The sequence below is a fragment of the Paraburkholderia sp. BCC1884 genome, assembly GCF_900996225.1.
Classification (GTDB): Bacteria; Pseudomonadota; Gammaproteobacteria; order Burkholderiales; family Burkholderiaceae; genus Paraburkholderia.
On the sequence record NZ_CAAJGL010000123.1, the window covers coordinates 1 to 57,671 of the forward strand.

42 protein-coding genes and 3 pseudogenes are annotated in these 57,671 nt (G+C 62.4%); 15 read left to right on the forward strand and 30 right to left on the reverse strand.

Annotated features, from left to right (window positions below; genetic code table 11):
* Positions 1 to 388 precede the first annotated feature (388 nt).
* On the reverse strand, positions 389 to 862 hold the full coding sequence (locus FQ705_RS27655) for an RES family NAD+ phosphorylase (protein ID WP_144146728.1): 474 nt from the start codon (positions 860 to 862) through the stop codon (positions 389 to 391).
* Positions 859 to 1,287, reverse strand: coding sequence for an antitoxin Xre/MbcA/ParS toxin-binding domain-containing protein (locus tag FQ705_RS27660; RefSeq protein ID WP_144146731.1), 429 nt, complete (start codon positions 1,285 to 1,287; stop codon positions 859 to 861). The genes FQ705_RS27655 and FQ705_RS27660 overlap by 4 nt, the downstream gene beginning before the upstream one ends.
* A gap of 452 nt (positions 1,288 to 1,739) precedes the next feature.
* Here FQ705_RS27660 and FQ705_RS34210 point away from each other — a divergent pair, with 452 nt between their 5' ends.
* On the forward strand, positions 1,740 to 1,895 hold the full coding sequence (locus tag FQ705_RS34210; RefSeq protein WP_186308019.1) for a hypothetical protein: 156 nt from the start codon (positions 1,740 to 1,742) through the stop codon (positions 1,893 to 1,895).
* A gap of 138 nt (positions 1,896 to 2,033) precedes the next feature.
* Here the strand turns inward: FQ705_RS34210 and FQ705_RS27665 are convergent, their stop codons facing one another.
* From FQ705_RS27665 to FQ705_RS27715, 11 genes and pseudogenes are all read right to left on the reverse strand, one after another.
* Positions 2,034 to 2,735 carry an IS6 family transposase gene (locus FQ705_RS27665; RefSeq protein ID WP_144146734.1) on the reverse strand — a complete coding sequence of 234 codons (702 nt, stop codon included), beginning with the start codon at positions 2,733 to 2,735 and terminating at the stop codon, positions 2,034 to 2,036.
* Between the two features lie 119 nt (positions 2,736 to 2,854).
* Positions 2,855 to 4,969: an HlyD family efflux transporter periplasmic adaptor subunit gene (locus FQ705_RS27670; protein WP_144146736.1), complete on the reverse strand. Its 2,115-nt coding sequence runs from the start codon at positions 4,967 to 4,969 to the stop codon at positions 2,855 to 2,857.
* Between the two features lie 60 nt (positions 4,970 to 5,029).
* Complete coding sequence (locus tag FQ705_RS27675; RefSeq protein WP_144146738.1) at positions 5,030 to 6,478, reverse strand: efflux RND transporter periplasmic adaptor subunit; 1,449 nt, start codon at positions 6,476 to 6,478, stop codon at positions 5,030 to 5,032.
* A 5-nt stretch (positions 6,479 to 6,483) separates the two neighbouring features.
* Positions 6,484 to 7,347: an efflux RND transporter periplasmic adaptor subunit gene (locus tag FQ705_RS27680; protein ID WP_260854627.1), complete on the reverse strand. Its 864-nt coding sequence runs from the start codon at positions 7,345 to 7,347 to the stop codon at positions 6,484 to 6,486.
* The gene (locus FQ705_RS27685; protein ID WP_409934742.1) at positions 7,344 to 9,029 is read right to left on the reverse strand and encodes a TolC family protein; all 1,686 of its coding nucleotides are present in this window, start codon (positions 9,027 to 9,029) and stop codon (positions 7,344 to 7,346) included. Before FQ705_RS27685 ends, FQ705_RS27680 begins: the two co-directional genes overlap by 4 nt.
* A gap of 50 nt (positions 9,030 to 9,079) precedes the next feature.
* Entirely contained in the window at positions 9,080 to 16,891 is a 7,812-nt protein-coding gene (locus FQ705_RS27690; RefSeq protein WP_144146744.1) for a DUF4347 domain-containing protein, read from the reverse strand.
* A 234-nt stretch (positions 16,892 to 17,125) separates the two neighbouring features.
* Positions 17,126 to 17,674 carry a phage tail protein gene (locus FQ705_RS27695; RefSeq protein WP_222105672.1) on the reverse strand — a complete coding sequence of 183 codons (549 nt, stop codon included), beginning with the start codon at positions 17,672 to 17,674 and terminating at the stop codon, positions 17,126 to 17,128.
* 58 nt (positions 17,675 to 17,732) lie between these two features.
* Positions 17,733 to 18,068: a DUF6916 family protein gene (locus tag FQ705_RS27700; protein ID WP_144146747.1), complete on the reverse strand. Its 336-nt coding sequence runs from the start codon at positions 18,066 to 18,068 to the stop codon at positions 17,733 to 17,735.
* A 224-nt stretch (positions 18,069 to 18,292) separates the two neighbouring features.
* On the reverse strand, positions 18,293 to 18,829 hold the full coding sequence (locus tag FQ705_RS27705) for a GNAT family N-acetyltransferase (RefSeq protein ID WP_260854628.1): 537 nt from the start codon (positions 18,827 to 18,829) through the stop codon (positions 18,293 to 18,295).
* A 406-nt stretch (positions 18,830 to 19,235) separates the two neighbouring features.
* Positions 19,236 to 19,387, reverse strand: a pseudogene (locus FQ705_RS34655) (ATP-binding protein); the annotation flags it as partial.
* Positions 19,388 to 19,413: 26 nt separating this feature from the next.
* Complete coding sequence (locus FQ705_RS27715; RefSeq protein ID WP_144146753.1) at positions 19,414 to 19,908, reverse strand: bacteriohemerythrin; 495 nt, start codon at positions 19,906 to 19,908, stop codon at positions 19,414 to 19,416.
* A gap of 181 nt (positions 19,909 to 20,089) precedes the next feature.
* Between FQ705_RS27715 and FQ705_RS27720 the strand changes: the two genes are divergently transcribed.
* A complete protein-coding gene (locus FQ705_RS27720; protein WP_144146756.1) occupies positions 20,090 to 21,316 on the forward strand; it encodes a LysR family transcriptional regulator in 1,227 nt (408 codons plus the stop codon).
* A gap of 34 nt (positions 21,317 to 21,350) precedes the next feature.
* On the opposite strand, the gene FQ705_RS27725 is transcribed toward FQ705_RS27720, so the two are convergent.
* The 4 genes from FQ705_RS27725 to FQ705_RS27740 all read right to left on the reverse strand — a co-directional run bounded on the left by FQ705_RS27725 (position 21,351) and on the right by FQ705_RS27740 (position 26,274).
* Complete coding sequence (locus FQ705_RS27725) at positions 21,351 to 22,652, reverse strand: Rieske 2Fe-2S domain-containing protein (RefSeq protein WP_144146758.1); 1,302 nt, start codon at positions 22,650 to 22,652, stop codon at positions 21,351 to 21,353.
* 48 nt (positions 22,653 to 22,700) lie between these two features.
* Positions 22,701 to 24,053 carry an MFS transporter gene (locus FQ705_RS27730; protein WP_144146761.1) on the reverse strand — a complete coding sequence of 451 codons (1,353 nt, stop codon included), beginning with the start codon at positions 24,051 to 24,053 and terminating at the stop codon, positions 22,701 to 22,703.
* A 46-nt stretch (positions 24,054 to 24,099) separates the two neighbouring features.
* Positions 24,100 to 24,870 carry an SDR family NAD(P)-dependent oxidoreductase gene (locus tag FQ705_RS27735; RefSeq protein WP_144146764.1) on the reverse strand — a complete coding sequence of 257 codons (771 nt, stop codon included), beginning with the start codon at positions 24,868 to 24,870 and terminating at the stop codon, positions 24,100 to 24,102.
* Positions 24,871 to 24,933: 63 nt separating this feature from the next.
* Positions 24,934 to 26,274, reverse strand: coding sequence for a Rieske 2Fe-2S domain-containing protein (locus tag FQ705_RS27740; RefSeq protein ID WP_144146767.1), 1,341 nt, complete (start codon positions 26,272 to 26,274; stop codon positions 24,934 to 24,936).
* 331 nt (positions 26,275 to 26,605) lie between these two features.
* Here FQ705_RS27740 and FQ705_RS27745 point away from each other — a divergent pair, with 331 nt between their 5' ends.
* The gene (locus tag FQ705_RS27745; protein ID WP_144146770.1) at positions 26,606 to 27,835 is read left to right on the forward strand and encodes a porin; all 1,230 of its coding nucleotides are present in this window, start codon (positions 26,606 to 26,608) and stop codon (positions 27,833 to 27,835) included.
* An 86-nt stretch (positions 27,836 to 27,921) separates the two neighbouring features.
* Here the strand turns inward: FQ705_RS27745 and FQ705_RS27750 are convergent, their stop codons facing one another.
* The 4 genes from FQ705_RS27750 to FQ705_RS27765 form a co-directional block, all read right to left on the reverse strand.
* Positions 27,922 to 28,617, reverse strand: coding sequence for a FadR/GntR family transcriptional regulator (locus FQ705_RS27750; protein WP_260854629.1), 696 nt, complete (start codon positions 28,615 to 28,617; stop codon positions 27,922 to 27,924).
* Between the two features lie 118 nt (positions 28,618 to 28,735).
* The gene (locus FQ705_RS27755; protein ID WP_144146776.1) at positions 28,736 to 30,028 is read right to left on the reverse strand and encodes a CaiB/BaiF CoA transferase family protein; all 1,293 of its coding nucleotides are present in this window, start codon (positions 30,026 to 30,028) and stop codon (positions 28,736 to 28,738) included.
* An 82-nt stretch (positions 30,029 to 30,110) separates the two neighbouring features.
* On the reverse strand, positions 30,111 to 31,073 hold the full coding sequence (locus FQ705_RS27760; protein WP_144146779.1) for a PDR/VanB family oxidoreductase: 963 nt from the start codon (positions 31,071 to 31,073) through the stop codon (positions 30,111 to 30,113).
* Positions 31,074 to 31,104: 31 nt separating this feature from the next.
* Positions 31,105 to 32,427: a Rieske 2Fe-2S domain-containing protein gene (locus FQ705_RS27765; RefSeq protein WP_144146782.1), complete on the reverse strand. Its 1,323-nt coding sequence runs from the start codon at positions 32,425 to 32,427 to the stop codon at positions 31,105 to 31,107.
* Between the two features lie 316 nt (positions 32,428 to 32,743).
* Between FQ705_RS27765 and FQ705_RS27770 the strand changes: the two genes are divergently transcribed.
* The 9 genes from FQ705_RS27770 to FQ705_RS27810 all read left to right on the forward strand — a co-directional run bounded on the left by FQ705_RS27770 (position 32,744) and on the right by FQ705_RS27810 (position 44,357).
* Positions 32,744 to 34,084, forward strand: coding sequence for an MFS transporter (locus tag FQ705_RS27770; protein WP_144146785.1), 1,341 nt, complete (start codon positions 32,744 to 32,746; stop codon positions 34,082 to 34,084).
* A gap of 14 nt (positions 34,085 to 34,098) precedes the next feature.
* The gene (locus FQ705_RS27775) at positions 34,099 to 35,193 is read left to right on the forward strand and encodes a CaiB/BaiF CoA transferase family protein (RefSeq protein ID WP_144146788.1); all 1,095 of its coding nucleotides are present in this window, start codon (positions 34,099 to 34,101) and stop codon (positions 35,191 to 35,193) included.
* Between the two features lie 123 nt (positions 35,194 to 35,316).
* Positions 35,317 to 36,495 carry a thiolase C-terminal domain-containing protein gene (locus FQ705_RS27780; protein ID WP_144146791.1) on the forward strand — a complete coding sequence of 393 codons (1,179 nt, stop codon included), beginning with the start codon at positions 35,317 to 35,319 and terminating at the stop codon, positions 36,493 to 36,495.
* Positions 36,492 to 36,959, forward strand: coding sequence for a Zn-ribbon domain-containing OB-fold protein (locus FQ705_RS27785; RefSeq protein ID WP_144146794.1), 468 nt, complete (start codon positions 36,492 to 36,494; stop codon positions 36,957 to 36,959). The genes FQ705_RS27780 and FQ705_RS27785 overlap by 4 nt, the downstream gene beginning before the upstream one ends.
* The gene (locus FQ705_RS27790; RefSeq protein ID WP_144146797.1) at positions 36,956 to 38,656 is read left to right on the forward strand and encodes an FAD-dependent oxidoreductase; all 1,701 of its coding nucleotides are present in this window, start codon (positions 36,956 to 36,958) and stop codon (positions 38,654 to 38,656) included. Before FQ705_RS27785 ends, FQ705_RS27790 begins: the two co-directional genes overlap by 4 nt.
* A gap of 463 nt (positions 38,657 to 39,119) precedes the next feature.
* On the forward strand, positions 39,120 to 42,290 hold the full coding sequence (locus FQ705_RS27800) for a response regulator (RefSeq protein ID WP_144146799.1): 3,171 nt from the start codon (positions 39,120 to 39,122) through the stop codon (positions 42,288 to 42,290).
* A gap of 301 nt (positions 42,291 to 42,591) precedes the next feature.
* Positions 42,592 to 42,750, forward strand: coding sequence for a hypothetical protein (locus FQ705_RS34215; protein ID WP_186308021.1), 159 nt, complete (start codon positions 42,592 to 42,594; stop codon positions 42,748 to 42,750).
* A gap of 14 nt (positions 42,751 to 42,764) precedes the next feature.
* Positions 42,765 to 43,586 (forward strand): molybdate ABC transporter substrate-binding protein, encoded by an 822-nt coding sequence (locus FQ705_RS27805; RefSeq protein ID WP_144146802.1) that lies wholly within the window; start codon positions 42,765 to 42,767, stop codon positions 43,584 to 43,586.
* 300 nt (positions 43,587 to 43,886) lie between these two features.
* Complete coding sequence (locus tag FQ705_RS27810) at positions 43,887 to 44,357, forward strand: ribonuclease (RefSeq protein ID WP_144146805.1); 471 nt, start codon at positions 43,887 to 43,889, stop codon at positions 44,355 to 44,357.
* A 140-nt stretch (positions 44,358 to 44,497) separates the two neighbouring features.
* On the opposite strand, the pseudogene FQ705_RS35025 reads toward FQ705_RS27810, so the two are convergent.
* The 7 genes and pseudogenes from FQ705_RS35025 to FQ705_RS27845 all read right to left on the reverse strand — a co-directional run.
* Positions 44,498 to 44,660 (reverse strand): annotated as a pseudogene (locus FQ705_RS35025) (IS6 family transposase); the annotation flags it as partial.
* Positions 44,661 to 44,968: 308 nt separating this feature from the next.
* Entirely contained in the window at positions 44,969 to 45,502 is a 534-nt protein-coding gene (locus FQ705_RS27820; protein WP_144146808.1) for a hemerythrin domain-containing protein, read from the reverse strand.
* Positions 45,503 to 45,825: 323 nt separating this feature from the next.
* Positions 45,826 to 46,983, reverse strand: a complete 1,158-nt coding sequence (locus FQ705_RS27825; protein ID WP_144146811.1) for a porin — start codon at positions 46,981 to 46,983, stop codon at positions 45,826 to 45,828.
* Positions 46,984 to 47,039: 56 nt separating this feature from the next.
* Positions 47,040 to 48,152, reverse strand: a complete 1,113-nt coding sequence (gene hisC / locus FQ705_RS27830; RefSeq protein ID WP_144146814.1) for a histidinol-phosphate transaminase — start codon at positions 48,150 to 48,152, stop codon at positions 47,040 to 47,042.
* Positions 48,145 to 49,578, reverse strand: a complete 1,434-nt coding sequence (locus FQ705_RS27835) for an aldehyde dehydrogenase family protein (RefSeq protein ID WP_144146817.1) — start codon at positions 49,576 to 49,578, stop codon at positions 48,145 to 48,147. The genes hisC and FQ705_RS27835 overlap by 8 nt, the downstream gene beginning before the upstream one ends.
* Positions 49,579 to 49,588: 10 nt before the next feature.
* Positions 49,589 to 51,274 carry a thiamine pyrophosphate-dependent enzyme gene (locus FQ705_RS27840; RefSeq protein ID WP_144146820.1) on the reverse strand — a complete coding sequence of 562 codons (1,686 nt, stop codon included), beginning with the start codon at positions 51,272 to 51,274 and terminating at the stop codon, positions 49,589 to 49,591.
* 52 nt (positions 51,275 to 51,326) lie between these two features.
* Positions 51,327 to 52,619, reverse strand: coding sequence for an MFS transporter (locus tag FQ705_RS27845; RefSeq protein WP_144146823.1), 1,293 nt, complete (start codon positions 52,617 to 52,619; stop codon positions 51,327 to 51,329).
* A 170-nt stretch (positions 52,620 to 52,789) separates the two neighbouring features.
* On the opposite strand from FQ705_RS27845, the gene FQ705_RS27850 reads away from it, so the two are divergent.
* Complete coding sequence (locus FQ705_RS27850) at positions 52,790 to 53,710, forward strand: LysR substrate-binding domain-containing protein (RefSeq protein ID WP_144146826.1); 921 nt, start codon at positions 52,790 to 52,792, stop codon at positions 53,708 to 53,710.
* 45 nt (positions 53,711 to 53,755) lie between these two features.
* Here FQ705_RS27850 and FQ705_RS27855 read toward each other — a convergent pair whose 3' ends face one another.
* On the reverse strand, positions 53,756 to 54,292 hold the full coding sequence (locus FQ705_RS27855) for a MarR family winged helix-turn-helix transcriptional regulator (RefSeq protein WP_260854632.1): 537 nt from the start codon (positions 54,290 to 54,292) through the stop codon (positions 53,756 to 53,758).
* A gap of 182 nt (positions 54,293 to 54,474) precedes the next feature.
* Between FQ705_RS27855 and FQ705_RS27860 the strand changes: the two genes are divergently transcribed.
* Positions 54,475 to 56,046: a sulfatase-like hydrolase/transferase gene (locus FQ705_RS27860; protein WP_144146829.1), complete on the forward strand. Its 1,572-nt coding sequence runs from the start codon at positions 54,475 to 54,477 to the stop codon at positions 56,044 to 56,046.
* 74 nt (positions 56,047 to 56,120) lie between these two features.
* Entirely contained in the window at positions 56,121 to 57,455 is a 1,335-nt protein-coding gene (locus FQ705_RS27865) for an MFS transporter (protein WP_144146832.1), read from the forward strand.
* A gap of 45 nt (positions 57,456 to 57,500) precedes the next feature.
* On the opposite strand, the pseudogene FQ705_RS27870 reads toward FQ705_RS27865, so the two are convergent.
* A pseudogene (locus tag FQ705_RS27870) lies at positions 57,501 to 57,626 on the reverse strand (homoprotocatechuate degradation operon regulator HpaR); the annotation flags it as partial.
* Positions 57,627 to 57,671 lie beyond the last annotated feature (45 nt).

Sequence of the window (57,671 nt, forward strand, 5' to 3'; positions counted from 1 at the left end):
GCCGGCTCAGATGCAGCCGTTCTGCAGCCTGCCACGTCATCAGCAGGCCATCGACTAGCGACTGGATCGTCCTGAGCCGGTCAACCTCGCACATCGTCATGGTGATCATCCCGGATGTCGTCATGCGAGCCTCCCTTCAAAGGTCAGCCAGCATGACACGCGACGTTTCAGCTTTGCCTAGGTACGACACTACAGCTTTGCCGTAACATGTTATTTGTTGATAAATTATGTTATGTCAATTCATCAAGCCGATTAACAAGACTGACAGCCGCGTCGGCCTTGGCAACCAGACATGGAGAATATAAGAAGGCGCTGCACTGGCCGTTGCGAGTGGCGATTGGGAACTAAACTCGAAGCGACGTCGAGGCTAGCCGATCACCATCCTAATCTAGCCGTGTCCGACCGTCGGCATCACAAAGAGCCGTTCATCCCACACCACGGGTTGCGGCTCGGTCACAACAATCCGCTTCGCGTCAGGGTGTGCGGGATTGATCAGCACGTTGAACTCTGCACGAACGACCACGGAAGGTACGACCAGGAGCGCGGTACGAGACTCGGTCAGCCAGGCGTCCCCGAACTTTTTTGCCACCTGCAGTGCTGGCGCATCCCATCCCCTCGGCACCGATTCGGCCGAATGGAGTTCGACGCGAATATCGTCGGGAACCGCTGCTTCAACCCAGCCGTGTGTCTTCGGTACCTTGCCGATGCGCGCATGAACAAGCACCTCGAGCATCGCAGCGGCGAAGGTCGCCGCGGCGTAGATGACCGGTCTCCCCGGGCTATTAAAGCGGCTGCCCACCAGCATCGCGCCGGTGCCACTCCAGATCGTATGTCGAGTGTCGGCGATTCGAAACAACTTCAAGCCGGCAACCCATAAAACAGTTTCCAGAGCAGCTCTTCGACCCGGCGCGCGCCGAGCTCGGTCAGCGCAACATCAAGTGGCGCCCGCCCTTCGAGCTCCGGGTGCGGCGTGGACAGGAATTGCCGCGCGTCCTCTTCGTCGTTCCAGACGTAGGCCGTCGTCGCGACGATCCTGGCCAGCCGCTCAGTCTTTTCCGATTCGTCTGGCGTCAGCCGATCGCGACGCCGCTTATAAGTCGCTTCGGGGATGATGCGGGCAAGTAGCGCACGCCGGGCGTCAGCACCCTGCGTCGCATGTTCGACGCCCGCGCGCAGCGCGGACTTGGGCAGGCCGTCGCGGACAAGTGCTTCGAGTTCAGCAAGCGTGTGCGGGACCTCCCGCAGTTCCATGACTGCAGCCACTGCCTCAGGCGTAATGAGTGACATGCGCGCCCCGAATCAAGCATCATTTGATACCTAATCATAGCGCAATTGATACCGCTGGCAAACCCATCTTCAACTTGCGGGCTCCAGCGGGGAGACTGCCGAGGCGACTTCCATGTCTGCGAGAATCACCCAAATAGCATGACGGCCCGCTACGGCCTACAGAAATCTTTCATGCACGAAACGCTCAAGCAATTAAGCATCCGCTCGCGACGGGATGTCGCGCTGGGCATATGGATAAACCGTTTACAGTGCACTGCACAAGCCCGCGTGATCGGTAGATGCGAGCCGATGGTCGTGTTATAGTGCACTGCACAAAACCCGCCCGATCGGCGAGTGCGATCTGAGGACCGCGTCCGGCGTTGCCGGATTGCGGACAGAGATGTCGCTGAAGGCGAGTCGACACGCCTGTCAGCTACGTTCAGTTCTGTCGACATCATCAAAATGAGGTCCCTGTGAAATACCTTACCCGCATCGCCGCGTCTGGAACACTCCTGGTCGTAGCTCTCGGTATCGTCACCTTCGCCCAGATCAAGTTCGCGCCGCAATCCGCAGACAGCAACCCGGTCGCACGGATCGTCCTGAACGTCGAATCGCAACTGAACGGTTGAGCGACTCCACCGCCGTGTGTAGCCTGCGCCTTGCAGGCTAAGAAAAACCCGCTAGGCTCCGAAAAGAACTGGCGGGTTTGAGCGGCTTTGTCGCGGTAAGAATCGAGGGGCGAGCTAAACCAAAATGCGAAGTACAACTTATGTTGCGAGCTCGTAGAATTGGTCTGCGGCGGACGGATGGGTTCCGCGAGCATGCTTCATCTGCCCTTTTGCGATCATGTGCATCAACTCGATTCCGGCCAGAAGGATTCGGGCGCAGCGAAAACTTTTGAAGCCCAGCATGGGCCGCGTTCGTCGCTTGATCGCCCGATGGTCCTGCTCGACCAGGTTATTGAGATATTTCGACTGCCGGATCTTGATGGGCGTTTCACGATCGGCATTGATCGCTCCGAGCGCGGCGAGATTGGCGCCGCTTTTGTCGATGGTCACCGTCTCGGGTGCGCCATTCTGGGCGATCGATTTCTCGAAGTAACGCCGGGCTGCAGACTTGTCCCGATGGGCGCGCAGCAAAAAGTCGATGGTGTTGCCATCCTTGTCGGCGGCCCGGTAAAGATATCGCCATTCTCCCTTGACGCGAATGTACGTCTCGTCCATGCGCCAGCTCTTGCCAACCAGCCGCTTGCGCAGGCGAAACGCTTTCTCCAGCACCGGCAACAGCTTGATGGCCCAGCGGTGCACAGTCGAATGATCGACCGAAACGCCGCGCTCAGCCATCATGGCTTCGAGGTGCCGCAGGCTCAGCGGATAGGCCACGTACCAACGCACGCAGGTCAGAATCACGTCCAGCGAATAATGCAGGCGCTTGAGCACTCTGGCCACTGCCGGATTCAACGTCTTCATTGAGTTTTCTGTTGCTCGTATCGTTCCGGACATCATAGCGGAGCGCCTTACTGCAACAGATGCTTTAACGTAGCCGCGCCGAACTGAAGCGCTCGCCGCACGGCGACGCGAAGGCGCGCTTAAAAGCCGCCTTCCCGCTGCATGACCGCGACGAGCGCGCGCAGCCACTTGCCCGCATAACTCTCCCGCCCGCCATCCAGCGAGGCGCTGCCGCTCAACTCGCGCGTCAGCATCCTGCCGCTATCGCAGTCGCCGATCCGCACGCGCCAGGTCGCCTGCAACGGCACCAGTTGATGCGTCTTCGCGTCCTGCTCGGCGGGAATCGGACCGCCATACTGGCTCGCGACCGAAGGCTCATCGAGCACGCCGATATTCACCTTATCAACCGCCTGCACGCGGCAACGCACCGGCCGCATTTCCGCGAGCGTCGCGACGAACACGGCGGGCTCGCCGCTCCGCACGCGGCCCACGTCGTTTTCGCCGACGAACGCATCGCCCTTGATGCCGCCCGGCCCGATCACGTCGTATAGCCGCTCTCCGCGCGGCAGCCAGGTGCCGGCCGCGAGCGCGTCGCCGGGCACATGGAGCGTGCCGGCAAACGGCGCGCGGATCGTCAACTGCTCGATCTCCGCCTGCAGTCCCGCAATCGTCTGACGCGCCGCATCCCAACGCCGCGTCAACGCAACGCCCTGCTCGCGCAGACGGTCGTCGAACGCCTGCTGTTCGACCTGCCAGCGCAGCAAGGCTTCATCGGCCTGGGCGGCTTTGAGCTTGTAGTCGAGGTCGGGCGAGACGATGGTGGCGAGCACGTCGCCCGCTCGCACCGTCTGTCCGTCCTGGGCGGGCGGCGGCGTGGCCGCCACATAACCCGCCGCGACCGTGTACAGACCCTGCGCATGCTGCGGCCCGAACACCGCCGGCGCATTCACGCCGGCGTGCCACGGCAACACCAGAAAACCGATCACCAATGCGCCGAGCAACGCGGTGCGCCGGGTCTGCCAGCGCCAGCGCAATTCCGCGCGACGCTGCCAGCACGCGAGCGTCTCGCGCCACATGGGCCGCACGATAAACCAGCCGAATTCGATGCAAAACAACATCAGCCCCAGCACCTTGAAAAACGCGTGATACACGACCAGCGCGATCGAGAAAAATACCGCGAGCCGGTAAAACCAAGTCGCAAATGCAAAGCCCACGAGAAATCGCCGCCGCGACGGCGAGCATGGTTCCGGCTGCGGCTCGCCGAAACCGAACAGCCACTCGCGCAGCCACCAGCGGCCGAGCGCGAACGCGCGGTCGTGCAGATTCGGCATGTTGAGCCAGTCCGACAGCAGAAAGTAGCCGTCGAAACGCATGAACGGACTCGCGTTGATCGCCAGCGTGCCGATCCACGTGGTAGTGGCGAGTAGAAACGCGCCGGCGCGCAACGGACCATCGGGTAGCAGACTCCACGCGAGCGTCGCCACCGCGGCGAGCGCGAGTTCGCTCAGCATGCCGGCCGCGCCGATCCGCAGACGGCTCGCGCGGCTCGGTACTTTCCAGGCTTCGGTGGTATCCGTGTACAGCACCGGCAGCATCACGAGAAACGCCACGCCCATGGTCGGCACGCGGCAGCCGTAACGCTGCGCGGTGAACGCATGCGCGAATTCATGGAGCACCTTGGCGCAGCCGATCGCAATGCCGACCGCGACGAGCCCTTGCAGGTCCGCGTACGAGTGGAACGTATGCAGGAATTCGTCCCATTGACGCGACACGAGGAACAGACCGAGCGCCGCGCAAGCGGCGATCATCATCCAGAACACCGGCCGAAACGCGAACGACGCATAGCGCGCGGTCCGCCTTAGAAACGCCATGGGATGCCACAGCGGAATGCGGATCATCAGGTAGTGCTTGAGCAGCCACATCGCCTGACCGAGCCGCCCTGCTTCGGCGCGCGCGGCGAGCCGGTCGGTGTCGCTCGCGGTGCGCGGGACCAGCAGGTTCTGCTGATGCAGCATGCGCACCAGCGCTTCCATATCGTCGATCGTGACGGTCAGCGTCGTGTCGCGATTCACACTGGCGACGATCGCCTGGGCGTCGTCGAGCGGCCAGCGCGACAGCAGTTCGAAGGCCGGCCAGCCGAGCTGAAAAAAACGGTTCGCGGCGGGATCGTGCAGCATCCACGTGGGCGCGCCTTCAGAGCTGGGCGCGCCGGCGCTGAGCGTCAGTTCCTGGCGAAGTTGCGGCAGCCGGCTCATCTTGCGATCCCACTCACTTTCAAACTCAAACTCACACTCATCCGGGCGGAACACATGGCGTTACCAGCCAAGCCACTGCCGCGCGAGCGTCAACGGACGACGCAGCACGTAGTAGAACAACGGCACCCAGTTGCCATGAATCCGCGCGGTGCCCATCGCGCCGAGCGGCGGCTGCGCCGTGGCGTCGCTAAAGGTCGCGCGGATGCGGTACGCGAGCACGCCGTCGGGCGTCGGTTCGGCACGATACGCGACCGAGTCGATGCGCGCTTCGTAGGTGGCGAGCGGCGAGCTCTTCGGGTACAGCGTAATCGTCGCGCCGGCTTTCACGTCGACGTTGTCGGCGACGGGCACGTACGCGCTCAGTTCGACATGCGCCGGGTCGGCCAGCAACAGAATTTTTTCGCCGACGGCGACGGCCTTGCCGGTCCATTCGTTCGGATCGGCGAACACCGCGACGCCCGCACGCGCCGCGCTGACCCGCACGCGCGCGAGTTGCTGCGCGGTGTAGTCGAGCTGCACGGCGCTCTGGTCGAGCTTGCCCTTGCGCTCGGCCATGTCGAGGCGGTTGCGGTCGTCGGTGACGGCGAGTTGCGCGGTCTGCCGGTACTCTTCCTGGGCGGTATCGAAGTCCTTGCGCGCCAGCGCATAGCGCGACTGCAGCGTGGTGGCGTCGAGCCCGAGCAGCGGCGTGCCGGCCGCGACCGGCTGGTTCGGCTGCACGTACAAACGGTCGATCACGCCGTCGAGCGGCGCACGCACCACGAACGGATCTTTCGGCGTGACTTCGGCCGGCGCAAGCACCGTCAGCCGCACGGGAATCACGCAAGCAATCGCCAGCGCAATCAGCACGCGACGCTGCTGGCGGCCCGGCTTCAGAAGCACGCGCGTCCGCTCGAACCACGACGGTCGCGGACCGAACGCGGCGAACGCATGCGACCAGACCTGCGCGAGTTCGCCGAGCAAGGCGCAATCCACCGCGGTCCACGCGGCGTCGCGTGCGAACACCACGCCGCCTAGCGGATGCCCACTGCGATCGGTTAGCGGTAGCCAGAGACCATGCTCGGGCCACCACGCCTGCCAGTCCTGCACGACGTGCGCGGCGGAAGGATCGACGGCGAGATCCGCCGCGGTGAAGGCGCGCGCACGCTCCGTGGGCGGCGCCACGGTGACACCGGCGGCATCGGCGGCGCTCGGGGCAGCGGTTTCAGGTGCACGCGCGAGCACCCGGCACAGCGTGCCGAGCCACTGCACGTAAGGCGCATTCGGATCGCTCTCCGGCAATCCGGACACCGCCGCCACCGTGCCGGGCGCGGTGCCGCGCCACCATGCGGCCTGCCGGTACGGCAGCAGCGACAGCGTTTCGTTGACCACGGTAAAGCCGAGCGTCGCTTCGCTCTGCGCGTCGCGCGCGCGGGCCGCGAGTTGCCACAGCATGGCCAACTGCTGCGGGTCGATCCGCACATTGTTCGCGTGATTCCCGGGCGACGGGCCGCCGGGCGGCGGATGCATGGCAGTCATCGGCTGGCGAAGGTAGCCCAGCCGCTCATGCCGGGCAGCAACTCGGGCACGCTGCCGGTCAGGGCGGCCGTCACGTCGACGGTCTGCGTGACGGGATCGACGCGCGCGCCGATTCGCGCCACCTGCGCCGGATAGGTCTTGCCGACCTCGTCGACCTGCACGCTGAGCGCATGGCCGGGCTTCAGCCAGACGAGCCACTTCGACGGCACGATCATTTTGAGTTCGAGGCGGCTGGTGTCGATGATGGTGAGCAGCGGCTTGCCCGGTTCCGCGAACTGTTGCGGCGCGGCCGAGCGCTTCGAGACGCGGCCGTCGAACGGCGCGGTGATCACGCATTTGCGCACGGTGGCCTGCATGTACGCGACCTCGGCGTTGCTCGCCTTCAGTTTGGCGGCCGCCTGCTGCACTTCGAGTTCGCCGACCGAATGCAGTTGCGCGAGCCGCTGATCCACGTTCAGCAGTTCGCCGGCGGCGCCGGCTTCGGCCTGCGCCTTGCGCAATTGCGCCGTGTACAGCGAGCAATCGAGCGATACCAGCGTCTGACCGGTGCGGAACGCGTCGCCGTCACGCAACGGCAGCGTCGCGATCTTGGCGGCGATTTCGCTCGACAGATCCACCTGATCGCGCGACACCAACTGAATGCGGATCTTGCCCGCGTCGCCCGACGTATCGGTTTGCGCCGACGCCGGTTGCGGCGCGAGCGCCGGCGCTTGCACGGAAACCAGCCTGGCCGCGGGCTTGACGGCGGGCTTCGCGACGGGTTTTACGTCCGGCTGGGCGCCAGGCTGCGCGCTCCAGACCGGTTGTGCTGACAACATCACGGCGACTGCACACCACGCCGCACACTGCGAAAACTTCATTGCGTCTTGACTCCACCTGTTGCGGAACCGGCTGCCTGAGCACTGGTTTGTACACTGGCCTGAGCGCCAACCGGCGCCGCGGGTTGCGCCGCTGCCGGCGTCCTGACGGGCGCACTTGCCGGATTGACGGCCACCCCGCCCGCCGCCCCGACCGGCGCGGCGCCAGTGGCGACGCCGTGACCCAGCGCGACCCAACGCTGCTGTTCCAGATTAATCGACTCCTGCAACGACGCCAGATCGTGACCCTTGACCGTATCCGGCACCGGATCGAGCCCGAGCGTGGCGAGCAGTTGCCCGTACGCGTTTTCGAGTTCGCCGTAGCTCTGATAGAGACGCAGCTCGGACATCATCGCGCCGGTCGCCGCGCGAATTTCCTCGAGCTTGCCCTGCGCGTTCGCCTGGGTCGCGTTGTGCGTGTGTTCGAGAATCTGCTGGTCGACGTCGTTCATCTGCTTGAGCAGATCGAACTGACGGCGCTTCGCGCTCAACTCGCTGGTGGCCACGTGCACTTGCGTCAGCACCGCCATGCTCAGGGCGAGACGCTGCGTCTTCGCCACTTCGAGCTGTGCGTCGGCCATGCCCTTGATGTTCTTCACGTTGATCAGGTTCAGCAGGTTCCAGCTCACGCTGATGCCGGCCGCACGCCACGCGTTGTAGACGAGGAAGCTGTTGCTGTCGTAATGCGTGCCCAGGCTGAATTCGATGCCGGGCAGCATCTTCGCCATGGCCTTATGCGTCTCGTTGACGCTGATCCGCTCGTTGTAGCTCGCCTCGACCAGTTCCGGACGACGCTCCAGCGCGGTCTCTTCCATGCGGTCCATCGGCATGTCGAAAGTCGGCACCGCGAAGCCTTCCGGCGGCGCGAGCGTGTAGTCCTTGCCCGGTTCGAGATTCATCAGTGCAGCCAGACGCGGCTTCGCTTCTTCGAGCTGGTCGCGGATCTCTTCCAGCTGGCGCATCAGATCGAGCAGCGCGTGCTGATAGTTCAGCGTATCGAGCGGCGCACGCAGGTTTTCACGCTGCGCCTGACGCGAATCGTTCAGCGCGCCGCGCGCCTGATCGAGCAACGGTCCGATCCGGTCGCGCAGACGTTGCGCGCCGGTCGCCTGCCAGTACGCTTCGCGCACCTGCTGCATCATCAGTTGCACGACTTTGCGGCGGCGCTGTTCGAGCACCAGCACGTGGTCGGCCTGCTCTTTCGCTTCGTAGTAGCTGACGCCGAAGTCCAGCAGATTCCACGAGAAGGACAGGTCCGCGGTGCGGTCGTTCTTATCGGTCGAATACGACGGCGCGAGCGACTGCTCGTTGGTGAACACGTTGGTCGACGACGACGCGAGCTCGTGATTGCGCGTCGTATAACCGGCCTGCGCGGTGAGCTTGGGCAGCAGATCGAAATTCGACAGATCGAGCTGCTTCTGCGCGAGCGCCTCTTCCATCATCTTCAGCCGATGATCGAGGTTGTAGCGGATCGCGCGCGCCATCGCTTCGTCGAGCGTGATCGGACCGCTGACGGCCTGCTGCTGCGCGAACATCGACGTGCGGTCGGTTTGCGCGGTCTGCGTGCGTTCGGCTTCGGTGAACGGTGTGGGTTTGACTGCGCAGCCTGACAGCCAGATCACGGCGAGCGACAGTGCCAGCAAGGCGGGACGCGGTGCACGCACCGCTACGGACGAGGAATTCAATTCAGCGGCTCTCTTTCTAAAGATGACGGGATTCGGAAAACGGTGAACGCTCATGCGTGACCTCGCGAGACGGTCTCGGGTGCGACGGCGGTGGCCGCGGCATTGACCGGGCGGGCCACGTGCAACGTCGCGTGTGCGCGCACGAACTGTTCGGCGAGCGATGGTTTGGCGAGCGGCAGACTATTGAACGGCAGCGCCGCATGCGGTGTCGTGACCGGCGCGGCGTTCGGCGCGACGGCGGGCGGATGCGCCGCGCCATGCGGTGCGTCGTGTCCGGTCTGCCCCGAATGCGTGGACCGGCTCGCGCCGCCGAATTCGATCGCCACGTCGCGGCGCGTCTGATGACCTTGGGCGTCGTGCGCGATGATCGCGATCTGCAAGGCGCGCTGATTCGCCGGCACCTTGCCGCTCAACGTGCCGCGCACCGGGTCGTAATGCAGCCAGTTCGGCAACGCGCGGCCGTCGGCAAGACGCAGTTCGACGTGCGCGTCGGCACCGACCGGCAAGCCTTCGCTCGAACCGGGCATGACCGGCAAGGAGACGACGAACGTCTGATCCGGCGCGACGTTCAGATGCATGGCGAGCGCGGGCAGATCGAGCGACAGCGGCGTGCTGGTCTGCGCGGGCGTCGGTTCGATCGGACCGACCGAGGTGTCGCTCAGCGAACCGTGATGGTTCGAACCGCCGACGCTGCCGCTGTTCGCATAGCTGCTCGTGCCGATTTCGTCGGCGCTGAAGGTGGCCGTGTGGATAGCCGGGATCGAGCCGACTTCCGGCGCGTCGGCGAATGCGTCGAGCACGATCAGCGGGTTGGAGATGCTGTCGCCCAGGTTCTCCGGGAACGAGATCAGCGTGTCGGGCGCGGACGCGTCAGGCGAATTCGGCGTGTTCGACAGCGTCGCGGACGACGACGCGCCCGCACCGTTGCCGCGCGGCGGCAGTGTGACCAGGTTCGGCGGCATCGGCTGCGTCGTCGCGGGCGGCGCCACCACCACGGGCGGTGGCTTGACCCCAACGACGCTGACGGTGCGCATCGTCGTCGCGCTCTTGTCGCCGATGTCGAGCGTGATGTGGATCGTGCGGGGGCTGTCGCCCGTTTCGACGGCCGTATCCGCATACGTGACCGCGGCCAGCGCGGCCTGCCACTGCGCAATCGTGGCGGTGCCGCTGGCCGAGTGCAGCGTCATCACGCCGGTGTTCGGGTCGTAGCTCGCGCCGATGTCGCCGGTGGCGGCACTGCTCGTGAACGCAAGCACGTCCTTGCCCGGCGCGAAGCCGTCACCGATCGACACCTGCGCGGAACTGGGATGCGCGCTGGTGTCGGCGTCGCTGATCGTCAAGCCGGTGGCTACCGCAACCGGCGTCGCGCCCGCGCCGCTGGCGGTAAACGTCGGCGTATCGCCGTTGTCGCCGCCAAGGGTCGGGGTCTGCACGGTGGCCGTCAGGTCGATCACGCGCGTGCTCGTCACGCTGTCTTTGAGGTGGTCGTTGACGCTGAAGCTGACTGTGCGGGTCGCGCCGGCCGGCGCAATCGCCGTATCGATATAGGTGATCGAATCCAGCGCGGCCTGCCATTGCGCGACCGTTGCGGTGCCGCCCGCCGAGCTCAACGTCATCACGCCGGTCGACGCGTCGTACGAACCCGTGATGTTGCCGAAGTGCGTCAGGTCGTTGCCGGCGAACGCCAGCACGTCCTCGCCCGCATGGAAGCCGCCGGTGATCGACACGGTTCCCGAGAAAAGTGTGGGGGTGTCGCTGTCGGTGACGGTCAGGCCGCTGTCGATCACGATGGGCGTCGACGCAGCGTTGTCGCCGGACACGAAGCTCGCGTCGCCCGACGACGGGGTGACCACCGGCGACTGGTCGACCGCCGTCAGAGCCACCTGTTTGACGGCGACGCTGCTGTTCAGGGTGCCGTCGTTGACGCTAAAGCTGATGGTGCGCGCCGTGATGTCCGGCCCCGCGAGTTGCGTGTCGGCGTACGTCACCGCGCGCAACGCGGCCTGCCATTGCGCGACCGTCGCCGTACCGCCCAGCGAGCTCAACGTCATCACGCCGTTGCTCGCGTCGTACGATCCGGCAATGTTGCCGAACGTCGTGGCGTTGTCATTGCCGAATGCCAGCACGTCTTCGCCCGCGTGGAAGCCGTTGGTGATCGACACCGTGGCCGAGGCCAGCGTGGTGTTGTCGCTGTCGGTCACGGTAATCCCGCTATCCACCACGACCGTCGTCACCACGTTGTCCCCTTCGACGTACGACGTAGTGCCGCTCGAGGTCGTCGCAACCGGCGTCTGATCGACGGCCGCCACCACCACGGTGCGCATCAGCGTGGTGCTGGTTTGCGTGCCGTCGGAAACGGAGAAACTGACCGAACGCACGGCCGTATTGGGCGTCACGGCCGTGTCGGTAAACATCACGCTGCGCAGTGCGGCCGCCCATTGCCCGTCGGTCGCGGTGTCGCTGGCCGAGCTCAGCGTCAGCATGCCGGTCGCGGCGTTGAAGCTGGCGGTGATATCGCCCATCGTCGCGCCGTCGTTGATGAACAGCAGCACGTCCTGGTCGGAATGGTAGTTGCCGGTGATCGACACCTGCGCCGATTCGATCGGGTTGCCGAGCGGGTCGAATACGCTGAGACCGCCGTCCACCGCGACCGGCACGCCGGCCACGTTGTCGCCGGCGGTGAAGGTGACGCTGCCGGTGCTGGTCGTCGCCAGTTGCGGCGCGGAGCTGATCACGTTGACGTAGTACGTCAGCGTGTCGCTGTCCTTGACGCCGTCCGACGTGACGATCGACAGCGTGCGCGTGCCGAGCGGCGCGCCTGGCGCCGCCGAATACTGCACGTTGTCGACGATCGCCTGCCAGTTCGAAAGTGTCATCGCGCCGGTCCGGGTCACCGTCAAGGTGCCCGCCACCAGGTCAAACGTGATCGTGAAGTTGGAGCCCATCGTCGCCGGGTTGAAATTCAGGCTCAACTGGTCGCCGCTCTGGAACCCGGACGTGAACTGCACCGTCAACGACGCCATGGTCGTGCTGTCGCGGTCGGTCAGCGTGATGCCGCTGTCGATGTTTTGCGCGGCCGCGCCCGGCAGATAGTCGAAGTCGCCGCTCGACGCGGTCAGCACCGGGCTCTGGTCGGTGCCCGCGATCGACACGATCCGGGTGCCCGCCGCGCTGTCTTTGGTGCCGTCGCTGACGGTGAAACTGATCGTGCGGTTCGCGGTGTTCGGGGTGATCGCCGTATCGGTGTAGGTGACCGCGCGCAAGGCCGCCTGCCACTGTGCGATGGTCGCGGTGCCGCTCGACGAACTCAGCAGCATCGTGCCGGTGACCGCGTTGTACGACCCGGAGATGTCGCCGAACAGCGTCGCGTTGGTGTTGCTGAACGCCAGCACGTCCTCGCCGCTGTGCAGGTTGCCGGTGATCGACACGGTCGCCTGCGTCAGCGTCGTGTTGTCGAGATCCGAAATCGTCACGCCGCTATCGATCGCGACCGGCGTCGACGTGACATTGTCGGCTTCGACGAATGCGGTGGTGCCGCCCGAGGTGGTGAGGAGCGGTGTTTGATCCGTATCGGTCACGGTCACCGTGCGCGTCGCGGTCGCGCTGCTGTTGGCGCCGTCGCTGACGGAAAACGAGATCGTGCGGGTTGCGGGGTCCGGCGTCACCGCCGTGTCGGTGTACGCGATCGAGCTCAACGCGGCCTGCCACTGCGCCAGCGTCGCGTGCGAGGCCGAGCTCAGCGTCAGCAAGCCCGTGGTCGCGTCGAAGGTGCCGGTGATGTCGCCCGTCGCGCCGCTCGCGGTAAACAGCAGCACGTCCTCGCCCGAATGGAAGTTGCCGGTGATCTGCACCGTCGCGCTCACGAGCGTCGTGCTGCTGCTGTCGGTCACGGTCAGACCGCTGTCGATCGTGACCGGCGTCGACGCGGTGTTGTCGCCCGCGATGAAGGAGGCCGAGCCGGGATCGATCGTCAGGACCGGCACCCCCGTCACCGTCACCGTGCGCGAGACTGCCGCGCTGGACTCGGTCCCGTCGTTCACCGTGTAAGACACGGTGCGCGAGCCCGCCGGCACGCCCGGCGAGCTGGAGAACTTGACGTTGTCGAGTTCGGTCATCCATTGCGAGGTGCTGACGTTGCCGATTGCGGTCAGCGTCAGCACGCCGGAGCCCGCGTTATACGAACTGGTCACGATGCCGTCGTTGGCCAGCGACAAAATATCGCCAGCCTGAAAGCCGGCGCCGATCGACACAGTCGCCGACGCGAGCGTCGTGTTGTCGAGATCGGTGATCGTGATGCCGTTATCGATCGTGGTCGCGGCCGTGCCCGCCGTGTACGCACCATTGCTGCCCGAGAGCGTGACGATCGGCGTCTGGTCGGTGTCCTGCACGGTCACCGTGCGGGTGGCTGTCAGACTGCTGTTGCTGCCGTCGTTGACGGTGAACGAGATCGTGCGGGTCGCGCTGTTCGGCGTGACCGCGAGGTCGTCGTAGGCAATTGAGCGCAACGCGGCCTGCCACTGCGCGAGCGTCGCGTGCGACGCCGAGCTCAGCGTCAGGAGGCCGTTCGATGCGTCGTACGAGCCGGCAATGTCGCCTGTCGATCCGCTGGGCGTGAATATCAGCAGGTCTTCGCCTGAATTGAAGTTGCCGGTGATTTGCACCGTCGCCGAAACGAGCGTCGTGCTGCTGCCGTCGGACACGGTCAGACCGCTGTCGACCGTGATCGGGGTCGACGCGGTGTTGTCGCCCGCAACGAAGGAGACTGAGCCGGAATCGGTCGTGACGATCGGCGCCACGATCACGTTCACCGTGCGCGTCACCGCGTTGCTCAGGTTGGTGCCGTCGTTGACGACGTACGAGATCGTGCGCGCGCCGGCCGTCGTATTGGAGGCGCTGGAGAACTGGATCTTGTCGAGTTCGCTGATCCATTGCGCGTCGTTGACGCTGCCGGTCGCGGTCAGCGTCAACTGACCGTTGGTGCTGTTGTAGGAGCCCGTCACGAAGCTGTCGTTGACGAACACCAGCGTGTCGCCCGTTTGCATACCGCCGGTGATCGTTACCTTCGCCTGCGTCAGCGTCGGGTTCGGGTCGCGGTCCGTCACGCTGACGCCGCCGTCGACGACGACCCCCGCCGTACCCGCCACATAGGCGGTGCTGCCGCCCGACAGCGTGACGATGGGCGTGTTGTCGGTCGCGACCACCGTGACCGTACGCGTCGCGATCGGCCCGCCATTCGAGCCGTCGTTGGCGGTGAAGCTGATGGTGCGGGTCGGCGTGGCGGGCGACGCAGCGGTGTCGGTATACGTGATCGAGCGCAACGCCGCCTGCCACTGCGCGAGCGTCGCGTGCGACGCCGACGTCAAGGTCAGAAGGCCGGACGACGCGCTATACGTGCCGTTGATGTCGCCCATCGTGGCCGGGTTGTTGACGAACAGCAGGCTGTCCTCGCCCTGCTGGAAATTGCCGGTGATCTGCACGTTGACCGACGCGAGCGTGCCCGTGCCGCCGTTTTCCGCCAGCGTGATGCCGCTGTCCACGGTCACCGGCGTCGAGGTCGCGTTGTCTGCCGACACGAACGACGCCGAACCGGAGTCCGTCGTGACGATCGGCACCGGATTCACGTTCAGCGTTTTGGTGGCCGACGCACTGGTTTTGGTGCCGTCGCTGGTCGAGAAGCTGATGGTGCGCGCGCCGCCCGCGGTGCCGGCGCCGGACGAGAACGTGACGGCGTCGAGCGCCGCCTGCCATTGCGCGTCGGTGGCGGAGCCAATCAGCGTCAGCGTCGTACCGGTGTACGTCCCGCTGATATTGCCGAAGAGGGTCGCATTGGTGTTGTTGAACGCCAGCGTGTCGCTGGTGCCGGCGTTGCCGATCGTCACCGTCGCCTGCGTCTGGTGCGTGCTGTCGCTGTCGGTGACAGTCACACCGCTGTCGATGGTGGTGGCGACGGAGCCGGCCACATAGGTCGTCGAGCCGCCGAAGGTGTGGACGATCGGCGTCTGGTCGGTGTCCGCGACCGTGACGGTGCGGGTCGCGGTCGCCACGGCGCTGTTGTTGTCCGTGATCGAGAAGTTGATCGTGCGGGTCGCGGTGTTCGGCGTGACCTGGGTATTGGTGAACGTGATCGAATCGAGCGCGGTCTGCCATTGCGCGATGGTCGCGGTACCGCCTGTCGAGGTCAGCGTCAGCACGTTGCCGCTGAACACCGCGGAGATGTTGCCCGTCGAGCCGCTCGGTGTAAACAGAAGCTCGTCGCCGGTCTGGCTATTACCGATCGTGATAGTGGCGGAACTCGCGCCGGTACTCGTGGTGTCGGTCAGCGTCAGATGGCTGTCAACGGCAACCGGCGTCGAGGCCGTGTTGTCGCCGGCGGTGAAGGCCGCGCTGCCGGTGGAGGCCGTCAGCGTCGGCCCCACGTCGGAGTACACGAGGTGCCCCAACGTGGGAAACAGGTCGCCCCCGGTGATCGTAATCGAGTGAGCATCCGCAAACGAGGCATGCCCGGTCAGCGTCATGGTGGCGGCCGTGGGGTTGTTGTCCGTCTCGAGCGTCACGCCGTCGCCCGTATTGCTGTCCGCGTAGACCGTGACGAGACCGGTGGGCCCGGCATCGGAAATAATGTCCAGGTCGATGCTCTGAAAATTGAATGCCGCACCGCCCACCCGGGTGATGACTATCGAGGACAGGCCGAGCAGATTTTCCTGATTGATCAGCAACGCGTTGTCGGTGCCGTTTTCGTCGGCGAGCGCCTGCAGGAACGAATCCGTTGTGACGAGCGTACGGATCGCGATCGGGTTGCCACTCGCATTTTTGAACGTGTAGATCAGGCCGTCGAGCGTAAACGACGTGACGTCCCCGCCTGTGTCGAAGCCGCTCGCGGTCGTGTAGTCTTCGGTGGTGGTGGCCAGCACGTGGTCGTAAGCCTGCTCCACCGCCGCCGACAACAGTACCGGCGTATGCACGTTGCCGACGTCGTATTCGAGCGTCCAGTTGCCGCCCACCGCGCTCGAGCCGGTCAGATCGGTCGAGGCCGCGACGTTCAGATGCGTGATTGCCGCGATCTGCTGCACCAGCGCCTGGCCGTCGGCGTTTTCGGCGACGTCGCAGCCGTAGATCAGGAAATCGCCGCCCGGGGCCATGGCGGCGCCGATCGCCGCGAGGTCGGCATGGTAATCCGACAGATCGGCGGTATTGAGCCACGCGGCGCCGGCTTGAATCTCGCCGTCGGCGCCATGCGAAATCAGATGGATCGACTGGATGCCCTGGTGCGTTTGCAGATACTGCGCGATCTGCGCGAAACCGTCCGTGTTGGCGTTCAGCACGACGTACTGGGTGCCGGCCGGCAGGCCCGCGATCAGCGCCTCGTAGTCGACCACGCTCGGGTCGATGAACACGACCGCATGCGCGGCCGCGGCCACGGTCGGATCGATCACCGCGGCGTTCAGGGCGGCGTCGGTCTGGACGGTTTTCTGCGCGGCGACGGTGGTGTCGGTCTGGGTAGTCTTCTGCGGGTCCGCGGTGCTGGTCTGGCTCGACGGTTTGCTGTTTTGCGCCGGGGCGTTGGCGCCCGATTTGCCGTGCCGCACGTCGTGTTCGGCAATCGTCTTCGGCGCGGCATGCACGGTCGCCTCGGTCGACGCGGCCGCGCCCGCATGCGTTTGCGCTTCGGCGCCGTGGTGCTGCGGAGCGACCACCGCCACCGACGCGTCATAGACCACGCGCGGTTCGAGCGCCATCAGGAACGGTGCGGGTGTCGCGGCGACGCGAGTGGGTTTGCCGCGCAGGTCGATGCGGGCAGCGCCGGTTTCGCGCGCGCCGCGCAGGTCATCGAAACGTTTGATGAGTTGCTGGATGATCTTCATGACACGCGCTCCACCGGGCCGCCACTGCGCCCTCTTGTTGACCGGTTGCTGATAACCGGTTGCTGCTGCGGCCACCCCGTCGGCGCCGGTTGGGGCGTCGAGATGGCGGCCGCGATTACGACTGCGCTTTCGTGTTATTGCCTGTGGCGTCGACTGCCCGCCACCCGCCCGGCCTATCCGCGCGTCGGGAAAATGCCCTGCAACGCGATGCAGAAATTCAGACCGAGATACGGATTACGCAACGGCACCGGCAAACCGGAGCCGGCCAAGCCGATCGGCACCGTTGTCTGCGGAAACGGCACGGTGACGTTGAACGGCTTGAGCGACGTGTCCGGCGTGTCGGGGTTGTACATCGTGGCGGCCCGTCCGCCTGCGACGACTTCGCCGAGCACCGTGGCGGGGCCCCTGCGCTTCGACGCCGCCGGTCGCCGCTGTCGAAGCCGGAACGCTGACCGACGCCGTCAGCGTCGTCGCCGGCAGCGCCGCCGGGTGCGTATGCGTCGGCAACTGCGCGGCGGTCATCGTGAACTGTTCCAGCCCGGAGAACTGGCCGGTTACGATCGGCGTCAGACCTCCGCCCGTGCTTGTGCCCACCGGCGACCGGCCGGCCAGATTCGGCAGACCGAAGGTCTGGGTGCCGTTGCCGCCGTAGCTTGTGCCAAGCAGCGTAAACAACGCCTGGTTCTGCGACAGCGGCAGGAGTTGGCCCTGACACAGCGCCCAGCCATACGGCGCGAAGTCGAAAGCCACCATACGGATTTCGCCGAGATACGGATCGCTCATGAATATCTCCTTGAGCTACGACGGGTAGAACGCCGGGGCGTAAGCACGATCGCCGGCGTCATTGCGGGGACTCGGCCGCTTGTTGCGGCGCCGGTTTCGGGACGTGGACAACGATGCACGGGCACGCCAGGCCTTCCGCCGAGGGACGCGCCGGCGTGGCGAACAGATCCCACGCGCGGCCGTCGGGCGCGCTGACGCGGTAGATATCCTGGAGAAACTGAATGCCGGTCGGCAGATCGAAGCGGGCCTGGTAGCAAGCGTAGTCGTCGTCCATCGGCACGCCGGACGGCGCGCTGCTCAAGCGCGCTTTGACCGCGTAGCCCTGCGGCGACGTCAACACGAAGAGACTGCCGAGCGACTCAGTCAACTCGGCATGAGTAGGAATTGCAGACACCCGCCCCCCGGCAGTGAATTTTGTTGCACACCGTCGCTCAAGATAATCGCCGGTCGTTTTTTACCGATTGAGCGGTAGGCCGATGTGCGAATATGCATTACACGCAGGTTTCCAAACGCCATTTCGACGCATCGCAACCGCCCGATGCATGATTAACGGCATATTTCAAACCCGACTTGAATATTCTTGTTATATGGGGCGCTATATGCGCGCCGCATTTAACTTCATTCGACGATACTGGGCTGCAAGCCAGGCAACGGTTCGGCGGGCGAATCGAATGGCACCGCTTCTCGCCTGAGCGATTCGTAAATGCCATTTTCTCCGCATTTTACGAAGCCCATCCGGCGGTAAAGCGATTGCACCGGGTTGTTTACCTCGACGTACAGATTGACTGCCAAACCGGCCTGCACCGCCTGCCCGACCAGCGCCCGCATGAGCCGCGTGCCGATGCCGGCGCCGCGATGGTCCGGCAGCAAGGCGATGTCGATCACGTTCAGGCCGCGCCCGCGTTGCCAGTCGTGATACAGGCGGCCCACGGCTGTTTCGCCAGCCATCACGACGTCGAAACGGCCGGCCGGATAATGTCGCCGGTAGTAGCTATCCTGCATATCGAACTGTTGCGCGAGCAACGCTTCGACCTCGCCGGCGCTCAAACCTGAGGCAGCGAATTCATCGATTCGCGTGCTGAAGAAAACGGCCCTCAGAAATTCACGATCGGCAGCCGTCGACGCTCGCAGCGACACGACGGCGGGTCTGTCCAATACGGCTGTTGCGCCTGAACCCGGCGTCCCTATCATGCTTTCGAATCTCTTACAATAAATTATGGGATGCGTATGGGACGCGATCGTAGCCGGTTGTTAATACGCCCGCAATCGAATATTAAGGAAAAGCTGACAAGGATTTCCCTGATTGCGGCTGACAGGTGTTAATCAGCGCGAATCGATTCCGGTTCGGCCGGATCGGCTAAATGAAAATTTGATGAATCGATTTTCGAATTAATCGCTCGCCAGATTGTAATAATTAGAAATATTGCACGATCGTATTTTTCGATATCACACGGATTATTATTTTTTGTTTTGTGATAGCGGCCTACGATCGGCGTTTCGGTTTTTAGAAAAGCTACTCGCGAAGGTTGTGGTGCAATTCGGATACATCGGTCTGTTATCCGTTTTCGTTGTAGCGTTGCGCTTCGTCGCAGAAGAGCAGAACCGTTCCGCCGCCGGCCCGCCTGGCCGCCTCGCGGATCCGAAGAGACAGACGCATTCGTTTCGCGGGTTTGTGCCCGCGTTCGGATCATGATCGCCGACAGCTTCAAGCAGAAAGCCACGCACGCGGCAGGGACGCGTCAGACCTTGCGTCTCAACACTACCGGCTTCCCTCCCATCGTCTGCTTCACCATCCACGCTGCCAGCGCAGAGTCCAGATAGTCCGCATGCCCGGGAAACCATTCGAAGAGATGCATGCCAACATCCCGAACCAGGTTGGCGCCCGCGCGTCCCGACTGCACGGCTTCTTTAACTTCGCTAACCGACTTGAGAACCGCAGCATGTTCATCGATATGGCAATCACGCGGTGGAAAGTTTGTCGAACGCATCCACTGGTCTTCTTGCTCGAAGTGGCTGAGCGCGTGATGTTCGAATCGACATATTGCCGCTGCCGCGGTTTCGTCGGTACAGGTCACCAGTTGCAATGCAACGGTGTAGAACTCCTTGTGTACATCATCCATCGCAGCAAAGCCTAGCAGCCGCGCATCGGACCAGACCAAACTATTATCGTCGGAAGGCGTCGGCGCGCCTGCGTCGCTTGCGGGGGAATTTACCGTAGAAGTCTCGTCTTTCATTTCTATTCATCCATGCAGTGCGCCGTAACACACGTTAATAACAATGGCGGACGCCCCGGCATAACGCCGCGCCCACATTTTATGATTTTAATAGCCTGACAATCTCAGTTCGTTTTTCGCTTCGAACTCGACACAAAACGGGCGTGTCCGTGACGCGCTTCGCGGCCTCTATAATCAGGACATGCTCTCCGACCCCTTTCAACTCAACCTTCGCCATTTGCAGGCCATGCTGGCGATCTGCGAACACGGTAGCGTAAGCGCTGCAGCCCAGCGCATCGGTTTGTCCCAGCCGGCACTGACCCAAGCGGTGCTCAAACTGGAACAGCAACTCGGCCACGACCTCTTCGAACGTCGCGCCGACGGCATGCTCATCACAGCCGCCGGCAAACAGGTCGCGCAGCGGGTGGATGCGGCACTCGGCCATCTCACCGTCGGCGCAGAAGCACTTTCCCACAGCGCAGCGCGGCCCGAACGTCGCATGACGACCACTCAGCTTCGCGCGTTTCTCGCCATCGCGGACGCCGGCGGATTCGCCGCCGCGGCCGCCGCGACCGGTATGTCGCGCACGGCGGCGCACCGTGCGGTGGGCGACCTCGAAACAGCGGCCGGAGAGGCGCTCGTCGATCGGCGCGGCCGCAGCATCAGCCTGAACGCCGCAGGCCGGCGCCTCGCGCGAGGTACGCGCCTCGCCGTCGCCGAACTTGCCGCGCTGCTCGTCGAACTCGGCTTGCATCCGGAAGGCTCCTTGATTGGTCTCGGCGTGACACCCACGGCGCGCGCGCTCATCGTTCCCGAAACCATGGCACGCCTGACCGCGGAAACCGACGCGGCAGCATTCCGCGTTTACGAAGGCAGTTGGGCCGAGCTGGTGGAGCCACTGCGCGACGGCGTAATCGATCTGATCGTCGGCGAGGTGCGAGACTATGAAATCTCCGACCTTGCGCAAAAACCGCTTTTCGAAGATCGCCTGATCGTCGTCGGCGGAAGTCAGCATCCGCTCGTCGGCCAGAATTGCGTCCCACTCGACTCGCTCGCAACCTATCCATGGATCGTAGGTCTCCCGAATTCGCCATTGCGCAGCGCATGGGACGAACTGTTCGCCGGCCGCACGCCGCCGCGTTCGCCAATTGAGTGCGGCTCCGTCATGATCATCGGCAGACTGCTCACGAACGGTGACTTCCTCACACTGCTCAATCCTGACCAGGCGGCGCTGCAGATTCGCAGCGGCCTGCTCGCGCAGATCGCTGCGCCGCTGGAACACGCGAAATCTGCAATCGGCGTCACCGTGCGCCGCAGTTGGCGGCCCACCGTCGTGCAGCAGCGTTTTGTGGACTTGCTGCAGGAAGTCTCCCATCGCGAGGACGGCAATACGTCGCCGCGAAGGCGGCTCGTCGCCGACTGGATCTAACGCCAGTAGCGTGTGCAAAATAACGCGATTGCAGTCAGACCATCGTGTCGTCTTGCGACCAGCGAACAGCCTTCTCAAGTTGCGCGTCGTACGCTTTTTCGAGCGGCACGGCCGGGTCATGCAGAAACGAGCCGGCACGCGCGCCGAAAAACACGTCCGCATTCTGCACGCCGGGCGGCAACGTTCCCTGTTCGCGCAATGCCTGCGTTGCCAGCAGCAGGCGCCGCCGCGTTCGCGCGATCATCTGATCGGTTGGGGAGAGATGTTCGTAGCTGTGGCCAACGATTGGTCCCATGCTCTCCGTCACCGCCTGGTCCTGCATGGTGATGTTCGGAATGCCGGTGTACTGGCCACCGTTGCGTTGAAGTTCGCGATCGATTCCCCAATCGTTGCGCCTGTCGTCCACGCAACGCCAGCGGCCAAACCAGTCCGTCGACGCAGGTGCGTATTCAAACGGAGCAAAGAGCGGCTCGCCCGTTTTTCTCGTCGAACTATAGGCAGGATTGCCTTCGTCGACGCCGCACGTAATGTCGAACAGCATTGAATGTTCGTCGTCCATCGGAACCCACGCACGTGCAATCGCGCGGCTCGCGAATCGGTTGTTGGGGGTCTGCGTCCAGAACGGGAACATGAAGTGGGCCACGCGCCACGAACGCAGGCCGTCGTCGTTCGGGCGATAGCCGCCGTACATCGTTCCCCATTCGGTGTTCGCCACAGCGTATTCGGGAGATCGGTCAAGCACCGTAGGCCGCATCGGGTGATCGTCTGCGAGATCGTCAGGCTTTAGCGAACCGACGTGAAGAAAGCCCACGTGCGAGGTGTCGATGTCGCCTTCGAGCGCCTGCAACCAGTTGCAGTCGCGTTGCAGACACCAGATTTCGCAGTCGCCAACCAGATTGGCTTCGATAACCGGCAAAGGCGGCGGCTCGGCGGCATCGCCCATATAAACCCAGATCAAACCATTGCGCTCGGCAGTCCGATACGCCTTCGCGTGCACTTTCTCCTTGAAATCCTGATGCGCCGGCACGCTCGGCATGTCGACGCAACGCCCTGTCACGTCAAATTTCCAGCCGTGATAAACGCACCGAATGCCGCCCTCTTCGTTTCGCCCTAAAAAGAGCGACGCACAGCGATGCGGGCAACGGTGGTCGAGTACGCCGACTTGCCCTTCGCTATTACGAAAAGCGATCAGCTTTTCGCCGAGCAACATCAGGCGGACCGGGTCGCCGTCCGCTTTCAGTTCAGACGATTTCGCGGCGGGCACCCAATACTGCCGCATCATCGTGCCCATCGGCGTGCCCGGTCCGACGCGAGTGAGGTCTGCTAAATCCATCATGTATGTCCTGTTCCTAATAACGAAAAGGCGAGCCAGAACGCTCGACGTTCAAAGAAGTGCGTCAAGTTGCACACGCTCTGGCGACAAAGGTTTCTGATACCAGACCTGCATGAAAGCAATGCTGATTGCTCCCAGAGCCAGCGGCAATGCCATCAGAAAGAAAACTTGCTGCGGACCCCAGCCGGACTGCATCAGAAACCCCGGCACCATCGGTCCCAGAATGGCCCCACTGCGGCCGATACCCAGAACCCACCCAAGCCCTGTCGAGCGCAAGACAGGTGGATAGAACTCGACTGCCAGCGCGGACACGCCCTTTTGCAGACCGCTAACGCAATAGCCAAGGCAGAACGCCGCGGGCGCTATGACAATCACGGTCGGCGAGAGCAGCACGCCTACGAGCGGAACGAACAGGGCACCCGCGAAGAAGTAGCCGATGACAACGCGCGATCTGCCGAAACGGTCCATCAGATAGCCCGTCGCGATCGCGGCGATACCACCCAGATTGGCCAGCGTCGAAGCAAAAATGGCGTTTTGCTGAGTTGCTCCGATTTTCACGAGAATCAGCGGCATCCAGCTCAACACGAAGAAATAGACAACGGCGTTAAAGCTCAATGCGAGCCATAGCATCAGCGTTCCGACCAGACGCCGTTCGGCAAAGAGATTCACGACACCGCCCGCGCGCAACTCGCGCTGGGCGCCCGCGATCACCACGCCGTTCACGGGCGCTCCCGGATAAAGCCTGGCGAGTATCTCCATGACACGAGCCGATCCACTCGCGCCGCGCGAAAGCAGCCAGTACGGCGACTCGAACCAGACCGCCGCCACTGCAAGTGCCGCGACAACCGGCATCAAACCACCGACCACCATCGCGCCACGCCAACCGTAATGCGGCAGCATCGCCCAGGCCACTGCGCCAGCAATCATGATGCCGCTCGTCGTGCCGAGATACAGCATGGCGATGAGCGCGGAGCGATGGCGGGCGGGAAATATTTCGGCAACGAGCGCCAGGGTCGGAGGCACCACGCCGCCGAGTGTCAACCCGACGGCGATTCTGAACGCCACGAGCATCTGCGCGTCCGTTGCCAGCAAAGTTGCGAGATTGAGTGCCCCCATGGCCAACAGGCACCAGACCACCAGACGCTTCGCGCCGACCCTCGATGCAAGCGGCGCAAGCAGGAGAAAGCCGATCAACATGCCGCTGTATCCAGCGGAAAGTATCGTCCCCTGTCTGGCCGGCTGGATTCCCCATTCATGCACGATCCTCGGCATGACATAGGCCATGATCTGCAGATCGAATCCCTCGCAAAGCAGTGCGAGCGCGCCGACCGCGGCAATTACGATCTGCAGATGGCCTATGGGTCGCGTGTCGATGATTTCGGCAACAGGTGTCGTCAGCCCCATGGGGTCTCCTCATTTATTTAGATTCGTTGCGGGTCGGCCAGTTTGCCTAGCGCATGTACAGGCCGCCGTTCACATCAATCGTTGCTCCGACCATGAATCCCGCCCGATCGGACGCGAGAAGCGCGACCGCACCGGCGATCTCCTCCGGTTCCGCAAATCTGCCGACGGGAACCTGTTTGTTGATCTCATCGCGCAGATGGGCAAGGCGTTCTTTTGCACTCGAAACCGGTCCGGGCGAGACGGCGTTGACGGTGACGCCAGTGCCCGCGAGCTGTCGCGCGAAGTAGCGCGTGAGCGTCATTGCACCGCCTTTTGCCGCTGAATAGTGCGCGGACGCGACTGTGCCGCCATTGTGCGAAGCGAGCGATGTGACGTTCACAATCCGTCCGTAGCCAGCGGCTTTCATTGGCTTCGAGAAAACCTGACAACTGAGGAAAACGCTTCGCATGTTGATGCTTACGATCTCGTCGAATTCCTCCGGCGTAATGTCGTCCACGGGTGTGCGCCTGGCGTAGCCCGCATTGTTCACGACGATATCGAGCTTGCCCCATCGCTGCAGAACGGCACTCAACGCGTTTTCAAAATCACTCTTTTCACGCACATCGAGCCTGAAGGCAAAGGCCGATTCGCCGGTTGCATCGAGTTCGAGCGCGGTCGCCTGTGCACTCGCAAAATCGACGTCTGTTACCACTACTCGCGCCCCACCCGCGTGAAGTTCGCGAGCAATCGCAGCGCCGATGCCGCGGCCGGCGCCCGTCACGACGCCGACTCGCCCGTTGAAGATTCGCGAGGTTTCGCTTTGTACTGCTTCAGTCATGTCGTCTCTCTGCTTTTAGGGTTCGGCGCGGTGCGCCACGTTCCAGCAGCGCACCGATAAAGATCAATGGGTGGCTTCGTCGGGACTGCGCGACACGTCCGCGCTCGCTTCCGCAGGCCAGCGCTGGGCCCTTTCGAGTTCCGCCCGATAAGCGACCGGGAACTCCACGTCGGGATCGGCGAGAAATGCGCCCGAGCGCGCGCCGAAGTACGTTTGCGGCGACGACGCACAGGGCGCGGAAGCCGGATCGTCGCTGAACTTGCCGAGTGCCTGCGAGAGCCGTCTGCGTACGAACGCGATCATCTGGTCCGTGGGGGCAAGATGTTCGAAGCTGTGATCTGTTACGGGCCCCATGCTTTCCGTGATCGCCTGATCCTGCATCGAAGGATTGTCGATGCCTGTGTAATGAATCATGTCGCGCTGGGCTTGCCGGTCGATGCCCCAATCGTTGTGCAAACCGTCGACCGGCAGCCAGCGGTCGAACCACCCCGTACCGTTCGGCTTGCGTCGAATCTTTTCGTACAAGGGCTCGCCATTCTTTAGCTTCGTCGTGAAGAACGGATTGCCTTCGTCCACGCCGCCCGTAATGTCGAACAGCATCACGTGTGTGTCGTCCATCGGCACCCAAGCGCGTGCGATTGCCCGCGTCGAGAACAGGATATTGGGTGTCATCGTCCAGAACGGGAACATGAAGTGCGCCGCGCGCCACGACATGCGCCCTTCCTCGTTCAAGCGATAAGCGCCGTACATCGCGCCCCATTCGGAGCTTTGAACGCGATATTCCGGCGCGCGGTTGAGAACCGTGGGACGCAGCGGCGAACTTTCCGGCAGATCTTCCGGCTGCAATGCACCGACGTGGAGAAAGCCGACGTGACTCGTGTCGATGTCGCCTTCGAGTGCCTGCAGCCAGTTGCATTGGCGTTGCAAGCACCAGATCTTGCTGCCGGGAATCATGTTGGCTTCGATTTCAGGCAACGGCGGCGGGCTAGCCTGGTTTTCACCCATGTAAACCCAGATGAGCCCATTTCGCTCGGTGGCCTTATAGGCTCGCGCGTGCACCTTGTCCTTGAAGTCGAGGCGCGCCGGAACGCTTGGCATATCTACGCAATGACCGTCGACATCGAATTTCCATCCGTGATACACGCAACGGATTCCGTTTTCCTCATTCCGCCCGACGAAGAGCGACGCGCAACGATGCGGGCAACGATGATCGAGTATGCCGACACGTCCGGATGTATCGCGAAAGGCGATTAGCTTTTCGCCGAGAATCATCAGCCGGACCGGGTCGCCGTCTGCGGAGACTTCGCTCGAAAGCGCGGCGGGAAGCCAGTATTGCCGCATGAATTTGCCCATCGGAGTTTCCGGGCCTACATGCAGGAGATTGGAGATGCCGTTGTTGTTCATGAGGGATATTCCGGTAGCCGTTTTTATGCGATGAGATCGTTACACCGCTCTCACCGCGCCTTGTGAATGCGTCGATTCTATGAGGCGTTTTTGCGCGGCAGCTATCGGAAAAGCAACGTGGGTATTCGCGAAACGAAACGAAAACTCCCTGAGGCCGCCACCCGCCTCATGTCCACGGCTCCTAGGGATTTCTCCCGATATTGACAGCCATGGCCTCGACTCACTAGGATTGGTCCAACCATTTAGGTGGTCCACTTTGAAGTGGCCAATTTGGTGGGCCGGCATGCGCTGACATCGCGCAGAAGAAATAATCTGAACACTCGGAGACGTAATGAAAAAAACCATGCTGCTGGCGATCGCCATGGCCGGCACGGCCGCATCGGCGGCACACGCGCAGAGTTCCGTCACGCTATACGGGCTGATTGACGAAGGGCTCAACTACGTAAGCAATGTACAGACGGGCCGCGCTGGCGGCGCGCTCGTTGGGCAACGGCAGATAGCGATGTCCGACGGTGCGACCGGCATCGGCGGAAGTCGATGGGGACTGAAAGGCAGCGAAGACCTGGGAGGCAATCTGCGCGCTATCTTCACGTTGGAAAACGGCTTCAATATCAATACGGGCGGTCTTTCTCAAGGCGGCCTGCTATTCGGGCGTCAGGCTTTTGTCGGCCTCGCTAACAGCGCCGGGCAAGTCACGCTGGGCCGTCAGTACAGCATCGTGAGCGACATGCTGGCGCCTCTGTCCGAAGCGGGAGAAATCCCTGGACACATGGGCGCAAATCCCGATGACTTCGACGATCTCGGCCACACCATCCGGCTGAACAATACGATCAAGTTCAGGAGCACATCGTTCGCAGGCGTGACATTGGGCGCGCTCTATTCGCTCGGCGGTGTGGCGGGGTCAACCGGCCGCAATCAGGTATGGGCGGTCGCGGCAACTTATGCGAACGGTCCGTTTGCCGCAGGCGTGGGTTATCTGAATGCGCGTGACCCGAATCTTTCGTACTTCGGTACGAACGGCAATTCTGGCAGCAACACGACGAACAATCTGGGTTCGTTTGGTTCTGCCACTGCCGCGCAATCGAACCCGATCTACGCCGGCTTTGCCTCCGCCACGACGTTCCAGTTGATGATTGCGGGTGTGAAATACCACTTCGGCCCGATGAGCGTCGGAGCAACGTGGTCGCATGCCGGTTTCGGCGGACTCGGTAATACGAGCGCGGGTCCCGATCCGCTTCGTTATGCCGGTTCGGGCGTGCTCAACAACGGTGCGATCAACCTGTCCTATGCCTTCACACCGGCATTCAGCATCAACGCGGCTTACAGCTATACGCACAAGGCGAGCCTCGGCGCGTATTCCGGTGCGGATTACCATCAGGGGACGCTCTCGACCGCTTACTTGCTCTCCAAGCGCACCGAACTGTACGCTGTCGCAATCTATCAAAAAGCGAGCGGCACCGATTCGCTCGGGCAATCGGCGGTGGCCTCCATTACGCAATTGACGCCGTCGGCGACGGATCATCAGGCGCTGGTGCGTCTGGGCATCCTGCACACGTTCTAATCACGGTCCAATACGCTGAAGCACGTAGAAAGGGGTGGATTCTCCGTACGGTGAATCCACCCCTTTCTCTTGCTCAACCGCGCTGCCTATTTCTTCTTGCGCACCGGCTTCACCTTCGGTGAGGCTTCTTCGCCGAGAATCTCGCTCCACGATTCGACTGCGCTTGCGAAGTGCGTTTCCATCAAGGCGATCGCCTTCTTGACATCGCGCTTCTTCACCGCCTCATAGAGGCTTGCGTGCTGCGCGGCCGAGCTTTCACCGCGCCCGGAGTCAGCAAAGAGCGCGAATCGCCGACTCTCCGAAATACGGTAAAACGAGTTGAGTAGCCGCACGAGCACTTCATTGTGCGTGCAGCGCGCCAGCGCGATGTGGAACGCAGTGTCTTGCAGGGAAATGTTGCCCTTATTCGCGAGTACGGCTCGTGTCGCGTCGATGACAGACACCAGGCTGTCGAGGTCCGCTTCCGTACGACGCTCGCAAGCGAGTTGCACGCCGCGCATTTCGAGCGCCCAACGCACTTCGAGCGTTTCTTTCACTTCGTTCATCGACGGCTCGGAGCCCATTTCGGTCAGCAGCACGATCGTCTCGAAGCTGCTCTCGGTGGACATGCGGCGAAGATAGATGCCCGAATTGGGCCGTGATTCGATCACCCGAAGCGCGCTCAGCGTGGAAAGCGCTTCGCGCAATGCGTTACGCCCCACGCCAAAACGCTCGGCGAGCGCTCGCTCGGAAGGCAGACGCTCGCCGCTTTCGTAGCCGCGCTCTTTGAAAAAAGCCAGCATTTTCCCGACCAGTTCTGACCGTGAGGTTGATTCGCGAGCAACGGGAGACGTCAGTTCCATAGCATTGAAAAAAGATCACAAAACGCAACTCGCCGATTATACAGACTGGCCTTGCGGCTCAGGCCGGCGTTTCCGCCGGCGCCTGATCGATGCTGCTGTAGGCCACGCCTGCGTCGAGCAATGCGCTGGCGGCCTCGGCGGAGTAACCGAGCATGCCTGTGAGGATTTCGCGGCTATGCTCGCCGATACGCGGAGCGGGCGACGGATCGGCGATCGGCGTTTTGCTGAAGTTGAACGGCAAGCTGATATTCGGGATCCAACCGAGATCGGGGTGTTCGAGCCGGCTCACGAGCTTTCGTTCACGTGCTTCCGCCGAGCGCAATGCCTCGCCGACCGTGCGCACTTCGCCACATGGGATCGACGCCGCCCGCATGCGCTGCTGCCAGTACGCCCACGGATGACGAATGAACGCCTCGTCGAGAATCCGGAACAGCTCCTCTCGCCGCGTGATTCGACCGTTGCGGTCCGCGAGGACCGGATCGGCCGCCAGTTCGGGCATCTCCAGCACCTGGCTTGCCAGGCGATGGAAAATCTTGTTGTTGCCGCAGTTGATGTAGAACGCTCCGTCGGATGCCTTGAAGACGCCGGACGGGCATGTGTCGGGGCTGGTGTTGCCGTGGCGTTGCGGCTCGTCGCCGGTGAACAGATGCTGCACTGTCGCATAACCCGTCATCAGGACCGCATTGTCGAAAAGCGACACTTCGATGGCTTGCCCTTTGCCGCTGCGCTCGCGTGCGACCAGCGCGCCGAGTATCGCGTTCGACGCCATCATCGCGGTGCTGATGTCCATGACCGGAGACAGCGCCCGCACGCCAAGACGGTCGGGATAGCCGTTCATCGAGACAAAGCCACTTTCGGCTTGCGCAATCGGATCAAAGCCGAGACGATCCGCAAATGCCCCCTTGCGGCCGTACGCGGAAACCGAACAGTAGATCACTTCGGGATTCAGTTCGCGGCAGGTTTCGTAGCCGAGGCCCAAACGCTCCATCACGCCCGTCGAGAAATTCTCCGCCACGACGTCCGCCGTTGCGATCAGTTCGCGCGCTATGCGCCGGCCGTCTTCGTGCTTGAGGTCGAGCGCAATGCTTTGCTTGTTGCGGTTCGCCCAAAGGTATGGCGCGCCGATGCTGGCATCCTGCGGATGCGCCGGCGGGTAATAGCGAAACTCGTCGCCACGGCCGGGCGCTTCGACCTTGATGACTTCGGCTCCCATGTCGGCCAGCAGCATCGTTGCAAAAGGTCCGGCAATGAAATGCGTGAAGTCCACCACGCGAATGCCTCCCAGTGCCTTGGGCGCATTGGCGGGCCGCGGTTCGTGCTCGGGAAATTCGTTAATCAGTTTCGACAGCATTGGGTGTCCTTGTCGTAGCGCACGGCGCGAGGCGCGCCCGCTGGCGGTGAGTTCGGGGTCGGTTGGGCGTTGGCGTCAGTGCTTACAGATCGAGTACCAGCGTCTTCGAAAGCGATCCGGAGCAACACACCATGACCGAGCAGTTCCGGTCTTTTTCCTCTGCGCTCAGGAAGTCGTCGCGATGGTCGGGTATGCCGTCGATCACACCCACGCGACAAGTCCCGCATACACCCGACGAGCACGCGTATTGCACCTCGACGCCGTTATCGAGCAACGTATCGAGGATCGTTTTGCCCGACGACACGGCGATGCGGCGGCCATCGTGCTTCAGCACGACATCGAAACCGCCCTCGCTGGCCGACTCGCTGGCCGCGGCGAAGCGCTCGAAGTGCACCTCTTCCCGTGGCCGCGCCGCACCGGCTGCAATGAAGTCGTCCACCATGCCGCGCGGGCCGCAGCAGTACAGGTGCGCACCAGCAGGCGCGTTGGTGACGATGCTCCCGACGTCCGGCCGCCGCCCTTCGTTCTGGAAGTACATCTCGACGTGCGCATCCGTGTGGTCGATTTGCGCAAGCTCGGCCGTGTAGGCCGCACGCGAGCGCTCACGCACGGCGTAGTGCAATCGCCACGGCGCACCGATGCGCTCGAGCCGCCGGATCATCGACAGTACCGGCGTAACGCCGATCCCACCACAGATAAATATCGACTCCCGCGCATGCTCGTCGAGCGGGAAATCGTTCTTCGGTGCGCTTATCGTGAATTGCTCACCGACACGCGGCACGCTGTGCAACCACGCAGAACCGCCGCGGCCTGCCAGTTCGCGCTGCACGGCGACCACGTAACGGTGCCGCTCGTGTGGATCGTTGAGGAGCGAATAGCTGCGAACCCGGCTTTCCGGCAGAAAGAGATCAATATGTGCGCCGGCTTCGAAAGCAGGAAGAGGCGTCGCTCCGACTGGCCGGAACTCATAAGAAGCGACGTCATCCGCTTCGAAACGGATCTGCGTGAGCCGCACGTCGATACGTTCAGGGATTTGTTGAGACATGTTACTCATATATCCGCCAGTTGATGAACGCTCAGGGCGTATAGCCGAAGTCAGCACCGAGGCTCGCGCGCATGTGACCTGCACCGTCCTGCTGCCATGACGCGCCGACGGGCAGGGTCAACGAAACCGCCCGCGTCATCCACAAATCCGGGTCGTCGACGCGCACTGTCGTCTTGCCTTCGCTTGCGAGCTTGCGCACGTTTTCGAGCAGCAGCCGGCGCGTCATCGCCACGCCGGTGTCGCTAATGCCGAGGTTTTCCCTGCTGCGATCGTAAATGGGCGCGACGCCCGACTGACAGGCGGCGTCCTGCACCCATAGCCCTGGAAGCCCGGAGAACCAGGTTTTCGTCTGCGCGTCGTAGTCGAAAAGGAAAGCCGAATCAAGGTTGAATTTGGTCCAATACTTCGCGTAGGGCTGCGTGACCGGACGCGGATGATAGGCGTGCGTGCTCGCGTGACCAGTTTCGCGGCCCTGATGGCCGGCCTCGAAGAGTTGCTTTGTTTTCTCGTAGAGCGGACGGGCGGGCGTATAGGAAAACATCAGGCACAAGGTGTTTTCGTCGTCGAGCGGTACCCACGCGTGACCGCTCAATTCCGGATACTTGGTTTGGGGCGGCACGAGCGTGTAGAACGGGAACATGAACTGGTTGACGCGCCAGTAGTGATGTTCTTCGTCCAGCACGCGCCGCGACGCGACACTGATACCAAAATCCTGCCGCTGACATTCGAACACGGGCCGCAGGTCACGCTTTGCAGTCCAGTCGTTGATCGCGCCCTGGGAGTCGATGCGACCATGCAAAATGGGCGCGTGCGCCGAATCGATTTCGCCCTCCACCGCCTGCAGCCAGTTGCACTCCTGCACGCGGAAGCTGAAATGCACGTTTTCCTCCGGCACCAGATTCCATTCGAGATTAGGTAGCGGCGGCAATGCATCCGCGGAAGCATCGCCCATGTACGCCCACACGATGCCGTTGCGCTCCCGGCACGGATAGGTTTTGATGCGCACCTTCTCCTTCAGACGACTTTCCACCGGTTCGGCCGGTGTATCCATCACGCGACCGTCTACACCGAACTGCCAGCCGTGGTACACGCAGCGCAGTCCGGATTTCTCGTTGCGGCCAAACACGAGCGGCGCGCCGCGGTGCGGACAGACGTGGTCCACGAGTCCGACGCGGCCTTCCGAATCGCGGAACGCGATCAGGTCTTCTCCTAGCAGACGCAGGCGTTGCGGCTGCCCATCCACTTCCAGATCCGAGGACGGCAGGAACGGCAGCCAGAAAAGACGCATGAACTGGCCAGTCGGGGTGCCGGCGCCGACGCGAACAAGGGTTTCGTTGTCTTGATGGGAAAGCATGTCAGATTCCGTCTCTCGATGTGAATTGGTGGGACCAATTATAGGTTGTGGAGTACGCGCGTCAACACCTCTAAGCATTTCCGGTTCACCACTTTGAAAACGTTTAATTTTGCATGCGAGGGTTACAAATAATATATAAATCCACTTTTTACAGAAAAATAGACATTTAATTCTTATTTATCCCGCCATCTGATCCGATACGTAGAACTCACGTCGCCGGATAGGGGATTTCCCGAACTGCGGGAAGGCCCACAAATATTCTATATTGACCCACCAAATTGGTCCCTCCAATTCAAGATTCAACAAGGAGATAAACATGATCGGGTCGCCCCAAACCCCTGCCGTGACTACGGGGTCACAGCAGGCCATGTCGGGAGACGCCAGTGTCGATGGCGCCCATGTCGTATCGCGAGTCGGGCGGCGTCTGATGTGGTATCTGATTGCTCTCTATGTCGTATCCGTGCTGGACCGGGGTAATCTGAGTTTCGCGTCGTTTTCGATGAACAAGGAACTGGGTCTCACGCCACAGATGTACGGCATCGGCGTGGGCATCCTGTTTCTCGGCTATGCGCTCTTCGAGGTGCCGAGCAATCTGATACTCGCGCGCTACGGAGCCCGCATTACCCTTACGCGTATTGCGGTCATGTTCGGCGTTGTCACGATGTCGATGGCGTTCGTCATGGGCCCCTCCAGCTTCTTCACGATGCGAGCGCTGCTCGGGATCGCCGAAGCGGGGCTCACGCCAGGCGTATTCCTGTTCCTCAGCTACTGGATTCCGCAGCAGTACCGGGCGCGCTATAACGCGATGTTTTCCTATTCGATTCCCGCCGCCTATGTCGTTTCATCGCTTGTCTCGGGTTCGATCATGCAACTCGACGGCGCGTGGGGCGTACCGGGCTGGAAGTGGCTCTTCATGCTCGAAGGTTTGCCCGCTGTCGCGCTGGGCATTTTCGGCGCCTTCTATCTGACCGACCGGCCGCATCAGGCGGGATGGCTCTCGTCGCGCGAAAAGCTGTGGCTCGCCAAGCAACTCGAAAAAGACGAAGCGGCACCCGCGCACGGCGTGCCCACTGGGGTGATGGCGCTGATGCGCCGGCCGGAAATGTGGGTTCTCACGCTTGGATACGTGGGCATCTTCTCCGGTAACGCAACCGTGGGCGCCTGGCTGCCGCAAATACTGCATCACGCGGGCGTGTCCCTTCACAGTATCGGCTTTGTCGCGATGATTCCGCCGCTCGCCGGCATTGTCGGCATGACATTCCTGTCGCGCCACTCGGACCGCCGCAAGGAGCGTGTTCTGCACACGGTCGCCTGCATGCTGATCGCCGCGACCGGTTACACGACCGTCGCGTTTTCTACGACGCTGCCCGCTGCGCTGCTCGGTTTCATGCTGGCCAACATTGGGGTCTACGCTTCGCTGGCGGTCTTCTGGACCATTCCGCAAACCTACGTACCCGCGAATGCCAAGCCCGCCGTGATCGCCATCATCAGTTCGTTCGGCGCCTTTTTCGGTGGCTGGATCGTCCCGATGATGGTCGGCCGTCTGCAGCAGGACACTCATAATCTCGCCAGCGGCATGATCGTGGTGGCCGTGTTCTTCGTGCTGTCATCGATCTGCGTCCTGATCGCAGGGCGCCGCATGGCGAGCCGCGCATGAGCACGGGAGCCGGTATGCAAAGAGGTCCATTGTCTGGCGTGCGTGTCGTCGAATTCAGTGCGCTCGGTCCCGTGCCGTTTTGCGCCATGCTGCTCGCCGACATGGGTGCCGACGTAGTGCAGATCGCGCGACCGCGCGCCGAGATCGACGACACCAACTTCATGCAACGGGGCCGCCGCGTCGTCCCGCTCGACCTGAAAAATCCGTCCGACCGCGACACGGCGCTCGACCTGATCGCCTCCGCGGACGTGCTACTCGAAGGAAGCCGCCCTGGTGTCATGGAACACCTCGGTCTCGCTCCGGCAACCTGCCTCGCCCGCAATCCGCGCCTCGTGTACGGCCGCATGACAGGCTGGGGTCAAACTGGTCCGCTCGCGTCGACTGCGGGGCACGACATCAACTACATCGCGTTGAGCGGCGTGCTGGACGCAATTGGAGCGGCCGACGGCGCGCCGGTGCCACCATTGAACCTCGTCGGCGATTATGGCGGTGGTGCCATGTTTCTCGCATTCGGCGCTCTCTGCGCACTACTTGAAGCGCGCGTGAGCGGCGCGGGCCAAGTCATCGACGCGGCGATGATAGACGGCAGTTCCATGCTGATGTCGCTCTTCTGCCGTCTGCTCGCACAAGGTCAATGGAGTGGCCCGCGCGGCACTCAGATGCTTGATGGCGGCGCTCCGTGGTACGCCACCTATCGAACCGCCGACGATCGCTATGTTGCAGTCGGCGCTATCGAAGAGCCGTTCTGGCAGGCACTGCTCGCCGGACTTGAAATCGGGCCCGACAGCTTGCCGCCGCGTGGCGACAAAGCCGGCTGGCCCACGATCCGCGCCGCGCTCGCCTCGACTTTCGCGACCCGGTCCCGCGATGCGTGGGCCACGCATTTCGGTAGTGCCGACGCCTGCGTGAGCCCAGTTCTCAGTTTGAGCGAGGCGGCGCAACACGAACACGTCGCGGCGCGCGCCACGTACATTGCCGACGACAGAGGCATACGCCCCGCCGTTGCGCCGCGTTTGAGTCGCACCCCCGGCGGCAAAGCCGCGCAAGCCGCGCTCAGCAACGCGCACGCCGTACTCAACAGCTGGCGCACCAACGAGTCGCAACGGTGAGCGCCGCCAAAGCGTTCTTCACTTAGGACCATCAATCATGTTCACGGGCTTTACGCATGATTCCAGACTCGGGATGCTCGAAGCAGAAACAGGCCCGTCAATCCCCACAGGAGGCATCACGCTATGACGCGTTCGTTGAAAGGTCGAGTGGCGATTGTCGGCATCGGTGAGACGCCCTATTACCGGCACGGCCAGTCGCCCGACGCGGAGTTCAAGCTCGCGCTGCGGGCCATCCTCGCAGCCTGCGCGGACGCGGGTATCGATCCGCGTGATGTCGATGGCTTCGCCTCATATAGCGACGACCGCAGCGATGCTTCGCGCCTTGCTGCAGCGCTTGGCTCGAGGCAGTTACGCGCGAGCACCATGCAATGGGGCGGCGGCGGCGGCGGTTGCTGCGCGGCAGTCGCCAACGGTGCAGCCTCCATTGTCGCGGGACTGGCCGACTGCGTCGTCGTATTCCGGTCACTCGCACAAGGTCAGTACGGACGCTATGGGCGTACGACGGGCATTGACACAATCTCCGGTGAAAAAGCGTATCTGATGCCCTACGGTGTGCTCGCGCCACCGCAACGCTTTGCCATGCGCGTGCGGCGCTTCATGCATGAGCACGGCGTGCGTCAGGACGCACTGCGCGCCATCGCGTTGGCTTCCTATCATCACGCGCAGTCCAATCCGCGCGCGGTAATGTATGGCAAGCCGCTCGATGTCGAAAAATACGAGGCGTCGCGCTGGATTGCCGAGCCGTTCCATCTGTTCGACTGCTGCATGGAAAACGACGGGGCGGCCGCGCTGATCCTGGTCCCCGCCGAGCGGGCGCACGAATTTGGCGACAAGGCTGCGTTTGTGCTCGGCGCGGCCTCGGGCTCCGACCATCGCTTCGCCGCGATTCCGCACAACGGACCGCACTACGCCAGCTCGAACTTCGGGACGGTCGCGCCCGATCTCTTTCGCATGGCTGGCATCGGTCCGAGCGACGTCGGGGTAGTGCAAAGCTATGAGAATTTCACTGGAGGCGTCGTGATGGCACTCGCCGAACATGGCTTTTTCCCGCCTGCTGCAGCCAATGATTTCCTCACGCTGGAAAACCTCATCGCTCCGGACGGCCGCCTGCCGCTCAACACCAGTGGCGGCAATCTCGCCGAGTGCTATATGCATGGCTTTGAACTCGTGCTCGAAGCTGTCCGGCAAATCCGCGGTACATCTTGCAACCAGGCCCGCCGCAACGATGTGGCGCTCGTGATCGGCGGCCCGATGGTCTCGCCAGTGAGCAACCTTCTGCTTGGATCGAGGGCAACGCAATGAGTGAGCAGCACACCACCAGTTATCTCCCCGCCGGCTTGCCGATCCCGGTGTCCGAGCCGGACGGTCTCTCTGCGCCCTACTGGCAGGCGCTGCGCGAGAACCGCCTGCTAGTGCAGCGATGCCTGCACTGCGGCACACACCAGTTCGGTCCGGAGTGGATCTGTCATGGCTGCCACGCCTTCGATCCTGCATGGGCCGAAGTCGTGCCGCACGGCCGGATCTATAGCTGGGAGCGCATCTGGCACCCGTCGCACGACGCGCTGAACGGCCACGGACCCTATCTCGCGGTGCTCGTCGAATTGCCCCATGCGGGACATGTACGCATGATCGGCAATCTGCTCGGTGATCCGCTGCAGGACGTGACCATCGGCGCCGAAGTGGAGGGCGTGTTCGAGCATCACCTCGATGGGCAGCCGCCCTACTCTCTGCTGCAATGGCGCCTGCGACGCTCCGGGACCCCATGACCGCGCGCGACCACAACAATACGCGCGACGAACTCTGCGACCTGATTGTCGTCGGCGCCGGCGCGGGCGGCATGACCGCGGCACTCACGGCAGCGCACATGGGGCTGAACGTGGTGCTATGTGAGGCCACTGCCCAGGTGGGCGGGACGACGGCGACGTCCGCGGGCACGCTCTGGCTGCCTGGCAACCGCCACGGCCGGCAGGCCGGCTACACCGATTCCCCACAGGCCGGCGCGCACTACCTTCAGGCGATCAGCGGTCCAGACGACGCGCTTGATCGGCGGCACGCGTTTCTCGAAAGCGCGGACACCGCGATCGAATTCCTCGAGCGTCATACGGCGCTTGCATTCGCAAGCGCGGGTGAGCATCCCGATTACCTCGAAGCGTCCGGCGCCGCGACCCACGGTCGCGCGCTCTCGCCGGTCGAATTTGACGGCCGCCTGCTGGGCGCCGATTTCGACCGTGTGCGCGCGCCGCTCGACGATTTCCTTTTGCTGGGCGGCATGATGGCCAACAAGGTAGACGTCCAGTCGCTCGTGCGCCGCTATCGGTCGTGGAAGGCGTTTCGTCGCACCGTGCAACTGGTCGGTCGTTATGCGCGAGATCGCTTACGCTACCGGCGAGGCACGCGGCTCGTGCTTGGCAACGCACTGGTCGCACGCATGCTGTTCAGCTTGCGCGCGGCCAAGGTCGAGTTGCGTTTTGAAACACGGCTCGTTGGCCTCGACAAGGACGGTTCGGGAAGAGTATGCGGCGCGACTTTCGAGTCGGGAAACAGCCGTATCAGTCTGCAAGCACGTTGTGGCGTAGTGCTCGCGACGGGTGGAATCGGCCACCATGCGGAACTGCGCGCGGCGCTCGATCCGAGCGCATTCGAGTCTCTCACGCCGCAGAGCGTGCGCGGTGAAGGGCTCGCGCTCGCGCGCGAGGCGGGCGCAATACTGGAGCGGCACCCCGGTGATTTTCTGTGGCAACCTGTCTCGCGCGTTCCCGCATCGGGCGGCGGTCATCGGCTATTTCCGCATCTCTACCTTGATCGCGCAAAGCCCGGCCTGCTCGCGGTCGACCACGCGGGGCGGCGCTTCGTCAATGAAGGCGCGTCGTATCATCATTTCGTCGCAGCGATGATTGAAAGGGCTGCTGACCGGCCTGCGTATCTGATTTGCGATGCTGCGTTCGTCAGGCGCTACGGGCTCGGCGTAATTCCACCAGGCACACGCAACCTGCGGCATTTTGAGCGCGCCGGCTATCTTGTCATCGCCCAATCGCCGGAGGAACTGGCGAAACGACTCGGTATCGACGCAGGAGCGTTCAGCGACACGATTCGGCAGAACAACGAATACGCCGTGAGCGGAACGGACGCAGAGTTTGGAAAGGGCGCCACGCCCGTCAGCCGTTTCAACGGCGACGCGCAGCATCACCCGAACCCGTGTCTTGGGCGGATCGCGACGGCGCCGTTCTGCGCGCTTGCCATCTGGCCCGCCGACGCCGCGAGCAGCAGCGGCTTGCGCACGGACGCCGACGGCCGCGTGCTCGACATCCATGATCGCGCCATCGCGGGGCTCTATGCGTGCGGCAACGACATGGCTTCGGTCATGCGCGGCACTTATCCGGGGCCCGGCGCGACGCTCGGCCCTGCGATCGTATTTGGTTGGCGCGTCGCGCGGCATGCCGAAGCAACGCTGCGCAGTTCGTAGATAGGCGCCACCGGCTGCGCCTTCCTGCCTATCTTGTTGAGCGCTGCCGCGCGATGGACCCGTGCGGGGTCGCGCGACAGTAACGCGGCGTCGTAGCCGTGTCTCGCGAACTCGTCGACTGTGGCCCGGCCCACCCCGGCACCGGACAACCTTGGCCATCGCGTTGCCCCGTTTATCGCTCGAATGCGGCCGAACGGAAGCTTCGGAAATTCGGGCGTTCAATAAAAACATTGTCCAGCGATGTGTCGAGCAGTTTCTGTCCCCGAGGAAACCAGCGATACTTGAATCACATACAGTCTGCGCGCCGAACCGGGCGCCAATGCGTCGTCCCGTGAATTACAATGCGCTGGCCACGCGACAGCCCGCCCGCCACACCGTGCTCCTGCCGCGATAAGGCGCGCTGTATCGACCACCCGCTGACGCACTGCAGCGAGGCCATGCGACTAGTCTGGGTATACCCAATATGCTGACCTATAACAAAACCACAGCGATATACGGGGCAATTGCCGCACTCACCATCACGATTTTTGTGTTCGATTGCCTGACGCCGCTCGGCGTCGCCGTCTGGATTCTCTACCTTGCCCCGGTCGCCCTTTGTCTCTTTGTCAGGGACGCAGCCGCCCCACTGATATCGGCGCTGATATCCACGCTGTTCATTGCGGGGGGCTTCTTCCTTTCGAGTGGTACGCCGACCATGAGCGTGCCTGTCGTTCTGATGAATCGCGCGTTTGCCATCCTCACTATCTGGAGCGTGGGCGCCATGGCTTTCATGTACGTCCGTTCGCGTACCAGACTTGAGAGACTGACCCGATTCCAGCACGCCCAGGTACAGGTCGCGATGCAGATTCGCGGCGCAACCACGCCCTCTACGTTGGGCGCGTCGGTTCTGCGCGTCCTGACGACGCTGACCGACGCCCAGGTCGGCGCAATCTATGTCCGCGACGAAGACCTTTTGCGTCGCATCGCCACCTGGGCGCTGCCCGAGCCCGACGCCGCGCCGGCGATCATTCCGCTCGGCGCCGGACTGATCGGCCAGGCCGCACGGGAAGGACGGACGCTCAAGATCGTGGACGCGCCGCCAGGATACCTGCATATCGGCTCGGCACTCGGCGACGGGCATCCGTCGCAAATCTTCGTCACGCCGCTGACTGCCGACGGCGTGGTAGTCGGGGCGCTCGAACTCGGCTTCGCCTCGGGCCAACGGCCGCTCGACGAGACTGAACAGCTGGTGGAAGGCGTGGCCGAAAGCATCGGCATGGCGCTTCGCTCGGCAAGCTATCGTGCTCGCCTGGAGAAACTGCTGGAGGAGACGCAGCGCCAAAGTGAACAGTTGCAGGTGCAACAGGAAGAACTGCGCGTCACGAACGAGGAACTGCAGGAACAGAGCCGCGCGCTGATGGACTCCCAGGCGAGCCTGGAAACGCAACATGCCGAACTCGAACAGAAAAACGTACTGCTCGAAGGCTATGCCCACCGTCTGGAAGCACAAAAAACGGAACTTCTGGTCGTGCAGCAGGCGCAGGAGGTCAATGCAATACGCCTTGAAGACGCCAGCCGCTACAAGTCCGAGTTCCTGGCCAATATGTCGCATGAACTGCGCACGCCGCTCAACAGTTCACTGATCCTCGCGCAACTTCTGGAGCGCAACAAAGACGGCAACCTGACCTCGGAACAGGTGCGCTACGCCGCAACGATCCATGCGTCGAACAACGCGCTGCTCGTTCTGATCAACGACATTCTCGACCTGTCGAAAGTCGAGGCCGGACAGATCGCGATCGAATGCGAACCGGTCGCGATCGATGCCTTGATGCTCTCGTTGCAGCAGACCTTCGCACCCATCGCGCAGGAGAAAGGCCTCGATTTTCGTGTCGATCGAACGGCCGGTGTGCCCGATGTCATGATCACCGACAACCAGCGCGTCGAGCAGATTCTCCGAAACCTGGTGGCGAACGCGATGAAGTTTACCGAGCATGGAGAAGTCCGTCTCGTGGTTGAACGCGTCGACGAGACGCTCCGCTTCGACGTCCATGATTCGGGAATCGGCATCGCCGCGGATAAACTCGAACTTATCTTCGAAGCGTTTCAGCAGGCCGACGGCACCACCAGTCGTCGATTCGGCGGCAGCGGTCTGGGCCTTTCGATTTCGCGCGAATTCTCCCGCCTGCTCGGTGGCAGGATCAGCGTCGCGAGCGAGGAAGGCGTCGGTAGCGTGTTTAGCCTCACGCTGCCGGTTTGCTTCACACCCGCCGCGCGAGCTGCCGCAGCAGTCGACGCGACGCGGCCCACCCCGTCTGCGAGCCCGACACCTGCCGCGGAAAAAGGGGGACTGGCGGGCGCCGTACCGCGCTTGCAGGTCTCCGTGTCAGCCGGACAGAGTCGGGGCGAGCTGCCGGAATCGCTGAGCACTTCAGTAACCGCCGACTCGATTCCCGACGATCGGAACCACCGTCAGCGCGGCGAACGACTTATTCTGGCTATTGAGGACGACGCCGCCTTCGCGGCTATTTTGCGCGACCTCGCACACGACCTGAACTTCGACTTCGTCCACGCAACGAATGCCGCCAGCGGTCTTGCTCTCGCGCGCGAAACACAACCGGCCGGCATCTTGCTGGACATCGGCTTGCCGGACCGGTCAGGACTCACGGTGCTTGAATGGCTCAAGCAGGATTCGCTCACCCGCCATTTGCCGATCCATATCGTATCCGCGACCGACCATGCCGAACGGGCCAGGTTCCTTGGCGCGGTCGGCTATACGTTGAAACCCACTGCGCGAGAGACGCTCGAGGCGGCACTTCTGCAACTCGAAACCCGGCTCGAACAACCGATGCGCCGCGTGCTCGTGGTCGAAGACGATGCCGTGATGAGCGAGAGTATTCGCACCCTACTGGAAACTGACAAGACGGAGATCGTCCTGTCTTCCACGCTGGGCGATGCACTCCGGCAGATGGAAACGAGCCGCTTCGACTGCATCGTGACGGACCTCGCTCTGCCGGACGGCACGGGCTACGATCTGCTCGAACAGCTCGCCGCCAATCTCTCCTGGGTGACAGTGCCCGTCATCGTCTACACCGGGCGGGTGCTGTCCGACGACGAAGAGCAAAGGCTGCGGCGCTATTCGAAGTCGATCATCATCAAGGGGGCAAGATCTCCCGAACGTCTGCTCGACGAAGTGACGTTATTTCTGCACAGCGTCGAATCCTCGTTGCCGCCAGAGCAGCAAAGAATGCTTCGCGCGGTACGGCAGCGCGATCGTGAATTCGAAGGGCGAACCATCCTGCTGGCCGAAGACGACGTGCGCAACATCTTTGCGCTTTCGCACGTGATCGAGCCGCTCGGCGCGGCCCTGAGAATCGCGCGCAACGGCCTCGAAGCGCTGCAGGCGCTGGAACGCGAACCCGACATCGACCTCGTTCTGATGGACGTCATGATGCCGGAAATGGACGGGCTCAGCGCCACCCGGGAAATTCGCCGCAGCGACCGGTTCGGGCGGGTTCCGGTGATCGCACTGACGGCCAAGGCTATGGCTGACGATCGTCAGCGCTGTCTCGAGGCCGGGGCGGACGACTACATTTCCAAACCGATCGACGTCGAGAAAATGATCGCGCTGTGCAGGGTGTGGTTGCAACAACGGTAGCGGACGGCATGGTCGCGAGTTCGGGGAACCAGCACGCCATTCGGGGTCATTCAATCTGAATGCCCGAATCCCGTCGGGGGAGGCCGAGATGGAAGCGATTCATTTCCCGCTCGAAGACGACGGCCGCCGCCAGTGTGCTCTTGCCGCGGCGACCGGCTGTACACCATGCATGAAGTAGGCCTATAGCGCGTGCGGATCCTCGTCCGAGATTTTTGCAAACGACGGGTGCGCTCGTTGCACGCCGCTTCGATAGCGCTGACCTACAATAAAAGCATGGTTGCGACCTTGTCAGGAGGCTGCCATGACCCAATCCATGATCTACATCGTTGTTGGCTTGGTGGTCTTGCTGGTCGCCGCGTTCATGGTCGCGCAACAGTTCAGGCGCGATTATCCGGAAGAGCGGATGACTCAATGGCTTGATTCGCACAATATGAGTTGGCTGCACCGTCACAAACATTGATACCGCGTCGCACAATGAAAAACTCCGAATCAGTCGGAGATTCATGCGATACGCCGCTCAACGGCGAGGCAGGATCCATGAACGCGAAACTTAAGCGCATCAGCTTGGGGGCCTTTCTGGCCAGTTCATTCTGTACGTTCGCTGCGTCAATTCAGGCAGCCGACATCAAGGTTATGAGCGATAGCCCCCTTGAGCCCGCCTTGACCAGGGTCGTCGATCTTTATCGCCAGCAGACACATAACCAGGTCAGCCTGGTGTTCGATCCATCACCGGTCGTAAGAAAAAGGATTGAAGACGGTGAAGCGGCCGACGTTGTTATCGTCCAGCCGGACTTCGCTGAGAATCTTACGAAGTCGGGCAAGGTGATTGCCGGGGACAGACCGATAATTGCTCACGTTGGCGTTGGCCTCGGTAACCGCAAGGACAGTCCGGCGTACGATATTTCAACTGCTGAGAAACTCAAAAACACGTTGCTCGGTGCGGACCTCCTTGTTTTTAACAGCGTTAAATCAGGCGAGGCCTTTGCAAACACCCTTGAGCAGCTGGGAATTGCGGAAACACTCAAGCCGAAGATTGTGCGCACGACTCCCAACGGGATTTTTGAGCCCGTGTTAAAGGGCAACGGCAACGACATGGTTGCGGGTACGATACCGCTCATCGCGACGACACCCGGCATAAAACTCCTGGGGCCGCTCCCGGGTGATCTCCAGAGCACTCTTGCGTACACCGCCGTACTCATGACGAACGCCTCACAACGTGATGCAGCCGAAGGTTTCATCGCGTTCCTGGTGTCACCACAAGCGAAGGCGACGTTCGCCGCGAACGGCGCAAAGTGACTTGACGGAACACCGAAGAAATCAGCGATTGAGTTTGCCTCGATTTGTCGCAGCGAGCTGCGCCAGGGGTTTGGGCACGCTGTTCTGGTGCCTGCGAATGGCGCAGATATTGGTTTTGTAAGGCTGATCGAAACGTCGACCATCAAGCGTTGACCGCAACGTCAGGAATCCTGCACCCGGCCAATTGTCGCGTAAAAAAGATTCCTATTTCGGGCTGAACGTTGATTCACTCCGCTATTGGCGGTACCCTCAAATGGTTGATGGTCGTCGAATGCGATTCAACCCGGAGGCAACCGTTTCGTGATGCGAGCGCGGGCTTTCTCTTACATCCTCGCCTTGAGCGCGGTCCTGGGCGGATGCGGCAAGGACGGATCGCGAAACGCTACTCTGGATGCGGGTGCATCCGCGAGTCAGGCGCCAGCCCAGCTTGGGCAGTCCGCGAGCGACACGGCCGCCGCTTCGGGTGCCCAGGAGCATAGCGCGCCAGCGGCCGTCACCAAGGCGCAGTTGCCGGGGGAAGCCGCCGAAACAATGCGTCTGATCAAAACGGGTGGCCCTTTCCCGTTTGGCGAGGATGGTGTTTTGTTCCGTAACACCGCGGCATTACTGCCGCTGCATCCGCGCGGCTATTACCACGCATACACCGTTCGCTCACCTGGCTCGGCGGACCGTGGGCAGCGACGTATCGTATGTGGTGGACCGCGTAGACAGATCACTGACTGCTATTACACCGACAATTACTACGCCAGTTTCAAACGCATTGCAGAGTGACTTGCGCCAGGTGAGCTGAATGACTTCCGTCATCACCCGGAGTTTCGACGCACAGGCGACCCGTGCTGCGTCGCGTCAAGGGCTCGCCGACCGTTAAGCCGAATAGCCCGAATAGCCCGATACCCGCAGCCTCCTACATTCTCGAACAGGTTCTTCAAATGCTTCGACGGTCGCAACGGTCGTGTCCGCGGGCAAAAACTGGTCCGCCATCATTTCGCGCACCGCACGGTGAGACGCGGCGTAACCGTCCAGCGTGATTGTCTTCGGAGCGAGTCTTTGACGCCTGATCGCTTTCGCGAAGAACTTTCAGCGTGTGTGCCTGCTTGCGGCATGAAATGACCACCTCCTTCCACGGCCGTATCCGCGGCTGTGCCAACAGCCAAACCCCGTGATCTTGCATTGCCGCGAGGAGCGCGCACAGTTCTTTGTAGACCGGGTGGGCCAGGTCAACGCTTGGATACCGGCCGGCCATGACGGCATGGTAGCGAGTGTGTCGCGGCGAAGAAGGCGGCTGTCGCGACTCTCGCGTTTTCAGCGATGCGGTCAGGGAAAGGGGGAGTCTGCTTTTATCGACTTCGAGGCAGGCCCCGCACTATGTGACCGCATTCCAGTCAAGTCCTGTCGCCCACCGATCTGCTTCCAACCGCATCGAGCTTCGCCTGCAGCTCGTCCTTGCGCCTCGCGATCCGCGTTCCAAGACTTTCCAGATCGCACTTGGTGCGACGCAATGCCGGGAAAAGCTCTTCCTCTTCTTCCTCAACATGGTGCTGGACCATCTCTGACATGACCTTGAAAGTCGCATCAAAACCCTTGTCGCCCGGCTTCAGGAATTCAAATTTTCCGATCAACGTCTTTACAAGGAAATGCTCGATATAGGCTTCCTCGACGTCTGGCTTTTCGTCCTCCGGCAATGCCTCCTGAGCGGCCGGATACAGAAATTCCTCCTCGAGCATGGTATGCATGGCCAGCATTTCGCAGGCGCGCTGCGCTAGTGTGGCTTTCGCGTCGAGGTCATGCTCATCCGTTTTCTTGAATGCGTCGAAGAGCTTTTCCACCGCGCGGTGATCGGCCTCCAGTAAAACAAGAGCATCGCCTGCGGGAGTGTCCCTCGTAACGTTCCTCGTCACTGCTTCTGCTTGCACCATGACAGTTCTCCTTTTGTTCAGTCAGTATCGGCGCCCGTTGACGCCCAGCCAACGGGACCGTTAGATCTATTGCAAGGATTGTGCCCCCGCATCGCACCCTCGCCGAAGGTCTTAAGGCCCGACGATCCTACCCACAGGCACAAAGCCTGCTAGCTCGCCGGCGCGCCGGGTAGCAACTCGGAGGTTGGTTGGCAGGCATTTTGGGGTTCCAGCGTCAATTTGATTGTTCACGACAACGGGCGTACTCGCTGACGGGAGAAACGCAGTAGCTGTGACGTTTGTGCAGACACGGAGGCGGCCCGCGACGGCGCCACGGCTCGCGCCTAAAACCGATAGCGGATCCCTGTCCCCGCGCCAAACTGACTCTGCCCGTTGGGCTCTTCGTCGCTGGCCGCCCCCGTTACGCGGTTGTAGTCCGCTGTGGCATACACGGTAATGCTCCTCGACACGAAATACTCGGCAAGAGCGACATAGGTGAAGCGTTTCCCCTCACCGGCACTTCCGGGAGTGCCGACGATGTTCCTTATGCTGTCGTAGTAGGCCGCGCCGGTGAGCTTGACCGTAGGGGACACCGCGTACGCCGCTCCAGCGACGAATGCATTGTCTTTGCGCGGACTGGATGCGCTGGGAACCGCGTCTGCCCCCATCAGGAACGCATCGACCGACCCCGTGTGATCCACGCTGTTGTAGTAGCCCGCCCAAAGCTCAATGGGCTGGCTCCGATATCGGAGTTGTACGTTAAAGGCTGTTTGTGCGAAGTCCGTCGCGTTATACCCTTGCACAAAGCCTACCTCTACGCCAAACGGGCTCGGATTATATGCAACCGCCAGCACCTTCAACGAGCCGGAATTGAAATCACCGGCAACACCGCCCAGGCTGAACGAACCCCGCGCGGTGAGCGGACCGCGGTCGAATGTATAAAGCGCCATGTTTCGCTCACCGCGCAGCGCGCCGGACAAGGCGACCGGCAACCATTCGTTCTGGAAGTAATTGCCAACGGCGAGCGGATCCCAGCCATCGAAAAGCAATTGAAAAACGGGATTATCCTGTTCGCCGATTTTCAGCAAGCCGTACGTATGATTTCCGATACCCACATAGGCGTTCCGGTTGAAGAGGACACCCGAACTGGACAGCGTACCGTTGGTGATGTTGAATCCATTCTGCAGGTCAAATACTGCATAGGTCCCGCCGCCCAGACCCTCTTGCCCATGGAGACCCCAACGGCTTTGAGAAATAGCGCCGTTTGCCAATAAAAACTGTGCATCGTCGTTCTTGTCCGCTCCAGTCAGGTAACGCAAGCTCGCATCAGCGACGCCGTATAGCGTCACGCTTGATTGCGCGTGGGCGGCGGTTCCATCCATTACGGCGAAAATCGCGAACATCAGGTAGAGCACGATACGTTTAGTCTTATTGGTCTCCATAAGTTTCGAAAATCCATGCCGGAGAATCTGGTGTTTTCTCGTACCTTTCGGGTCCTTCATTAGCTTCCCTTCTGCGACAGAACCGCCGCCCCCTGCGAGAACAGGTGGCGGCTATTTCAACTCTCCAACGCTGCCCCCAGTGCCGCCAGACATCGTTCGTTTTCCTCTTCAGTGCCGACCGAAATTCTTAACCATTCCGGCAAACCATAGACACCTACCGGCCGTACGATCACGCCCTGACGCAATAGCCTTGCGTTAGCCGTCGTCGCATCGCCGACCTGAACCAGAACGAAGTTCGCGCGTGAGCGCAGGTAATTTAACCCCAGGGTGTCGAAGCCTGCGTATAGCTGGGCCAGCCCGGCATGATTCACAGCGCAACTCCGCGCGAGGAACGCCTCGTCGTCGAGCGCGGCCGCAGCGGCACACTCAGCCTGTCGGGTCACCACAAACGCCGGTCGAATTCGATTCAGCAACGCCGCCAACGACGGCTGGGCGACACCGTATCCCACCCGCAGCCCCGCCAGTCCATAAGCCTTCGAAAACGTACGCGTAACAATCAGATTGGGAAAGCGTCGCACCCAGGCCAGACTGTCATAGTGGTCATCGACCGGCAGATACTCGTAATACGCCTCGTCGAGCAATACCGGGATGTGACTCGGGACAGCGGCAATGAAGCGCTCCAGCACGTCGCCCGGCACGAATGAACCCGTTGGATTGCCGGGATTGGCCACGTAGACGAGCGCGGTACTGTCGTCGATCGCGGCAAGTATCGCGTCCAGATCACAACCGTACTCAAGTGCCGGTACCACTTTGTGCACCGCGCCCGTGCGCTGCACGGCGTTGACAAATGCCATAAATGAATATTGCGCATAGAGCGCGTGGCGACCGGGTTCCAGAAATGCCGTCGCCGCGAGCCCGAGCACGCATTCCGAGCCGTTACCCGCCACCAGCCAGGTAGCCGGTACGTCGAGCTTGCGCGATAGTGCGTCCAGCAGCACATGACAATCGTTGTCGGGATAGCGCGCCAGTTCCGCGCCAGCATCGATCAGGGCAGCGCGCGCTGCGTCGCTCATGCCAAGCGGATTTTCGTTCGAAGCCAACTTGACGATCGCCTGAGGCTCGACGCCGATTTCTCGCGCCAATGCTTCGATCGGCTTACCCGGTTGATAGGGTTTAGACGTGCGAATATGTGCTGGCAGTCGCAGCGTCGGGTTGATTGTGTCAGTCATGGGTACAGCCTCCCTGGATTGCCTTGAATTCGAAAAATTCCTCCACGCCGTAGCGCCCGTTCTCGCGGCCAATGCCGGATTGCCGGTAGCCGCCGAAAGGCGCCGCGAGATTCTGTGGTGCGCCATTGACGACGACCTGGCCGGTGCGCATGCGTCTGGCAATGGCGAGCGCACGCTGCGGGTCCGCGCTCCAGACACCCCCTGACAGCCCGTATGGCGTGCCATTGGCGAACGCTACGGCCTCCTCTTCATCCGCGTAGCTCATCACCGCGAGCACGGGGCCAAAGATCTCCTCACGTGCTAGCGCCATCTCCGGCGTGATGCCGGAAAAAACAGTCGGCCGCACGAAATAGCCCTGCGTGCAGCCATCGGGGCGGCCAGCGCCGCCTGCCACCAGCCGCGCCCCCTGTGCAAACCCAGTGGCAATATGGCGTTGCACGGCGTCGAACTGACGCTGGTTGGCGAGCGGCCCCAGTCGTGTCTCCGGGTCTGACGGATCGCCTACCGTCCAGTCGGCAGCGTACTGGTTGCACAAGGTTTCGACTTCGGGCAGTCTCGCGTGCGGCACGAGGAGCCTGGTCTGCGCAGCGCAGATCTGACCGCTGTTCGTAAAGCATTGACGCAGCACGGTCTGCACCGCGTCGGGAAACCGCGCATCGTCGAGCAGGACCGTCGCCGACTTACCGCCCAGTTCAAGCGCAATTTTTTTCACGGAACCGGCCGCAGCATGTGCCACTGCACGTCCGGCGCCGACCGATCCCGTGAAGCTCACCATGTCCACATCCGGATGCGCCGCCAGCGTCGCGCCGGTGCCCGGACCGTCCCCCCAAACCAGATTGAAAACACCCGGCGGCAACCCGGCTTCATCGACGATCGCGGCGAAACGCCGGGCGGCACGCGGGGCTAACTCGCTCGGCTTGAGTACCACCGTGCAACCCGCAGCGAGCGCCGCGCCGACCTTGGCAACGACCTGATGCAAGGGGAAATTCCATGGCGTGATCGCCGCCACCACACCGACGGGTTCGCGCACGACGAGCGAATGCGCGACGCGTGTTTCGAAGGTCATCGAGCCAATGGCGTCGATCATCAGTTCAAGGTTGCGCAGCGGCATGGGCACTTGCATCTGCCGGGACACCCAGAGCGGCGCGCCTATGTCCTTGACGAGGTCATCGGCGAAGCCTTCAGCCTGTTGCGCGATACCGTCGCGCACGCGGCCCAGCAAGGCGCGGCGTTCGGCGACCGGCACGACTGACCAGCCATCGAACGCGCGCCACGCCGCGGCAACCGCCTCATTCACATCGGCCGCAGTGCACACGGCAACCTCAGCAGATTGAAGCTCGGTACACGGGTTAAAAGCGGCAAGCCTGTCGCGCCCCGTTGCAGGGACCCAGCGGCCATCGCAGTAAAACCGGTCGAAGATTTCCATACTGTTCCCCTTATGCCGCTTTGGCCGGTTCGCCGAGCGGATTGGGCGGTGCTTCACGGCTAGCCAGCTTGAGTGGCGCCTTGAGGCGGAACAGATGCCACGGGCTCGGCATCTCGCCGACCTGGGCTTCGATCACGACCGGCGCGCGCGCCGCGATGGCGTTGCGTACCGCTCCCTCGAGTTGCTGCGGATTGGTCACGCGTTCAAAGTCCAGATCGAACGCGGCGGCAAGCCGGTCGAAATGAGGGTTGCACAGTTCGACCGCAATGTTTTCGCCGAAGGTCTGTTTCTGGATCGTACGGACATTGCCGAAATGACCGTCGTTGAACACCACCGTGACGAGGCCCACGCCATATTTGCGCGCTGTCGCCAGTTCCTGCATGTTCCAGCCGAAGCCGCCATCGCCATTGATGCTGACCACCGCACGCCCAGGGTTGCCGGCGGCCGCCCCCAGTGCCGTTGCAAAGCCGTACCCGAGCGTGCCCTGATAGCCCGGCGTGATGAACGTGCCCGGCTGGTAGACCGGGTACATCAGCCGCGCAAAATAGCCGACCTGGGTCAACTCGTTGACGAGGATGCCGTCGTCGGGAATCGCATTGCGCAAGGCGCGCGTATAAGCGCTTTGCGGTTCGATCTCGTCGGCCTGGCGCTGCGCCCACGCTCGCACAAGTGCGAGGTCGGCCGGCGGCGTGCGCCGTGTGCCGCTCAGTTCATCGCACAGTGCCTCGAGCCCGAGCCGCGCATCGGCGTGAACGCCGAGACCCGGCGCGCGCGGCGTCGACCAATCGGCAACGTCGGCATTCATATAGATGTAGCGAATGCCGGCGCCGGGCCAGGACGGCGCCGGCGTCATGATGTCGAGAAAGCGGCTGCCGACCACCAGCACGACATCTGCATGCGCAAACACAGCACGGCCGCCGAGCGTGTTCAGCGCAAGAGGATGGCGGCTCGACAGCGCGCCGTGCGCGTTATCGTCGAGTACCACTGGGACCTGCAATTTCTCCGCACAGCGGCGCAGCGCGTCGCTCGCGCCGGCGGCCAGCACGCCGCCGCCCGCGTAAATCACGGGGAAGCGCGCACGCTCAAGAAGTGCCGCGGCTTCGGCGATGGCGGCAGGATCGGGTCGCACACGACCCGCCTCATCCTCGTTCGCAGGGGGATCGATCAGCGCGATGTCGGCGCTCGCACTGAGTAGGTCATGCGAGATTTCAATGCCAACCGGGCGCGGCCGACCACTGCGCAATTGCTTGACCGCCTCGCGCACGAGGCCCGGGATAGCTTGGGGCGCAGATGCACTGCCTTGCCATTTCGTCACGCTGGCCAGCACTTGGGTCTGGTTTGGGATTTCGTGCAGGAGCCCATAGCCGCGCCCCACTCCGCTTGAATGGATATTGCCGCTGATCGCCAGTACCCGCGAGTTGCACGCGTACGCGGTCGACAGGCCTGCCATTGCATTGAGAAGCCCTGGACCCGGCACGACCATGCTCACGCCAATGCGCCCAGTCGTACGCGCATAGCCGTCGGCCATATATGCGGTGGCCTGTTCGTGACGCGGCACCCAGTAACGAATGTGATCGCTTTGCTGGCGCAGTGCTTCCACGGCCCAGTCGAGCTGCACACCGGGAATGCCGAAAATGTCCGTGACGCCCTCACGCACCAGTTGCTGCACGAGCGCTTGTCCGCCTGTCATGTTCATGGAGTTGTTTCCTTTCAAGAAAGAGAAAATGAGATCCGCTGCAGGTTCTGCATCAACCGCGCAGTGGCGCGTCTGGCGTCGCATGGCGGGGAGAGGCCCCGCCCGGCAATGCCAGCGCAGCAGCAAGGCCAAGCACGACGCCGAAAATCACGTAATACGCGGGGGCCATCCGGTCACCGGTGGCGATGATCAGCCACGTCACGATGAGCGGCGTGAAACCGCCAAAAATGGTAGTTGACAGGTTGTAGCTGACCGACAGGCCGCTGGAGCGCCCACGCACCGGGAACATCTCGGCCAGCGCGGTGGACAACGGGCCGAGCACCGCCGCACCCAATACGCCGAACAGCAACTCGATGGTCAGCAATGTGACCAGGGTCGGCGAAGCCTTAAGGCATGCGAAGCATGGCCAGACAGCCAGCAGACTGAACACAAAACCCCACGCGAGGACGCTCTTGCGCCCCACTCGATCAGACAGCGCACCGAATGCAGGGCATGCCAGAATCCGCACTACGCCTGACACCGCAATCACCATGAACGGTGTGGCAGGTGGCATTTGCAGGTACTGCACCGCGTAGGTCGGCATATAGATATTGAAGACGAACTGCATGATCGTGGTACCCGCCACCAGCCCACTCGCGATCACGATTTCGCGCCAGTAGCCGCACAGCAGTTGCCCGAACGGCAACCCCGGCTCACGCTCTTGCGTCGTGCGAAATAGCTCGGGTTCGGCCACGCGAGCGCGCATGTAAAGCCCGATAGGCCCGATCAGCAAACCGAACAGAAACGGCAGACGCCATCCCCATGATTCCAGTTGCGTCGGTGTCAGTCCTTCCGTGATCAGCACGCCGGCGAGCGATGCGAGGACGCCGGCCACTGCCTGCGCAAACATCTGGAAGCTGCCGAACAATCCCTTCTGGTGCGCGGGCGCATATTCGACCAGCATCGCCGTAGCACTGCCGAATTCGCCGCCCGCCGAGATGCCTTGCAGAATGCGTGCGAGTACCACGATGACGGTCGCAACCGCACCGACCTGGGCATAGGTCGGCGCAAAGCCGATCAACGCGGTGGCCACAGTCATCATCACGATGACCAGCATCAGCGCAGCCTTGCGTCCCACGCGGTCGGCATAGACACCCAGCAAAATGCCACCGAGCGGCCGCGCCACGAACGAGACGCCAAACGTTGCCGCCGTCAGCAGCGTGGCCGACATACCCGCGCCCGCCGGGAAAAAATGACGCGAGATCACGCCCATCAGATAGCCGAACGCAATGAAGTCGTACCACTCCAGCACATTGCCGATCGTCGACGCAAAGATCACATGACGGTATTTGAGTAGCTCCTGCATGTCTCCAACCTCCTCTGGGATGCTTCCGAATTTCGCAGGTAAGTGCGGCGTGTCCCGACTACGCGGGTTTCGATCTGGCTGCATCGTGTCACGTTGGAGATAACCATGTAAGCCGTTTTTAGCTATCATGATTTCCTTTGGCGATCACTCAGGCTCAAAGGAATAGCGATATGACGCTTCAGCAATTGCGCGATTTCACTGCGATCGTGAACCGGGGCGGGGTGCGCGCGGCAGCGCGCGCGCTCGGCGTGTCGCAGGCGGGCCTGACCAAGAGCGTGGCAAAGCTGGAAGCATCAGTGCAGGCGTCGCTGTTCGTTCGTACATCGCGCGGCGTCGCGCTCACCGCATTCGGCGAGCGCCTGCTCGAGCACGCGGCCGTCATCCTGCGCGAATGCGACCGTGCCGAGGCTGATCTGAACCAGTTGCGCGGCGACGAAGCGGGTGAAGTCGATGTCGGCGTGTCCCCCGCGCCGTCGATTCACCTGGTGCCGGCTGTGTTGCCCGAGTTCCGCCGCCGCTATCCGCTCGCCCGGCTCCACGTCACGCACGGCTTGTCGCATTCGCTGTTGCCGGCGGTAAGATCGGGGCAACTCGATGTTGCCATCACGCCGGTGCCGGAGCCATTCGACGCCGCTGGCCTGCATACCGTCCCGCTATTTCCGACGGAGCCGTGCGTCGTCGGGAGGCGCGGCCACCCGCACGCCAACAGCCGCTCAATCACCGATCTGTTGCACTGTGAGTGGGTGATCACCGGGGTGGCAGACAGCCTTGGCGCCCCCGGCAGCAGCATCCTGGATCTGTTCGCCGAGGCCGGTCTCGGCCAGCCGAATGTCGCTGTCGTGTGCGATTCGTTGTTCGATACCCTGTCGCTGATCACACGCACCGATCTGCTCGCCCCGCTGCCGCAAACCGTGCTCACGCACAGCCTGATGCGTGAGGGCCTGACACGCATTCCGATCCGCGAACAGCAGAAGGTCTACACCGTCTGCATCGTTCATCGAGCCCACCCACCGCTATCTCCGCTCGCCGCTGCATTCACGTCGATGCTGGTTTCGTACGCGAAGATTGGACAGGGCCTCAGAGGAGGCTGAGTACGGTGAGAGCGCTTGCGTCGCTCGCCGCATACTCGCTGAGCCTTACTCGATGTCATCGTCCGACGCGCTACCGCTCTTGCGGATCTCCCGTTGAGTCAACTCCTCCGCTCGCTGCTCGAGTCGCGTAAGCAAACCGTCAAGCAACCCAGCTTCCTCGTCGCTCAGACCTTCCATGAATTCGATGTTGTACTGCTGCCCGCTGGCGCGTGCCCGCTCGTAAGCGATCCGCCCAGCATGGGTGAGCGTCAGCACCGTGATGCGTTTGTTCGACGGCAGACGGGCGTTGGCAATCAGTCCGCCCTTGACCAGATGTGCAACGCAGCGGCTCGCCACCACCGTGTCCAAGGCCGCGAGTTCGGCAAGTCGCGTGAGACTCATATCCGGGTATCGGCCTACAAATGCAAGGATTCGCCAGTCGCGCCGGCTAATGCCGATTTCGCGACGAAACATCAAGCCGACGCCGTGCACGGCGACTCGCGCCAGATTGTGAAGCCGGTACAGCAAAAATTCGTCGATGTTGCCGGGATTTTTCAGCGCGGATGCGGCGGGCGCCTCGGGAGTAGGTTTCGGGTGCGTCACGGTGAGATCGTGTGAAAGATGGTCGATACCTCATTATGGCGCCGCGCAGCCGTTCGACAAGCGCCAGCCACCTGCCAGCAATTGTGCAGCCGCACACACGTTTGATTAGGTCAATCGTCAGAGCCTTCTCTAACATCCGGCTGTAAAGGCAATCGGGCCTCACGCGCGCAGACGGTATTCAAATGGCAGCAACCCGCAACGTTCTATTCATCATGTGCGACCAGCTTCGCCGGGATCACCTCGGCTGCTACGGACATCCCTACTTACGCACCCGCAACATTGACGCGCTGGCCGCGCGCGGGGTGCGTTTCGACAATGCGTTTGTGACATCGGGCGTGTGCGGCCCTTCGCGAATGTCGTATTACACCGGCCGGACCATGAGCAGCCATGGTGCGAACTGGAACCGTGTGCCCCTGTCGATCGGCGAGATTACGCTCGGCGAGTATCTGTTAAGTCATAAGCGCACACTCGCGCTGGCTGGCAAGACGCACGTTCAGGTCGATGCGAACGGCATGCAACGCCTTGAAATCGCCCGCGCGAGCGCACTCGGCCTGCGGCTCTCGACCGGGTCTTTCCTTGAACTGGATCGCTACGACGGCCACCATGAACCGGGCAAGGAAAGCGGCTATCCGGCGTTCCTGAGACAGCACGGCTACGTCAGCGACACGCCATGGAGCGATTTCGTCATCGGCGTCGAAGACGACACCGGTGCCATCCAGTCCGGATGGAAGATGCGCAACGTCCACTGGCCGGCACGCGTGGCGGAGCCGCATTCCGAGACCGCTTACATGACCGACCAGGCGATCCGCTACATCGAGCAGCAAGGCGACGAGCCGTGGACATTGCACCTTTCGTACGTCAAGCCGCACTGGCCGTATGTCGCGCCACGCCCGTACCACAACATGTATTCGCTCGACCAGTGCCTGCCGCTGGCTAGACGTCAATCGGAACTCGACAATGCGCATCCCATGGTCGCCGCGTACCGCTCCCACGAAGAGAGCATGAATTTCTCAAGGGAAGAAGTTTCAAACACAGTGCGGCCGGTCTATCAGGGTTTGATCCAGCAGATCGACGACCACCTGGGCCGTCTTTGGAGCACGCTCGAACGGCTGGACCGCTGGCAGGATACCTTGATCATCTTCACCGCCGATCACGGAGATTTTCTCGGCGATCACTGGCTCGGCGAGAAAGAACAGTTCTACGATACCGTGCAGCGTGTGCCGATGATCGTCTACGACCCGTCGCCGCTAGCCGATGCCACGCGTGGCACGGCCGAAGAGCGTTTCATGTCGGGTATCGACGTCGTCCCGACCGTACTCGACGCGCTTGGGCTACCGGCATACGAAGAGCGCATCGAAGGTTCGTCTGTCCTGCCGCTCACGCGGGGTGATACGGGAGCGGTTCATGGCTGGCGCGACTACGTCGTTTCGGAGCTAGATTACAGCTTCCGTGGTGCGCGTCTGACGCTTGGCCGTCGCCCGGATGAGTGCCGTGGCTGGATGGTGCGCGACACACAGTGGAAGTACGTGTGCTGGCTCGGCTACCGGCCGCAACTGTTCGACCTCGCCGCCGATCCGGACGAGTACGTCGATCTCGGCGCCGACCCTGCCTATGAAGGTGTACGCGTGCGAATGCACGCGAAGCTTGCGGAGTGGTACGGTACGCTCAAGCAGCGCGTGACGGTGGATAACCCGAGCGTCGAAAGCAAAACCGATAGCCACAAGGACTGGGGCGTGTTCTTTGGCGAATGGTAAGTGGCACCGGTCAAAACAGAACAATAAGAATTCCTAACCTCAATGGGCTGGCCACCAGCCCGTCTGGAGACGCCATGCAGGATCCGTCAGCCGACTCGCAAGAGCATGTCATTTACAGGAAGATTGCACGGCGTATCATCCCCTTTCTGTTCATCTGTTACGTCGTCAATTTTATCGATCGCGTCAACATCGGCTTTGCGAAGCTGCAATTCCTGCAGGACCTGAAGCTCAATGACGCGGTATTCGGTTTTGCGGCGGGCATGTTTTTCATTGGCTACGTGGTGTTCGAGCTGCCCAGCAATCTGTTGCTCGCGCGCATCGGCGTACGCAAGACCTTGCTGCGCATCATGGTGCTGTGGGGCTGCCTGACCGTGCTGCTGATGTTCGTGCAGAGCGCCACCATGCTCTATGTGCTGCGCTTCCTGTTGGGCGCTGCCGAAGCTGGGTTCTTCCCTGGCATCATCCTGTACCTGACCTACTGGTTTCCAGACCAGCGGCGCGGACGCATCACCAGTCTGTTCATCATGGCGGTGCCACTCGCCGGAGTGATTGGCGGACCGATGTCGGGCTGGATCATGAGCCATTTGCACGACGCGCTGGGTCTGCGCGGATGGCAATGGCTATTCCTTATCGAAGGCGTGCCGGCTATCGCGCTCGGTGTCATGGCGATGTTCTACCTCGATGACCGGCCCGCCAACGCAGGCTGGCTCACAATCTCTGAAAAGAACCATATCGAAGCCGCGCTCGCAGCCGACCGCAAACGCCATAGCGAACTCGAGGCACCTCCCGCACGGTTGCGCGACGTGCTATGCAGTGGGCGCACCTATCTGATGTCGGGGATCTACTTCTGCGTGTTTATGGGCCTGAATGCGATCGGTTTCTGGATCCCTACCCTGCTGCGCCAGGTCGGAGTGCAGCAGATCAGCAACATCGGCTGGCTGAGCGGCGCGATCTCCGTGTGCACGGCTGTCGGGATCGTCGTCATCGGCCACAGTTCCGATCGGCGCATGGAGCGGCGCTGGCACGTAGCCGGCTGCGGTTTCGCCGTGGCGGCCAGCTTCCTGTTACTCCCGCTTGCGTCGCATAGCGTCCCGTTCACCGTGGCACTGCTCATTGTGGCGTCGATCTGTATTTACGCCGCGCTCAGCATTTTCTGGACCATTCCGACCGCCTACCTTGACGGCGGCGCAGCCGCCGCCGGGATTGCCACGATCACCGCCATCGGTGCACTCGGCGGCGCGCTCAGTCCGTCACTGGTCGGCTTGCTCAAAACCTATACGGGCAGCATCTATGTCGGACTGGCCGTGATCTCAGTGTTGCTGACCATCGGCATGGTGGTACTGCTGTACACGGTGCCTGCGGCACGCCGCGCCAATGTCCCGCCTGCGCCGCAGCCAGCGCTGAGATGAACACGCTGATACTGTGCGTGTCTGTGGCCTCTTCAAGCGTTCCTGTCACTCAAGGCCCGTCAGCAGGTCGTCGACCGTCCTGTAAGCGCGCTCCACGACCTCTGGACCTACCATTTGCTCCAGCTCGCGGTAATGCACCTCCAGCTCCTCCGAGATCATCCGGACCAGGTGGATCCGTTCGACAATGAGCATCCGCAAGTCTGAGCAGCCCCGCGA

Bases quoted from the DNA above. Each gene is read 5' to 3' on its own strand.
- FQ705_RS27825 (WP_144146811.1), bottom strand. From the start codon at position 46,983: ATGAAGGACCCGAAAGGTACGAGAAAACACCAGATTCTCCGGCATGGA.
- FQ705_RS34215 (WP_186308021.1), top strand. From the start codon at position 42,592: ATGACCCAATCCATGATCTACATCGTTGTTGGCTTGGTGGTCTTGCTG.
- FQ705_RS27790 (WP_144146797.1), top strand. From the start codon at position 36,956: ATGACCGCGCGCGACCACAACAATACGCGCGACGAACTCTGCGACCTG.
- FQ705_RS27860 (WP_144146829.1), top strand. From the start codon at position 54,475: ATGGCAGCAACCCGCAACGTTCTATTCATCATGTGCGACCAGCTTCGC.
- FQ705_RS27740 (WP_144146767.1), bottom strand. From the start codon at position 26,274: ATGAACAACAACGGCATCTCCAATCTCCTGCATGTAGGCCCGGAAACT.
- FQ705_RS27765 (WP_144146782.1), bottom strand. From the start codon at position 32,427: ATGCTTTCCCATCAAGACAACGAAACCCTTGTTCGCGTCGGCGCCGGC.
- FQ705_RS27720 (WP_144146756.1), top strand. From the start codon at position 20,090: ATGCTCTCCGACCCCTTTCAACTCAACCTTCGCCATTTGCAGGCCATG.
- FQ705_RS27690 (WP_144146744.1), bottom strand. From the start codon at position 16,891: ATGAAGATCATCCAGCAACTCATCAAACGTTTCGATGACCTGCGCGGC.
- FQ705_RS27675 (WP_144146738.1), bottom strand. From the start codon at position 6,478: ATGCATCCGCCGCCCGGCGGCCCGTCGCCCGGGAATCACGCGAACAAT.
- FQ705_RS27865 (WP_144146832.1), top strand. From the start codon at position 56,121: ATGCAGGATCCGTCAGCCGACTCGCAAGAGCATGTCATTTACAGGAAG.
- FQ705_RS27660 (WP_144146731.1), bottom strand. From the start codon at position 1,287: ATGTCACTCATTACGCCTGAGGCAGTGGCTGCAGTCATGGAACTGCGG.
- FQ705_RS27680 (WP_260854627.1), bottom strand. From the start codon at position 7,347: ATGAAGTTTTCGCAGTGTGCGGCGTGGTGTGCAGTCGCCGTGATGTTG.
- FQ705_RS27840 (WP_144146820.1), bottom strand. From the start codon at position 51,274: ATGAACATGACAGGCGGACAAGCGCTCGTGCAGCAACTGGTGCGTGAG.
- FQ705_RS27820 (WP_144146808.1), bottom strand. From the start codon at position 45,502: ATGGTGCAAGCAGAAGCAGTGACGAGGAACGTTACGAGGGACACTCCC.
- hisC (WP_144146814.1), bottom strand. From the start codon at position 48,152: ATGACTGACACAATCAACCCGACGCTGCGACTGCCAGCACATATTCGC.
- FQ705_RS27755 (WP_144146776.1), bottom strand. From the start codon at position 30,028: ATGCTGTCGAAACTGATTAACGAATTTCCCGAGCACGAACCGCGGCCC.
- FQ705_RS27730 (WP_144146761.1), bottom strand. From the start codon at position 24,053: ATGGGGCTGACGACACCTGTTGCCGAAATCATCGACACGCGACCCATA.
- FQ705_RS27845 (WP_144146823.1), bottom strand. From the start codon at position 52,619: ATGCAGGAGCTACTCAAATACCGTCATGTGATCTTTGCGTCGACGATC.
- FQ705_RS27775 (WP_144146788.1), top strand. From the start codon at position 34,099: ATGCAAAGAGGTCCATTGTCTGGCGTGCGTGTCGTCGAATTCAGTGCG.
- FQ705_RS27835 (WP_144146817.1), bottom strand. From the start codon at position 49,578: ATGGAAATCTTCGACCGGTTTTACTGCGATGGCCGCTGGGTCCCTGCA.
- FQ705_RS27725 (WP_144146758.1), bottom strand. From the start codon at position 22,652: ATGATGGATTTAGCAGACCTCACTCGCGTCGGACCGGGCACGCCGATG.
- FQ705_RS27760 (WP_144146779.1), bottom strand. From the start codon at position 31,073: ATGTCTCAACAAATCCCTGAACGTATCGACGTGCGGCTCACGCAGATC.
- FQ705_RS27770 (WP_144146785.1), top strand. From the start codon at position 32,744: ATGATCGGGTCGCCCCAAACCCCTGCCGTGACTACGGGGTCACAGCAG.
- FQ705_RS27805 (WP_144146802.1), top strand. From the start codon at position 42,765: ATGAAAAACTCCGAATCAGTCGGAGATTCATGCGATACGCCGCTCAAC.
- FQ705_RS27780 (WP_144146791.1), top strand. From the start codon at position 35,317: ATGACGCGTTCGTTGAAAGGTCGAGTGGCGATTGTCGGCATCGGTGAG.
- FQ705_RS27695 (WP_222105672.1), bottom strand. From the start codon at position 17,674: ATGAGCGATCCGTATCTCGGCGAAATCCGTATGGTGGCTTTCGACTTC.
- FQ705_RS27665 (WP_144146734.1), bottom strand. From the start codon at position 2,735: ATGAAGACGTTGAATCCGGCAGTGGCCAGAGTGCTCAAGCGCCTGCAT.
- FQ705_RS27750 (WP_260854629.1), bottom strand. From the start codon at position 28,617: ATGCTGGCTTTTTTCAAAGAGCGCGGCTACGAAAGCGGCGAGCGTCTG.
- FQ705_RS27785 (WP_144146794.1), top strand. From the start codon at position 36,492: ATGAGTGAGCAGCACACCACCAGTTATCTCCCCGCCGGCTTGCCGATC.
- FQ705_RS27850 (WP_144146826.1), top strand. From the start codon at position 52,790: ATGACGCTTCAGCAATTGCGCGATTTCACTGCGATCGTGAACCGGGGC.
- FQ705_RS27745 (WP_144146770.1), top strand. From the start codon at position 26,606: ATGAAAAAAACCATGCTGCTGGCGATCGCCATGGCCGGCACGGCCGCA.
- FQ705_RS27715 (WP_144146753.1), bottom strand. From the start codon at position 19,908: ATGAAAGACGAGACTTCTACGGTAAATTCCCCCGCAAGCGACGCAGGC.
- FQ705_RS27735 (WP_144146764.1), bottom strand. From the start codon at position 24,870: ATGACTGAAGCAGTACAAAGCGAAACCTCGCGAATCTTCAACGGGCGA.
- FQ705_RS27670 (WP_144146736.1), bottom strand. From the start codon at position 4,969: ATGAGCCGGCTGCCGCAACTTCGCCAGGAACTGACGCTCAGCGCCGGC.
- FQ705_RS27800 (WP_144146799.1), top strand. From the start codon at position 39,120: ATGCTGACCTATAACAAAACCACAGCGATATACGGGGCAATTGCCGCA.